Annotated in this window: 53 protein-coding genes; 33 read left to right on the top strand and 20 right to left on the bottom strand. The window is 44.4% G+C overall.

Annotation, left to right across the window (positions count from 1 at the left end; translation table 11 throughout):
• Positions 1-39: 39 nt before the first annotated feature.
• Both NI461_RS05335 and clpB read left to right on the top strand, forming a co-directional pair.
• Positions 40-1,089, top strand: a complete 1,050-nt coding sequence (locus NI461_RS05335; protein ID WP_174659953.1) for an NADP(H)-dependent aldo-keto reductase — start codon at positions 40-42, stop codon at positions 1,087-1,089.
• A 242-nt stretch (positions 1,090-1,331) separates the two neighbouring features.
• On the top strand, positions 1,332-3,911 hold the full coding sequence (clpB, locus tag NI461_RS05330; RefSeq protein ID WP_174659952.1) for an ATP-dependent chaperone ClpB: 2,580 nt from the start codon (positions 1,332-1,334) through the stop codon (positions 3,909-3,911).
• A gap of 237 nt (positions 3,912-4,148) precedes the next feature.
• On the opposite strand, the gene rlmKL is transcribed toward clpB, so the two are convergent.
• Entirely contained in the window at positions 4,149-6,353 is a 2,205-nt protein-coding gene (rlmKL, locus tag NI461_RS05325; protein WP_253150594.1) for a bifunctional 23S rRNA (guanine(2069)-N(7))-methyltransferase RlmK/23S rRNA (guanine(2445)-N(2))-methyltransferase RlmL, read from the bottom strand.
• 775 nt (positions 6,354-7,128) lie between these two features.
• Between rlmKL and NI461_RS05320 the strand changes: the two genes are divergently transcribed.
• From NI461_RS05320 to NI461_RS05310, 3 genes are all read left to right on the top strand, one after another.
• On the top strand, positions 7,129-8,145 hold the full coding sequence (locus NI461_RS05320) for an aspartate carbamoyltransferase catalytic subunit (protein WP_151204460.1): 1,017 nt from the start codon (positions 7,129-7,131) through the stop codon (positions 8,143-8,145).
• A 10-nt stretch (positions 8,146-8,155) separates the two neighbouring features.
• Positions 8,156-9,394 (top strand): dihydroorotase, encoded by a 1,239-nt coding sequence (locus NI461_RS05315; protein WP_174659950.1) that lies wholly within the window; start codon positions 8,156-8,158, stop codon positions 9,392-9,394.
• 218 nt (positions 9,395-9,612) lie between these two features.
• Positions 9,613-11,106: an OmpA family protein gene (locus tag NI461_RS05310; RefSeq protein ID WP_174659949.1), complete on the top strand. Its 1,494-nt coding sequence runs from the start codon at positions 9,613-9,615 to the stop codon at positions 11,104-11,106.
• A 789-nt stretch (positions 11,107-11,895) separates the two neighbouring features.
• On the opposite strand, the gene NI461_RS05305 is transcribed toward NI461_RS05310, so the two are convergent.
• The 8 genes from NI461_RS05305 to NI461_RS05270 form a co-directional block, all read right to left on the bottom strand.
• Positions 11,896-13,308, bottom strand: a complete 1,413-nt coding sequence (locus NI461_RS05305; protein WP_151206115.1) for a TIGR00366 family protein — start codon at positions 13,306-13,308, stop codon at positions 11,896-11,898.
• Between the two features lie 97 nt (positions 13,309-13,405).
• Positions 13,406-14,044: a CoA transferase subunit B gene (locus NI461_RS05300; protein ID WP_151206116.1), complete on the bottom strand. Its 639-nt coding sequence runs from the start codon at positions 14,042-14,044 to the stop codon at positions 13,406-13,408.
• 2 nt (positions 14,045-14,046) lie between these two features.
• Entirely contained in the window at positions 14,047-14,751 is a 705-nt protein-coding gene (locus tag NI461_RS05295) for a CoA transferase subunit A (protein ID WP_151205245.1), read from the bottom strand.
• Positions 14,752-14,844: 93 nt separating this feature from the next.
• Positions 14,845-15,747 carry a hydroxymethylglutaryl-CoA lyase gene (locus tag NI461_RS05290; protein ID WP_174659948.1) on the bottom strand — a complete coding sequence of 301 codons (903 nt, stop codon included), beginning with the start codon at positions 15,745-15,747 and terminating at the stop codon, positions 14,845-14,847.
• Positions 15,744-17,738, bottom strand: coding sequence for an acetyl/propionyl/methylcrotonyl-CoA carboxylase subunit alpha (locus NI461_RS05285; protein ID WP_174659947.1), 1,995 nt, complete (start codon positions 17,736-17,738; stop codon positions 15,744-15,746). The genes NI461_RS05290 and NI461_RS05285 overlap by 4 nt, the downstream gene beginning before the upstream one ends.
• Before the next feature lie 19 nt (positions 17,739-17,757).
• Entirely contained in the window at positions 17,758-18,552 is a 795-nt protein-coding gene (locus NI461_RS05280) for an enoyl-CoA hydratase/isomerase family protein (RefSeq protein ID WP_174659946.1), read from the bottom strand.
• Positions 18,553-18,564: 12 nt separating this feature from the next.
• Positions 18,565-20,166 (bottom strand): carboxyl transferase domain-containing protein, encoded by a 1,602-nt coding sequence (locus NI461_RS05275; RefSeq protein WP_253156731.1) that lies wholly within the window; start codon positions 20,164-20,166, stop codon positions 18,565-18,567.
• A 35-nt stretch (positions 20,167-20,201) separates the two neighbouring features.
• A complete protein-coding gene (locus NI461_RS05270; RefSeq protein WP_151205240.1) occupies positions 20,202-21,374 on the bottom strand; it encodes an isovaleryl-CoA dehydrogenase in 1,173 nt (390 codons plus the stop codon).
• A gap of 147 nt (positions 21,375-21,521) precedes the next feature.
• On the opposite strand from NI461_RS05270, the gene NI461_RS05265 reads away from it, so the two are divergent.
• From NI461_RS05265 to NI461_RS05245, 5 genes are all read left to right on the top strand, one after another.
• Positions 21,522-22,157: a TetR/AcrR family transcriptional regulator gene (locus tag NI461_RS05265; RefSeq protein ID WP_151205239.1), complete on the top strand. Its 636-nt coding sequence runs from the start codon at positions 21,522-21,524 to the stop codon at positions 22,155-22,157.
• 98 nt (positions 22,158-22,255) lie between these two features.
• Positions 22,256-23,944, top strand: a complete 1,689-nt coding sequence (locus tag NI461_RS05260; protein ID WP_151206121.1) for an AMP-binding protein — start codon at positions 22,256-22,258, stop codon at positions 23,942-23,944.
• Positions 23,945-24,227: 283 nt separating this feature from the next.
• A complete protein-coding gene (locus NI461_RS05255) occupies positions 24,228-24,896 on the top strand; it encodes a class I SAM-dependent methyltransferase (RefSeq protein WP_174659943.1) in 669 nt (222 codons plus the stop codon).
• A gap of 63 nt (positions 24,897-24,959) precedes the next feature.
• Positions 24,960-25,757, top strand: coding sequence for a thioesterase family protein (locus NI461_RS05250; RefSeq protein ID WP_253150608.1), 798 nt, complete (start codon positions 24,960-24,962; stop codon positions 25,755-25,757).
• A 75-nt stretch (positions 25,758-25,832) separates the two neighbouring features.
• Entirely contained in the window at positions 25,833-26,615 is a 783-nt protein-coding gene (locus NI461_RS05245) for a Rossmann-like and DUF2520 domain-containing protein (RefSeq protein ID WP_257234955.1), read from the top strand.
• Positions 26,616-26,844: 229 nt separating this feature from the next.
• Here the strand turns inward: NI461_RS05245 and trmB are convergent, their stop codons facing one another.
• The gene (trmB, locus tag NI461_RS05240; protein WP_174659941.1) at positions 26,845-27,561 is read right to left on the bottom strand and encodes a tRNA (guanosine(46)-N7)-methyltransferase TrmB; all 717 of its coding nucleotides are present in this window, start codon (positions 27,559-27,561) and stop codon (positions 26,845-26,847) included.
• A 566-nt stretch (positions 27,562-28,127) separates the two neighbouring features.
• Between trmB and NI461_RS05235 the strand changes: the two genes are divergently transcribed.
• The 3 genes from NI461_RS05235 (at position 28,128) to NI461_RS05225 (ending at position 29,827) form a co-directional block, all read left to right on the top strand.
• Positions 28,128-28,739 carry a glutathione binding-like protein gene (locus NI461_RS05235; RefSeq protein WP_151206124.1) on the top strand — a complete coding sequence of 204 codons (612 nt, stop codon included), beginning with the start codon at positions 28,128-28,130 and terminating at the stop codon, positions 28,737-28,739.
• A 73-nt stretch (positions 28,740-28,812) separates the two neighbouring features.
• Positions 28,813-29,223, top strand: a complete 411-nt coding sequence (locus NI461_RS05230) for a DUF4878 domain-containing protein (protein WP_151204180.1) — start codon at positions 28,813-28,815, stop codon at positions 29,221-29,223.
• Entirely contained in the window at positions 29,195-29,827 is a 633-nt protein-coding gene (locus NI461_RS05225; protein WP_174659940.1) for a hypothetical protein, read from the top strand. The genes NI461_RS05230 and NI461_RS05225 overlap by 29 nt, the downstream gene beginning before the upstream one ends.
• A gap of 64 nt (positions 29,828-29,891) precedes the next feature.
• On the opposite strand, the gene NI461_RS05220 is transcribed toward NI461_RS05225, so the two are convergent.
• The 5 genes from NI461_RS05220 to NI461_RS05200 form a co-directional block, all read right to left on the bottom strand.
• A complete protein-coding gene (locus NI461_RS05220) occupies positions 29,892-30,674 on the bottom strand; it encodes a thiazole synthase (protein WP_151204182.1) in 783 nt (260 codons plus the stop codon).
• A gap of 14 nt (positions 30,675-30,688) precedes the next feature.
• Complete coding sequence (gene thiS / locus NI461_RS05215; protein ID WP_174659939.1) at positions 30,689-30,886, bottom strand: sulfur carrier protein ThiS; 198 nt, start codon at positions 30,884-30,886, stop codon at positions 30,689-30,691.
• Between the two features lie 34 nt (positions 30,887-30,920).
• Positions 30,921-31,286, bottom strand: a complete 366-nt coding sequence (locus NI461_RS05210) for a DUF423 domain-containing protein (protein ID WP_151206128.1) — start codon at positions 31,284-31,286, stop codon at positions 30,921-30,923.
• 124 nt (positions 31,287-31,410) lie between these two features.
• Positions 31,411-32,280: an RNA polymerase sigma factor RpoH gene (gene rpoH, locus NI461_RS05205; protein ID WP_151204185.1), complete on the bottom strand. Its 870-nt coding sequence runs from the start codon at positions 32,278-32,280 to the stop codon at positions 31,411-31,413.
• A 140-nt stretch (positions 32,281-32,420) separates the two neighbouring features.
• Entirely contained in the window at positions 32,421-32,654 is a 234-nt protein-coding gene (locus NI461_RS05200) for a sulfurtransferase TusA family protein (protein WP_174660585.1), read from the bottom strand.
• A 384-nt stretch (positions 32,655-33,038) separates the two neighbouring features.
• Here NI461_RS05200 and NI461_RS05195 point away from each other — a divergent pair, with 384 nt between their 5' ends.
• Both NI461_RS05195 and rhlB read left to right on the top strand, forming a co-directional pair.
• Positions 33,039-33,254, top strand: a complete 216-nt coding sequence (locus NI461_RS05195) for a cold-shock protein (RefSeq protein WP_004280099.1) — start codon at positions 33,039-33,041, stop codon at positions 33,252-33,254.
• Positions 33,255-33,351: 97 nt separating this feature from the next.
• The gene (gene rhlB, locus NI461_RS05190) at positions 33,352-34,503 is read left to right on the top strand and encodes an ATP-dependent RNA helicase RhlB (RefSeq protein ID WP_151204186.1); all 1,152 of its coding nucleotides are present in this window, start codon (positions 33,352-33,354) and stop codon (positions 34,501-34,503) included.
• A 72-nt stretch (positions 34,504-34,575) separates the two neighbouring features.
• Here the strand turns inward: rhlB and NI461_RS05185 are convergent, their stop codons facing one another.
• A complete protein-coding gene (locus tag NI461_RS05185; RefSeq protein WP_151206130.1) occupies positions 34,576-34,956 on the bottom strand; it encodes a hypothetical protein in 381 nt (126 codons plus the stop codon).
• 435 nt (positions 34,957-35,391) lie between these two features.
• On the opposite strand from NI461_RS05185, the gene NI461_RS05180 reads away from it, so the two are divergent.
• The 13 genes from NI461_RS05180 (at position 35,392) to NI461_RS05120 (ending at position 48,359) form a co-directional block, all read left to right on the top strand.
• Positions 35,392-35,973, top strand: coding sequence for a nitroreductase family protein (locus NI461_RS05180; RefSeq protein ID WP_151204188.1), 582 nt, complete (start codon positions 35,392-35,394; stop codon positions 35,971-35,973).
• A gap of 32 nt (positions 35,974-36,005) precedes the next feature.
• On the top strand, positions 36,006-37,079 hold the full coding sequence (locus NI461_RS05175) for an NAD(P)H-dependent glycerol-3-phosphate dehydrogenase (protein ID WP_151204189.1): 1,074 nt from the start codon (positions 36,006-36,008) through the stop codon (positions 37,077-37,079).
• A gap of 75 nt (positions 37,080-37,154) precedes the next feature.
• A complete protein-coding gene (gene sixA / locus NI461_RS05170; protein ID WP_174659937.1) occupies positions 37,155-37,610 on the top strand; it encodes a phosphohistidine phosphatase SixA in 456 nt (151 codons plus the stop codon).
• 31 nt (positions 37,611-37,641) lie between these two features.
• Entirely contained in the window at positions 37,642-38,784 is a 1,143-nt protein-coding gene (gspL, locus tag NI461_RS05165; RefSeq protein WP_174659936.1) for a type II secretion system protein GspL, read from the top strand.
• Positions 38,784-39,263: a type II secretion system protein GspM gene (gspM, locus tag NI461_RS05160; protein ID WP_253156729.1), complete on the top strand. Its 480-nt coding sequence runs from the start codon at positions 38,784-38,786 to the stop codon at positions 39,261-39,263. The genes gspL and gspM overlap by 1 nt, the downstream gene beginning before the upstream one ends.
• A 90-nt stretch (positions 39,264-39,353) precedes the next feature.
• Positions 39,354-40,355, top strand: coding sequence for a quinone-dependent dihydroorotate dehydrogenase (locus tag NI461_RS05155; protein WP_151204193.1), 1,002 nt, complete (start codon positions 39,354-39,356; stop codon positions 40,353-40,355).
• A 5-nt stretch (positions 40,356-40,360) separates the two neighbouring features.
• Positions 40,361-40,945, top strand: coding sequence for a CvpA family protein (locus NI461_RS05150; protein ID WP_151204194.1), 585 nt, complete (start codon positions 40,361-40,363; stop codon positions 40,943-40,945).
• Between the two features lie 18 nt (positions 40,946-40,963).
• Positions 40,964-42,499 carry an amidophosphoribosyltransferase gene (gene purF / locus NI461_RS05145; RefSeq protein ID WP_151204195.1) on the top strand — a complete coding sequence of 512 codons (1,536 nt, stop codon included), beginning with the start codon at positions 40,964-40,966 and terminating at the stop codon, positions 42,497-42,499.
• A gap of 99 nt (positions 42,500-42,598) precedes the next feature.
• Positions 42,599-44,488: a M48 family metalloprotease gene (locus tag NI461_RS05140; RefSeq protein WP_253156728.1), complete on the top strand. Its 1,890-nt coding sequence runs from the start codon at positions 42,599-42,601 to the stop codon at positions 44,486-44,488.
• Positions 44,489-44,705: 217 nt separating this feature from the next.
• Positions 44,706-45,353, top strand: coding sequence for a hypothetical protein (locus NI461_RS05135; RefSeq protein ID WP_174659933.1), 648 nt, complete (start codon positions 44,706-44,708; stop codon positions 45,351-45,353).
• A gap of 36 nt (positions 45,354-45,389) precedes the next feature.
• The gene (locus NI461_RS05130) at positions 45,390-46,355 is read left to right on the top strand and encodes a D-glycerate dehydrogenase (RefSeq protein ID WP_174659932.1); all 966 of its coding nucleotides are present in this window, start codon (positions 45,390-45,392) and stop codon (positions 46,353-46,355) included.
• Between the two features lie 102 nt (positions 46,356-46,457).
• The gene (locus tag NI461_RS05125) at positions 46,458-47,900 is read left to right on the top strand and encodes a M48 family metalloprotease (RefSeq protein WP_217485899.1); all 1,443 of its coding nucleotides are present in this window, start codon (positions 46,458-46,460) and stop codon (positions 47,898-47,900) included.
• Between the two features lie 99 nt (positions 47,901-47,999).
• Complete coding sequence (locus NI461_RS05120; protein ID WP_151204200.1) at positions 48,000-48,359, top strand: hypothetical protein; 360 nt, start codon at positions 48,000-48,002, stop codon at positions 48,357-48,359.
• Between the two features lie 77 nt (positions 48,360-48,436).
• Here NI461_RS05120 and NI461_RS05115 read toward each other — a convergent pair whose 3' ends face one another.
• Both NI461_RS05115 and rpsU read right to left on the bottom strand, forming a co-directional pair.
• Positions 48,437-48,883, bottom strand: a complete 447-nt coding sequence (locus tag NI461_RS05115) for a GatB/YqeY domain-containing protein (RefSeq protein WP_151204201.1) — start codon at positions 48,881-48,883, stop codon at positions 48,437-48,439.
• Between the two features lie 33 nt (positions 48,884-48,916).
• A complete protein-coding gene (gene rpsU, locus NI461_RS05110) occupies positions 48,917-49,132 on the bottom strand; it encodes a 30S ribosomal protein S21 (RefSeq protein ID WP_001136722.1) in 216 nt (71 codons plus the stop codon).
• 146 nt (positions 49,133-49,278) lie between these two features.
• On the opposite strand from rpsU, the gene tsaD reads away from it, so the two are divergent.
• Positions 49,279-50,295, top strand: a complete 1,017-nt coding sequence (gene tsaD / locus NI461_RS05105) for a tRNA (adenosine(37)-N6)-threonylcarbamoyltransferase complex transferase subunit TsaD (RefSeq protein ID WP_151204202.1) — start codon at positions 49,279-49,281, stop codon at positions 50,293-50,295.
• A 37-nt stretch (positions 50,296-50,332) separates the two neighbouring features.
• Here tsaD and NI461_RS05100 read toward each other — a convergent pair whose 3' ends face one another.
• On the bottom strand, positions 50,333-51,301 hold the full coding sequence (locus NI461_RS05100) for an Lrp/AsnC family transcriptional regulator (protein WP_174659930.1): 969 nt from the start codon (positions 51,299-51,301) through the stop codon (positions 50,333-50,335).
• Positions 51,302-51,398: 97 nt separating this feature from the next.
• On the opposite strand from NI461_RS05100, the gene NI461_RS05095 reads away from it, so the two are divergent.
• Positions 51,399-52,694 carry an MFS transporter gene (locus NI461_RS05095; protein WP_253156726.1) on the top strand — a complete coding sequence of 432 codons (1,296 nt, stop codon included), beginning with the start codon at positions 51,399-51,401 and terminating at the stop codon, positions 52,692-52,694.
• A complete protein-coding gene (locus NI461_RS05090; RefSeq protein ID WP_174659928.1) occupies positions 52,691-54,034 on the top strand; it encodes an amidase in 1,344 nt (447 codons plus the stop codon). The genes NI461_RS05095 and NI461_RS05090 overlap by 4 nt, the downstream gene beginning before the upstream one ends.
• Positions 54,035-54,128: 94 nt before the next feature.
• Here NI461_RS05090 and NI461_RS05085 read toward each other — a convergent pair whose 3' ends face one another.
• On the bottom strand, positions 54,129-55,001 hold the full coding sequence (locus NI461_RS05085; RefSeq protein WP_174660584.1) for an ATP-binding protein: 873 nt from the start codon (positions 54,999-55,001) through the stop codon (positions 54,129-54,131).
• Between the two features lie 188 nt (positions 55,002-55,189).
• Between NI461_RS05085 and NI461_RS05080 the strand changes: the two genes are divergently transcribed.
• The gene (locus NI461_RS05080) at positions 55,190-56,698 is read left to right on the top strand and encodes a DUF3336 domain-containing protein (RefSeq protein ID WP_151206143.1); all 1,509 of its coding nucleotides are present in this window, start codon (positions 55,190-55,192) and stop codon (positions 56,696-56,698) included.
• Positions 56,685-57,500 (top strand): protein kinase, encoded by an 816-nt coding sequence (locus NI461_RS05075; RefSeq protein ID WP_174660583.1) that lies wholly within the window; start codon positions 56,685-56,687, stop codon positions 57,498-57,500. The genes NI461_RS05080 and NI461_RS05075 overlap by 14 nt, the downstream gene beginning before the upstream one ends.
• Positions 57,501-57,671 lie beyond the last annotated feature (171 nt).

The raw sequence follows: 57,671 nt of genomic DNA, 5'->3' as shown, positions 1-57,671 counted from the left end.
TCATATTAATAAACATTTACTTATTCTTAGGATGCAACTATGCAATTTAGACCCTTGGCCGATACTGGAATTTTATTGCCTGAAATCTGTTTGGGTACTATGACCTTTGGTGAGCAAAATACTCAGGACGAGGCATTTCAACAATTAGACTATGCGCTGGATCAGGGATTGTATTTCTGGGATACCGCTGAAATGTACCCGGTGCCACCAAAGCCAGAAACTCAAGGGGCAACCGAGCAAATCATTGGCAACTGGATTGCCTCACGTGGTGGCCGCGACAAACTGTTTTTAGCCTCGAAAATTGCTGGGCCTTCACAAGGGGGTAGCCATATTCGTGATGGAAAAACCCGTTTTGTGGCGGATGAAATTGCATCAGCTATTGACCAGTCACTGGCTCGTTTGCAAACCAATTATATTGACCTGTACCAGCTGCACTGGCCGCAACGTCCAACCAATTTCTTTGGCAAGCTCGGCTATGGCAATGCAGAAGCAGTTGATGATCGTGCAATCACGGAGCTGGCAGAAACCCTGAGCGCTTTGCAAGCAGAGATTCAAAAAGGCCGGATCCGTTATATTGGCCTGTCTAATGAAACTCCTTGGGGAACGATGAAATTTTTACATCTGGCAGAAAAGCTCGGCTTAAGTAAATTTGTCAGCGTACAAAATCCTTATAACCTGCTGAACCGTACCTATGAAATTGGCATGTCAGAAATTGCCAAATACGAAGGTGTCGGTTTATTGGCATATTCTCCGCTTGCTTTTGGTTATTTGACCGGTAAATTCCGTAACGGTGCACGTCCAGCTCATGCACGTGTTACTTTATTCTCACGCTTTAGCCGTTATAGTAATCCACAGAGTGAGTGGGCGACCGAGCAATATGCGCAGCTGGCAGAACAGCATGGCCTGACTTTGACTCAGCTGGCACTTGCATTTATCAAGCAGCAGTTCTTTGTGACCAGTACCATTATTGGTGCGACCAATCTGGATCAGCTAAAAGAAAACATTCAGGCTTTTGAAATTGAACTGTCCGAAGAGGTGTTGCAAGGCATTGATGCCATTCATCGTCAGCAGCCAAACCCTGCACCTTAAAACTCCTATTTTTAAATACCCTCATCATGAGGGTATTTTTTATCTGCTTCTAACTGCCATTGCATAGAAATTATTTTAATTCATACTCTTGAAATCAAATGTTGCTATACCGATATTAATACTAAGATCTATCCACTTTAATATTTTAAGTTTTTGAAAAATATACGAAAAAATATTTGAAATTCTATGCTGAGCACCCATATACCAATCAAGTGAAAAAATTGTTGTGAGGAATAACAAGAATGCGTTTTGAGAAATTTACCAATCGCCTGCAGCAAACCCTCTCCGATGCACAGTCTCTGGCAATGAGCAAAGATCATGCTTCTATTGACGGGATTCATATCTTGGCCGCCTTGATGGAAGAAGCATCGAATGCCAGTCTGCTACAACAGGCGGGGGCGAACCTGCCTGAATTGAAAAGCAAAATACAGACAGCCTTGAATGATACAGCCAAGCTTGGCAACCCTTCTGCTGATATTAATATCAGTCAGGAAGCAGCCAGAATGCTGCATCTGGCCGACAGTTTTGCCCAAAAAGCCGGTGATGAGTTTCTCTCAACCGACTGGGTATTATTGGCACTGGCAGAAACAGGTACAACCAAAACTCTATTAAACAGTGCTGGGGTGAAGAAAGACACTTTACAGCAGCTTATTAATCAAATTCGAGGCGATGAAAAAGTCATGAGCAATAATCATGAAGATCAACGGGACTCATTAAATAAATATACGATTGATTTAACTGAACGTGCTTTGGCAGGCAAGCTGGATCCTGTCATTGGCCGTGATGATGAAATTCGTCGTACCATTCAGGTCTTGTCACGCCGTACCAAAAACAACCCGGTACTGATCGGTGAGCCGGGCGTGGGTAAGACTGCGATTGTTGAAGGTCTGGCGCAGCGTATTATTCACGGTGAAGTTCCAGAGGGTCTGAAAGGTAAGCGTGTATTATCTTTAGACTTGGGGTCTTTGCTGGCAGGTGCCAAATATCGAGGTGAATTTGAGGAGCGTCTAAAAGCGGTTCTGAAAGATCTTGCCAAACATGAAGGCGAAATCATCCTGTTTATTGATGAGCTGCACACCCTGGTAGGTGCCGGTAAGGGTGATGGTGCAATGGATGCGGGGAATATGCTGAAACCTGCGCTGGCACGTGGTGAGCTGCGCTGCGTGGGGGCAACCACTCTGGATGAGTACCGTCAGTATATTGAGAAAGACGCTGCCCTGGAGCGCCGTTTCCAGAAAGTGCTGGTCGATGAACCTAGTGTGGAAGATACCATTGCAATTCTGCGTGGTCTGAAAGACCGTTATGCCACACACCACGGGGTACAGATTTTAGACTCGGCGATTATTGCTGCAGCGAAAATGTCACATCGCTATATTACGGATCGTCAGTTACCGGATAAAGCCATTGACCTGATTGATGAAGCGGCATCACGGATTAAAATGGAGCTGGACTCTAAACCTGAAGCGCTGGATAAGCTTGAACGCCGTTTGATTCAGCTGAAAATGCAGCTTGAGGCTGTGAAAAAAGATGAGGATAGTGGCGCGAAAGCCGAGATCCAGCATCTGACCCAACAGATTGAAACGGTCGAGAAAGAATATAGCGAACTTGAAGAGGTCTGGCGTGCAGACAAGGCGCTGGTGGCCGGAAATAAAGACATTCAGGTCAAACTGGATCAGGCGCGTATTGCCCTTGATAAGGCTCAGCGTGAAGGTGATCTGGCAGAAGCAGCACGTTATCAATATGGTGTTATTCCAGAGTTGCAAAAACAGCTGGAGCGTATCGAAGCTGCTGAAGAGAGTGAAGCACCGAAACTGCTGCGTGACAAAGTGACTGATAATGAAATTGCCGAAGTGGTCAGTGCAGCGACCGGTATTCCGGTGGCAAAAATGCTGCAAGGTGAACGCGACAAGTTGCTGCATATGGAAGAATTCCTGCACAACCGTGTGGTCGGACAGGACGAAGCTGTGATTGCTGTGTCTAATGCAGTCCGCCGTTCACGTGCTGGTCTGTCTGATCCGAACCGTCCGAGTGGTTCATTCCTGTTCCTTGGACCAACGGGTGTCGGTAAAACTGAGCTGACCAAAGCGCTGGCCAACTTCCTGTTTGACAGTGACGATGCCATGATCCGGATTGATATGTCCGAATTTATGGAAAAACACTCGGTCAGCCGTTTGGTCGGTGCGCCTCCGGGCTATGTGGGTTATGAAGAAGGTGGAGTATTGACTGAAGCCGTACGCCGTAAACCATATAGCGTGGTGCTGTTCGATGAGGTCGAAAAAGCACATCCGGATGTATTTAACATTCTGCTACAGGTACTGGATGATGGCCGTTTGACTGACTCTCAAGGCCGTGTAGTAGATTTTAAAAATACCGTGATTGTGATGACTTCAAACCTGGGTTCACAGGATGTTCGTGAGCTGGGTGAAGGAGCAACCCGTGATGAAGTTCGTAACGTAGTCATGAATGCAGTATCGGAGCATTTCCGTCCGGAATTTATCAACCGTATTGATGAGTTGGTGGTCTTCCACTCGCTGGAAAAAGACCAGATTCGCGGTATTGCCGATATCCAGTTGAACCGCTTGCGTCAGCGTCTGGCAGAACGCGATATGCGTTTGTCGGTCGATGACAGTGCTTTCGATCAGCTGATCGAGGCTGGCTTCGATCCATTGTATGGTGCGCGTCCATTGAAACGTGCCATTCAGCAACGTATTGAAAATAGTCTGGCACAAAGTATTCTTGCGGGGGAATTTAACCCGGGTGATACCATTGTCGTTCGGGCTGAAGGCAATGAGTTGATCTTTGAGAAAATGAAATTGAGCTAAGTTCATTTCCCTTAACATAAAAAACCCCAGCCTAGGCTGGGGTTTTTTATGTTGTACGAAAATATCGAGTGCTTGATAAATTATACCGCAGGAAGTGCAAGAAGCTGATTTAGAACAATCAGTACAATATGCCTGTCATGATGTGAAACCGTAACATTCATACCCCGGCGGGCACACTAATGTCGTTTTTAACTTCAGCATGCCTCTTATGCAAAAAACAGTTCATTCACTCTGAAATTACATTTGTGGATGAGTAATTTTCCAGGCACGGTGAATTTTCTGGTTACGCTTGAAATCAGGACCAATAGTTTCATGGGTAATTTCTTCCACATCAAACAGACCTTCAATCATCTCATCCATTTCAAAGCCGCGATAGTTATTGGAGAAATACAGGGTTCCATCAGTGGTCAAACGGTTCATGGCACGCTTGATCAATGAAGTATGGTCACGCTGCACATCGAAAGTCCCGTAGAATTTCTTTGAGTTGGAGAAAGTTGGCGGATCGATAAAGATCAGTTCATATTGCTCATGACCTTCTTTTAACCATTCAAAACAGTCAGAAGCAAAGAACTGATGCTGCTGGTCAGCATGATCTACGGTGAGGCCATTCAGTACGAAATTTTCCTTTGACCAGTTCAGGTAAGTATTAGATAAATCCACACTGGTGGTACTGGCTGCACCGCCCAAAGCCGCATGTAAGCTCGCCGTAGAGGTATAGCTGTACAGGTTCAGGAAATGCTTGCCTTTGGCTTCTTTGGCAATACGTAAACGTATTTGGCGGTGATCCAGGAACAGGCCAGTATCCAGATAATCCGTCAGGTTAACCAGAATTTTGGCCTGACCTTCCTGTACGATAAAGCGTTTCGATGCCGTACTTTGCTTGGTGTACTGGTTTTTACCTTCCTGACGGGCACGGGTCTTGATAAAGATTGCATCACGGTTCAGACCGGTGACAGCACGAATCGCCTGTAAAGCCAGATTGAAACGTTTTTTCGCTTTTTCAGGATCAATTTTTTTCGGTGGTGCATATTCCTGAACGTGTAAGCGCTCGCCATACAGGTCTACCGCCACATTAAAATCTGGCAGGTCGGCATCGTATAGGCGCAAACAGTGGACATTTTCTTTAACCGCCCATTTTTTCAGGGTTTGCATGTTTTTGGTCAGACGGTTGGCAAACTCCATAGCACCTTCGATCGGCTCAAACTGTTGTGGCTGCCAGCCTTCTAAAAATGGACGCGCTACTGTGGCTGGTTTGACTGTACCGAAACGGATATAAATGGGTAATTTACCATTCATCAAACGCAGGATTTGCGGCTCATTAAAGGCCAGTACGTCGGCCTGTTCGACTTGTGCTGCAATGACTGCGGCTTTCTGATTCGGGAAGTTTTTCTGTAACAGGTTGGATAAACCCAGATACAAGGCACGGTTCGAGGCCTTATCACCCAGACGCTCACCATAAGGAGGGTTGGTTACGAAGAAAACTTTCTTGCCTTCTGCCTGGAAATCTGGCCAGTCTGACAGGGTGCGCTCTTCAATGAGAATCCGATCCAGTAAGCCTTCAAAGCCCGCAGCAATAATATTCTGGCGAGTGGCTTTAATGGCTTCCCAGTCTGCATCAAAGGCATAAAATTTTGGTAGCGGATTTTCGAGTGCAGTTTGATGGCGCTCGGCAGCTTCGGCCTTAATGGCCATCCACAGCTCATGGTCATGACCACTCCAGCCATTGAAGCCGAAACGGCGGACCAGACCAGGCGCACGGTCGGTGAGGATCATCAAGGATTCAATAATAAAAGTACCTGAACCACACATCGGATCGACGATAAGGTCTGGATTGAGCGCTTTTAAGCCGCCTTTTTGCAGAATCGCAGCCGCCAGGTTTTCCTTGATCGGGGCATCCGTCATGAAACGGCGGTAACCGCGTTTATGTAAAGAGTCGCCAGACAGATCCAGGCAATAAGTATGTTCTTTTTTGCCCGCCAGAATATACATGGTGATTTCTGGGGCTTTGGTATCAATACTTGGGCGCTTGCCGACCGCTTCCATAAAGGAATCAACCACACCATCTTTGGCGCGCAAAGTGGCGAACTGGGTATTGACCTTGATGTCACGCTCTACATGCAGACGGATAGCAAAGGTACTTTGTGGGGCAAAAATCAGTGACCAGTCAAAACTGATGGCGCCCTCATACAGCTCTTCAGCAACATCACGAGCATCATGTGAAAATTCAATTTCATGGGTGTGAATTGGCATCAGGACACGTGAAGCCAGACGTGACCACATGCAAATACGATACGCATTTTCCAGATTGCCTTTAAAAGTAAGACGTCCTGGAAAACGTTCAATATTCTGAACACCTAAGCCTTGTAATTCTTCTTCTAAGAGGGTTTCGAGTCCATCGGCACAGGTAACCCAATAGGTGCTTAAACGTGAAGAGGTATTCATAAAATAGAGAGACCAAAATAAACAATAAAAAACTCTAGCAAGTTTAACGTATTTTCTGTCTTAAAGCTTTTTAAATTCTGAAAAAGCCGGGTGACTGTTGTTAGAAAAAAGCCGCTCTTCACGGCTTAACTGATGCATGGCTATACATGTTGTCCTGCTTTAACCTGATCAAGCGGTCAAGTAAAGCAGGTGCGGGCAGTTGTTATTGTGCTTGTTTCAATCAATCAGGAGAAGAGATAACTTGAATAATGTAAAAATAAAATCTTTTCAATTTCTGGTTTATAGCTGTTTAAGATGGGTGTCGGGTGAGGGGAATCATGGAGCTGGCCTGAAATCGCCGCTAGGTACAGGATTAATCGGCTTGCACAGCATAGACAGCAGAGCCGGAATGACCGCATCTGCTTGAGTGGTTACAAGCTATTCAGGATGGATCGCCAGTATCGAGTTAACAATTGAAACAATCGGCCCAGAAGAACTGAAAACTGAAAAATCAAATCAGGATAATATCTCTCGTGTTCAGCTTTTTTCTCATGATATGAGGGCATGGTACTGAAAAGAAATGAGGGCGGATGCCCGAGGCTAAAATATTTATTTTTTGTATACAAAGACATTCATATAAAAAGCTGATTGAGATGAGCTTATTGAAAAAATATAGAGGAATTTCAATTTCTATTCTTATTATCAAGATGGTTTTTGTACAACTAAACCGGCATCTAACTATAAAGATTCGCCAGTTTCTGTATAATACGTTGACTTAACGTATAAGGAATCTCTCATGCACTTGGCGGCATTGCATACACCGAGCCAGATTCAACTCAATAAAGCAGGAAATCTCAAACATTTCCTGACCATCGAAGGTCTTTCCAAAGAAACTCTTACAAAAATATTGGACACTGCGTTGTCCTTTTTTAATGACCAAAATCAGCTAATCACCAACAATTTGCTTGAAGGCAAGACGGTGATGAACCTTTTCTTTGAGAATTCTACGCGTACGCGTACGACCTTTGAGGCGGCAGCCAAGCGTCTGTCGGCTAACGTGCTCAATATCGACATTGCGCGTTCCAGTACATCTAAGGGTGAAACCTTGCGTGATACTTTGTGGAACCTTGAAGCGATGGCAACGGATATTTTCGTGGTGCGTCATTCTTCTTCAGGTGCAGCACATTTTATTGCCAAAGATGTGTGTCCAAATGTCGCGATTATCAATGCCGGAGATGGTCGTCATGCCCATCCGACGCAGGCCATGCTGGATATGCTGACTATTCGCCGCGAGACCAACAAAAAATTTGAAGATATGTCGATTGCGATTATTGGCGATATTAAACACTCACGGGTAGCCCGTTCAGATGTGGCTGCATTACAAACGCTGGGTTGTAAAGATATTCGCGTAATTGCACCGAATACCTTGCTGCCTTATGGTTTCGAAGATTATGGTGAAGGTGTTTGCCTGTTCAATAAGATGGAAGCCGGCATCAAAGACTGTGACGTGATTATTACCTTGCGCATTCAGAATGAGCGGATTGATTCACCGGCTCTGTCTTCTCAGGCTGAATTCTACAAAATGTACGGTCTGAACAAAGAGCGTTTAGCCCTGGCCAAGCCGGACTGTATCGTCATGCATCCAGGGCCGATGAACCGTGGTGTGGAAATTGACTCCAGTATTGCAGACGGTCCGCAATCCGTGATTTTAAATCAGGTCACCAACGGGATTGCCGTGCGTATGGCGGTATTAGCGCTGGCGATGCAAGGCCAGTTGCAGGAGCAGGGTTTGATTGAAGCGCTTGCGGTATAAGGAATAAGTCATGACTATAGTAAAAATTGAAAATGTCCGTGTTCTTGATCCGATTCAAAACACTGATACCGTAGAAACCGTCTATCTGCAAAATGGCAAGCGCATTGCAGCAAGCGAAAATGTTTCAGAGACCCTGAATGGACAAGGCAAATGGCTGATGCCAACCATGGTGGACTTGTGTGCACGTTTACGTGAGCCAGGCCAGCAGCAACATGGAACGCTGAAATCTGAAGGCAAGGCCGCTCGTGCAAACGGGATTTTACACGTATTCACCCCACCAGATTCAAAACCCATCGTACAAGACAATGGCGCACTGATTCATGGTCTGGTTGAAAAGGCCATGCTGGATGGCGGCATCTATCTGCAAGTGATTGGGGCACAAACCCAAGGACTGCAAGGTAATCAGCCAGCCAATATGGCAGGTTTGAAAAAGGGTGGCTGTACAGCCGTTTCCAATGCAAATGCAGCCTTTGCCAATGATGATGTTGTTCTGCGCACTCTGGAATATGCCGCAGGTTTAGACCTGACAGTGGTGTTCTATGCAGAAGAGCCGCAAATTGCCAAAGATGGCTGTGTGCATGAAGGCTTTATTGCTTCACGCCAGGGCTTGCCTATGATTCCGGTGCTGGCAGAAACAGTCGCCATTGCCAAGTATCTGCTGATGATTGAAGCTACAAAGGTACATGCTCACTTTGGTTTACTGTCTTGCGGTGCATCGGTAGAATTGATTCGTGCTGCCAAAGAAAAAGGCTTGCCGGTGACCTGTGATGTGGCGATGCATCAGTTACATCTGACAGATCAGCTGATTGATGGCTTTAACTCGATTGCTCATGTGCGTCCACCGCTTCGTTCTGAGCAGGATAAGGAACTATTGCGTCAGGGCGTAAAATCAGGAGTGATTGATGCGATTTGTACCCATCATGAACCGCTGAGCAGCTCTGCAAAGATGGCGCCATTTGCAGAAACACAGCCAGGTTTTACTGCCTTTGATACCTATATTCCGTTTGGGATTCAATTGGTGAATGAAGGCCTGTTTACACCGCTAGAATGGGTTGAAAAAGTCACTATTGCACCCGCCAAAGTTGCCCATATGCTTGAGCGCTGGAAAAAGGAAGCCGGCTGGGTGCTGGTAGATCCTGAACATGAATGGACGCTCAGCAAAGACACCATCGTATCTCAAGGTAAAAATACGCCCCTGATCCAGCAACAGGTAAAAGGAAAAGTGGTGCAGAGTTTTATTGCTGTATAAATATTGCCGAGTTAGAGCTTGGATGGAGATTTAAAAAGTCAGCTTCGGCTGGCTTTTTAAATGACTGGATAAAAATTACTGATAAAAATAGCTCACGATAAATCGTGAAGCTTTATGATATTAATACAATTATTTACATTTATAAGGGGATCGCTGGATACACTGGTTGAGAATATTACACATTAAAAAAGACATAAAAATATAAAAGGATCGACAGGATGAATATAGATCTCATTGAAAAGCTCAAAAGTGAAGTCAGTGCGATTATTTTGCAGGGTGAAATCGAACATTTATATGCAAAAGATCAGGCATTGGTTCAGTTCTATCCGATACTTTTAAGTATTTTACGGGCCCGCCCCGCCTGGATTGATAGTTTAAGCCAGCAGTTAAATCCAAAAGTTGATGAATTATTCAATACCAACCCGGCCCTAAAACAACAGTTTTTTGACCAGCTGGCTGTGGATGCTCCGCAAGCTGAAATAGAAAAAACCTTGAATAAATCAATTGTTCCGACCATTAGCTTTTTACAGACTGAAGCCGGAGCACCCAGAGCTGAAGCGGTCAGTTATTTACTGGAAATGTATGCAGATTCAATTGAAAGGGCTTTACCGGCATGGGCCAAACCATTTCTGGCTTCCTTAGGGGTTTCTACGCTAGCAACACAGAGCCTGAATCAGGCACCTATACTGGAAGCGGAACAAGTGGCAGAGGTTCGAGAGGAAAAGAAAAAAGCCGCCTTGCTATGGCCTTTTATTATTTTCGTGATTATTGCCGCTATTATTTTATTTTTCTTTCGCGGCTGCATGCGTGAAGATGATCCTGAAGTAGGTCTGGATGGCCAGATTCCTGCCAGTGAGACTGCTGTTGCCCAGCCTGCGGCATTACAGCTGAGTACAGGCAGCAATGGTGAGCTGGTTAGCTGTCAGTTGCAACTCAACAATCCGCAATATATGCAAATTCTGCAAGACGAGATCAAGCAGATCTTTAATTATAATATTGGCTGTGGTGCACTTAGCAGTGACGTCTATCATTCGGAATTTATTGATCAGGATACCATTCCGACTGTGTTGAGAACAATCCAGGGAATGCCAAATGTGTCACTCGACTGGATTGGCAAGCAGGTTTCGGTTCGTGCAGCAACTAATGCAGAAGCCGAGCGTCTGGCAGCACAAATCCGTAGTTTGGCCAAAAATGTCACTGTGGTTACCCAACAGCCACTCAATAGAAGCGATGTGATTAATACTGCTAACAATGAAGCAGAACAAGCCTTAGCCAGTATCAAGACCGATAATGTTAAAGCACTGGATGTGGCGACTGCACTGAATTTACAGATCATCAATTTTGATACCGCATCGACTGAAGTTCCAGAGGTCAATAAACTGGTGCTGGATCAAGCTGCTGCATTATTACAACGAGCGCCTCATGTGCAGCTGATCGTGAAGGGCCATACCGATGCTGGAGGAAATACCGCAGCAAATGAAACGCTTTCTTTACGACGCGCTCAAGCGATTGTGACTTATCTGGTTCAGAAGGGAGTAGATCCTGCTCAACTGCGCGCAATGGGGATGGGGCAGGCACAACCTGTTGAAACGAATGCAACGCGTGCCGGGCAATTTCAGAACCGTCGCGTGGCTTTTGAGGTTGTGAATACCGAAACGGGAGTTGTACGTGGAGTAGATGCTGAAGGCGTGGTTGAGAAGACAGCCAATTAAGAGCGCGGCCTAAACGAAAAAGGACGAATTTTCGTCCTTTTTTAGCCCTTAGAGTTGCATTTGAAATGCCATCCTATGTTGTTGCCATACTACCTGACTCGGACTTTTAAAGCCGAGTCTTTTTCTTGGGTGATGATTCAAACCTTGAGTGATTTCTGAGAGATATTCATCTATCTAGGTATTTAATCACTGTCTTTTTAATTTATTGCCTGATTAAGATTGGCTTAAGCAGACTGATGCTGGTCTGGCAGATGTCCTCTGTCTTAGGTGAGCTACATTTTTAGCCATACATAACCGGTCTTGCGATCAACACTCGAGATCAATAATGGTTGATGGTCCTTACCAAGCACTGTATCTATTTTTAGATCATCAAAGCGACTTCGCTGTTTAATTTCAATACGTCTGTTATGCAGGCTTTACCCTTATTTTCATCTTGTTGGACGAAGCTCAAGACCAGAGATAATATATGCCCACATTTCAGCATGGATTTTTTAGGATTTGAAACATAACATCTTTGCGCTAATTTATGGGCCTGCTTGGCAGAACAATCATTTCTTGCTCGATTGCCTGTAATTTCCCTAGCAATCGTTGCAATCTTTAAGAGCGATATGCTGTTTAAAAAAACCTTCACCTAACACGGTATATATGTGGTGTCTTTCTTCTTGAGCAAGAGGAGTATAGGTCATGATGCAATTTTGACTTTGGTTGGTCGGAAGCAGAATGTTCGCTCATCTTACTTCCTTCCAACACTTGAATCTCTATTGCAGTTCTGAGAATCCAAGGTGTGAATTAAGAAAATACCGGCGGACTATAAGTTAAAGTTCGGCCCAAGAACCAGAGCAGGAACAGTACCAAAGGTAGGTGGAAAATTAGCTGGGTAACCGTAAATCCAATCACGTCTTTGGCTTTTAACTTTAAGATGCCCAGCATCGGCAGCATAAAGAAAGGGTTAATCAGATTGGGCAGGGCTTCTGCCGCATTATAAATCTGTACTGACCAGCCCAGATGCACTTTCAGGTCATGTGCGGCCTGCATCACATATGGTGCTTCAATAATCCATTTGCCGCCGCCAGATGGAATAAAGAAGCCCAGAATCGCTGAATAGAGTCCCATCACGATGGCAAAGGTTTCCTGCGAGGCAATTGAAACGAAAAATTCAGCAATATAATGTGACAGCGACAGATCGGCCGGGTTCAGCGCATTGGTCATCATAAAGGCAATACTGCCATACAGTGGAAACTGGATCAGTACCCCTGAAATAGCCGGAACAGCCTTGGAAACTGCATTTAAAAAATTTCGTGGCGTACCGTGCAAGGCCACGCCCAAAATCAGGAAAATAAAGTTATAGGTATTTAAGCTGGAAATGGCCAGAATCGGATTGCTTTTGGAAAATTCGTTAAACATCCAGACTGCACCCAGAATCACAATCAGAATACTCAAAATCGGTGAATTTTCCAGCCAGTCCCCCGGTCTTTTTTCAGCAGATACTTGCGGTTTTTCTTCTTCAATCTGAATCGGGAAGTGCTCTATAGTTTTAATGTCAGACCCTTTAGGTGCTGACCAGTAAGCAATCGCAATTGAAGCCACAATCAGTACCGCCGTCATGATCATGGATTGCGGCAAGAAAATAGTCTCGGTAAACGGAATGACCCCAGTCAGGTTATAAATTGGCTCAGGCAGACTGGATTTATTGGCCTGTAACTGGGCTGCTGAGGAACTGATGCCCAGTGCCCAGGTGGCTCCCATCCCGATAATCGCGGCTGCGGCTGCAGCGCGGTAATCCATATTAAGTTCTTTGCGCTGTGCCAGTGCAATGACAAGTAGTGCAGTCAGTACGGTGCTCATGGCCCAGTTAATCAGGGAGATGAGCAGGCTGACGGTGGCGACCAAGACAATCGCGCCACGTCCGGAATGCGGCAGGCGTGCCATTTTCTGAATTAGTATTTGTACCGGCTTGGACACTGAAACTACATAACCGACCACGATCAGCATGCACATTTGCAAGGTAAAGGGAATCAGGCTCCAGAAGCCGTCGCCAAAGGAAATCGCCACATCCTGTGCCGGTGCACCAATTCCGATTGCGGCAATCGCTACAATGATCACGCCAAGCAGGGCAAAAATATAAGAATCAGGAAACCATTTTTCTGACCAGTCGCTGACGCGCAAGGCGAAGCGCTGCAAGATATTTTGTTGTGTCGACATGATTAAAATCCATTTATTCTGCGATTATTATTTTGAAATGCAGCAGTTGAATATAAAAAAAGCCCTTAAGAAAATGTATTCTTAAGGGCTGGATAGATCAGGCAACGTTACGCAGTAGCGGTACGCCAGTAACTTGCTGGATTTCCTCAAAACTTACCTCCGGTGCCAGTTCAACCAGACGAATTCCATCAGGAGTAACATCCAGTACCCCCAGATCGGTAATGATCCTGTGGACGACTGCTTGGCCAGTCAGTGGCAGGCTGCATTCTGAGACGATCTTTGGTGTGCCATCTTTGGCACAGTGTTCCATCAGGACCACGACTTTTTGTACACCTGCGACCAGATCCATGGCGCCACCCATACCTTTCACTTTTTTACCGGGAATCATCCAGTTCGCTAGATCGCCTTGGGCTGAAACTTCCATGGCTCCCAGAATGGCGATATTGACATGACCGCCACGGATCATGGCAAAGGAGTCAGCGCTGGAGAAAAATGAAGCCCCTTTACGTGCAGTCACGGTTTGTTTACCGGCATTGATCAGGTCGGCATCGACAGTCTCTGCCGTTGGAAATTCACCAATCCCCAGCAGGCCATTTTCCGACTGCAGCCAGACATTGATATTTTCCGGAATATAGTTGGCAACTAACGTGGGCAGGCCAATCCCGAGATTGACATAGAAACCATCTTCAAGCTCTTGAGCGGCGCGCTGCGCCATTTGATTACGTGTCCAAGCCATGATCAAGCCTCCGCCTTTAAAGTCATCTGTTCAATACGTTTTTCCGGTTGAGCGTTCAGGACTATCCGGTTCACATAAATTCCCGGTAGATGAATTTCGTCCGGATCCAGTACGCCAATTTCGACAATTTCTTCCACTTCAGCAATAGTCACTTTGCCAGCCATGGCACAGACCGGATTAAAGTTCTGGGCGGTTTTACGGAAAATTAAATTACCCGCTTTATCGGCTTTATAGGCTTTGACGAGCGCAACATCGGCAGTTAGAGATTCTTCCAGAATATACGACTTGCCATGAAACTCACGGACATCCTTACCTTCAGCGATCACTGTGCCGACACCCGTCGCGGTATAAAAAGCCGGAATGCCTGCGCCACCTGCGCGTAATTTTTCGGCCAAGGTGCCTTGCGGAGTTAATTCCACTTCCAGTTCGCCGCTTAAGTATTGACGTTCAAATTCCTTATTTTCACCGACATAAGAGGAGATCATTTTTTTAATCTGTTTGGTTTCCAGCAGAAGTCCCAGACCAAAGCCATCCACGCCAGCATTATTGGAAATACAGGTCAGGTTTTTTGCCCCAGTTTCTTTTAAGGCTGCGATCAGTGCTTCCGGAATACCGCACAAACCAAAACCACCTACGGCCAGGGTCTGTCCATCCTGAACCACGCCGTCTAAAGCGGCTTCTGCACTGTCATATACTTTATTTGCCATTTGTTACCTCGATTTATTTTTTTCTTGCAGCTCGTTTGAGAAGATCTGCGGATTTATATCCTTGAGGACTTTTTAGGTCCAAATTAGGCTGCTTTAAGCACAGGTTGTTTGCCAATAGGCATTGGCATAATTGGAGGGATTGTTACGCTGCAAGACTGCACTGATATTGCGGCTGGCCTGCATCAGGGCATCCAGCTGAATACCGGTTTCAAAGCCCATTTTGGAGAGCAGATAGTACAGGTCTTCGGTCGAGACATTCCCTGAGGCCCCTTTGGCATACGGACATCCTCCGAGGCCAGCAATGGAGGAATCAAATACCCGAATACCTTGCAATAATGACTGGTAAATATTGGCAATCGCCATGCCATAAGTATTATGAAAATGTCCTGCCAAAACTTTAGCATCAAGTTCAGCCAGACAAGTCTCCCAGACTTTTTTCACCCGATCAGGCGTGGCCGTCCCAATGGTTTCACCCAAAGACACTTCATAGCAGCCCATATCGAGTAAGCGCTGAGTGACTTTGACCACCTGCTTCGGATCAATCGCACCTTCATAAGGGCAGTCCACCATGCAGGACACATAGCCACGTACCTTAATATCATTGGCTTTGGCAGCACTCATTACGTCGCTGAATTTTTCAAAGCTTTCATCAATCGAGCAGTTGATGTTCTTGCGGGTAAAGCTTTCAGAAGCTGCGGTAAATACCGCAACCTCTTTACAACCTACAGCCAATGCAGATTCAAAACCTTTCATGTTTGGGGTCAGCAGACTGAACTGAATATTCGGATCTTTAGGCAGGCTGGCAAACAGCACATCGCTGTCTGCCATTTGTGGTACCCATTTCGCTGAAACACAGGAACCCACTTCAATGGCCTGTAAACCGGTTTTCATCAGGTCCAGAATCAGGTTTTTCCGGTCATCTAATGTGAGCGGCGTTTTTTCATTTTGCAGGCCATCACGTGGCCCGACTTCGACAATCTTGACAAAATCTGTCATGCGACTTCCTCCGCCAGTGGCTGGAATTCCACCAGTTCATCACCCGCCTTGACCTGATCTCCTTTTTGGAAGTATGAACTTGCGACAATGCCATCATGGGGTGCACGAATCGAATATTCGATTTTCATGGCTTCCAGCGTCATCAGCACATCGTCTTTTTTTACCTTATCATTGGCAGAAACCAGAACTTGGGTAATGACGCCCGGCATTGGTGCAGTCAGGTTGTTTTCGGTGCCTTGCTCATCTTGACCATTAAAATCAGGGTTTAAATAACTGAATTTATGACTTTGCCAATTCTGGAACAGGGTAATGCCATGTTCAGTCCGGCTAAAAGCCAGTTTTTGCTGTCTCACACCAAGATTCAGCTGAAGTAAATGCCTATCCAGCAGTTTTCCTCTAAGCTCTACACATTGATCCGCATAAGTGGCCAAAAAGCCTTCATCCTGGGTAGTAAAGCGAACCTCGCACAATTGATCATTGCATTGTAATTTGATGCGATGAGTATTTTGCTGATTGAGGCGCCAGAATGAGCTGTGCTGCCAGACCGGATTGTTTGAAAGCGGATTTTGCGCCTGACGTGACAGGAGTTCAATCAGTGCAGCACTGATCACAAGCTCGGCATCAATCTCTGTAGAAGGTGGAAGCAGGAATGCTTCTTCACGCTGAATCAGACCAGTATCTAAATGTGCATTTTTGAATGAGTCGCACAGCACCAGACGATCTAAAAAGGCGATATTGTTACCCAGACCATCGACATGGAATTGGCCCAGTGCATGATGCATCTGGGTTAGGGCTGCTTCACGGTTTTTGCCCCAGACAATCAGTTTGGCAATCATCGGATCATAATAAGTGCTGATTTCATCGCCTTCGACAATACCGCTATCGACACGTACACAGTCACTTTGCTCCGGATAATGTAAATAGCTGATCTGGCCGATTGCCGGGATAAAGCCTTTTTCCGGTTCTTCAGCATAGACACGCGCTTCAAGCGCATGACCATGAATCTGCAATTCATCTTGCTGCTTTGGTAAAGTCTCACCGAAAGCCACACGTAATTGCCATTCCACCAGATCCTGACCAGTAATCATTTCTGTGACCGGATGCTCGACCTGTAGACGGGTATTCATTTCCATGAAGTAAGCTGTACCGTCTTGCTCCACAATAAACTCGACTGTACCGGCACCAACATAGTTGACTGCGCGCGCAGCGTCAATGGCAGCTTGACGCATCGCTTCAAGCTTATCTTCCGGCATTTTCGGTGCAGGCGCTTCTTCCAGCACTTTCTGGTGACGGCGTTGTACCGAGCAATCACGCTCAAACAGATGTACATAATTGCCGTGGGTATCACCAAATACCTGCACTTCAATATGACGTGGCTGTACCACATAACGCTCAATCAGCACATCGTCATTGCCAAAGCTGGAGCGTGCTTCACTTTTACAGGAAGCCAGCGAACTTAGAAAGTCTTCACTGCGCTCGACCAGACGCATGCCTTTACCGCCACCGCCGGCACTGGCTTTAATCAGCACCGGATAGCCAATACTGTCTGCCTGCTGCTTCAGAAAATCGGCATCTTGATTGGTACCATGATAACCGGGTGTCAAAGGCACACCGGCTTTTTCCATCAATGCTTTAGAGGTGGCTTTGAGGCCCATCGCCAAAATAGCCTCAACTGGCGGACCAATAAAAACAATATTGTTGTCCTGACAGGCCAGGGCAAACTGGTCATTTTCAGACAGGAAACCATAGCCCGGGTGAATGGCTTGGGCACCCGTGGTTTTTGCAGCCTCGATAATACGCTCAATCTGCAAATAACTTTGTGCTGCCGGTGATTCACCAATATGGATCGCTTCATCTGCCAGTTTCACATGCTGTGCCTGCGCATCGGCATCGGAGTAGACGGCAACGGTGGCAATCCCTAATTTTTTTGCTGTACGAATGATACGGCAGGCAATTTCGCCACGGTTGGCAATTAAAATCTTTTCAAACATTGTAGGATCCTTCTTGTTGTTATGCCGTGGTCTTGATCCAGGCCGGGCTTTGTTTGTTCAAAAATGCATTCAGGCCATTTTTCGCCTCATCTCCTTGGCGAACATGGGCAATATGCTGTGCTGTTTTCAGCAGTAAATCTTCACTCAAAACTTGCTGGTCAACCAGTTGGATCAGCTGTTTAGAGGCATGTTGTGCTGCTGGCCCACCGAGCAATAATGCTTCCGCAATTTCATCAATTTTGCTGTCGAGCTGCTCTGGGGTAGTCACTTCATGTGCCAGTCCAATATTTTTGGCCTGTTCCGCTGAAATACGCTCGGCAGTCAGGAAATAGCGTGACGCCTGACGGGCACCAATCGCCCGAATGACATAAGGACTAATGGTGGATGGGGCTAGACCTAAACGTACTTCTGAGGTGGCAAATTTGGCATCGGTGCTAGCCACACAAATATCACAGGCCGAGGCTAGACCCATACCGCCACCAAAGGCAATCCCATGTACCCGGGCAATGGTCGGCTGTTTTAAGGTCGCCAGACTTTGCAGCATTTTCGCCAGTTTTAAGGCATCGGCTTCATTGTCGGCTTGTGAGGCCTGACCGGCCTGTTTCATCCAGTTCAGATCAGCGCCAGCCGAGAAACTTTTGCCTCGTCCGGCCAGAATCACCACGCGCACATCATCACGTGCATTTAAAGACTGAAAGCAGGCATATAATTCTTCAATGACCTGAGTATTAAAGGCATTGTGCAGTTCAGCACGGTTGATCCAAACCGTTGCCACCTGATTCTGCTGTTCGAGCTGTAAAAACTGATAATCCATTGTCGTCACCTCTTACATACGGAACACGCCGAACTTGGTTGGCTGGATTGGCGCATTCATCGCTGCAGCCAGACTTAAGGCCAGCACCTCACGCGATTGTGCCGGATCAATCACACCGTCATCCCATAAACGGGCTGAAGCATAATAAGGATGACCCTGACGTTCGTATTGATCACGAATAGGCTGTTTAAACTGATCTTCTTCTTCAGCTGACCAGCTGCCGCCTTTTTGCTCAATCTGATCACGTTTGAGGGTCGAAAGTACACTTGAAGCCTGCTCACCGCCCATGACCGAGATTCGAGAATTAGGCCAGGTCCACATAAAGCGCGGCGAATAAGCACGGCCACACATGCCATAGTTGCCGGCACCAAAAGAACCGCCAATCACCAAGGTCAGTTTTGGCACATTGGCATTGGCCACCGCCATCACCAGTTTGGCACCGTTCTTGGCAATGCCTTCATTTTCATACTGGCGACCCACCATAAAACCGGTAATGTTCTGAATGAAAATCAGCGGAATATTGCGCTGGGTACACAGTTCAATAAAATGTGCGCCTTTTTGCGCAGACTCGGAAAACAGAATGCCGTTATTGGCAATAATCCCGACTGGCATCCCATAGAGCTTGGCAAAACCGGTCACCAGAGTCGTGCCGAAACGCGCCTTGAATTCGTCAAAGCGTGAGCCGTCAACAATACGTGCAATCACTTCACGCACATCAAAAGGCTTGCGGGCATCACAAGGGATAATGCCGTACAGTTCTGAACTGTCAAAGCGCGGCGCTTCAATTTCCTCTGCGGTCTTGTTGGGCTTTTTGTTCAGATTTGCCACAATGTTGCGGGCAATTGCAAGGGCATGCTCATCACTTTCTGCCAGATGATCGGCAACACCAGACAAACGGGTATGTACATCACCGCCACCGAGGTCTTCACTTGACACCACTTCACCGGTTGCAGCTTTGACCAGTGGCGGGCCACCCAGGAAAATGGTGCCCTGATTACGGACAATAATGGTTTCATCCGACATGGCAGGCACATAAGCACCACCGGCAGTACAGCTACCCATCACCACTGCAATCTGGGCAATTCCCTGACTGGACATACGCGCCTGATTGTAGAAAATACGGCCGAAGTGATCACGATCCGGAAAAACTTCATCCTGTAAAGGCAAGTACGCACCACCAGAATCGACCAGATAAATACATGGCAAATGGTTCTGTTCGGCAATTTCCTGTGCGCGTAAATGCTTTTTCACTGTCAGCGGATAATAAGTACCGCCTTTCACCGTAGCATCATTGGCCACGATCATGCAGGTCACACCATTGACCTGACCCACACCAGCGACCACACCTGCCGCAGGCACGTCATCCTGATAGACTTGATAGGCAGCCAGCTGACCGATTTCCAGAAAAGCGCTACCCGGGTCAATCAGCTGGTTAATCCGGTCACGTGGTAACAGTTTGCCACGGTCAAGGTGTTTCTGGCGGGCAGTTTCTCCACCACCCAAGGCAATTTTTTCAACTTTCTGCTTCAGGTCATCCACCAGTTGCAGCATGGCAGTCTGGTTGGCTTTAAACTCTTCACTACGAATATTGATTTTGCTCTGTAACTGATTCATGACGAACATCCTTGTTTTATTCTCAGTATTAAGGTTTAGGCTGTTTCGTTAAAAAGCTCACGGCCAATGAGCATGCGGCGGATTTCTGAAGTGCCGGCACCAATTTCATACAGTTTGGCATCGCGCCATAGACGGCCTGCTGCAAACTCGTTGATATAACCGTTTCCACCTAAAGTCTGAATGGTTTCACCGGCCATCCATGTGGCTTTTTCGGCCGCATATAAAATTGCGCTGGCAGCATCTTTACGCAGGCTGCGACTATGCTCGGCCTTGTCACATTCAGCGCCGACGGCATAAACCAGTGCCTTACATGCCAGCCAGGTCGAGTACATATCAGCCATTTTGCCTTGCATCAACTGGAATTCACCCAGCGCCTGACCAAACTGTTTACGGTCATGAATATATGGAATCACGGTATCCATGCAGGCATCCATAATGCCCAGCGGACCTGCACTGAGAACCGCACGTTCATAGTCCAGACCACTCATCAGCACTTTGGTGCCATTGCCGACACCACCGAGGACGTTTTCTTTAGGGACTTCGACATTGTCAAAGAACAGCGGGTAAGTGTTGGAACCGCGCATACCCAGTTTGTCCAAATGGCTGCCGTGGCTGAAACCTGGCATATTTTTTTCAACCAGAAAAGCAGTCATGCCTTTGGCGCCCGCCTGTAAATCGGTTTTGGCATACACCACTAATACATCAGCATCACCGCCATTGGTGATCCACATTTTGGAACCGTTCAACAGATAGTGATCGCCTTTGTCTTCGGCCTTGAGTTTCATACTGACCACATCCGAGCCGGCATTCGGTTCAGACATCGCCAAGGCACCGACATATTCGCCAGAAATCAGTTTCGGCAGATAACGCTGCTTTTGTTCTTCATTACCATTACGCTTAATTTGGTTCACACATAGGTTAGAATGTGCGCCATAGGACAAACCAATGGATGCTGAAGCCCGGGAAATTTCCTGCATGACAATAATATGTGCCAGATAACCTAAATTGGTGCCGCCATATTCTTCACCAACTGTCAGACCCAGCAGGCCCATATCACCAAATTTTTTCCAGAGCTGAGCCGGGAACTCGTTATCGCGGTCAACCTGTTGGGCAATAGGGGCAATTTCCTTGGCGCAAAAGGCAGCCACTGAATCACGAAGCGCTATCAGAGTTTCATCTAAACCGAAATCCAAGCTTTGTAAATTCATTCTTCATCCATCCTGAGGTTATATTTGTTGTGTCCAAAAAAGCATTTTTGTTGTGCTTGCTTTTTAACATACAACGAAAAAACAAAAAAGTGAACCTATATTCACAAAATGATTTACAATTCATTTTATCTTGTTGAGAATAATATTATGAGTTATAAAAGATCATCACTGATGCAGGAGCGAATGGAACAAAATCGCTTGTCGATTTTACAGTCTGCTCGTGAACTGATTGCTCAGGGGGGCTTTAAAGAGGCGTCGATTCAGGCCATTGCAGAGCGTGCAGGCGTTTCTACAGGGCTGGTATATCGGTACTTTGATAGCAAAAGCCAGATTTTGATTGAGGTTTTGTCGGCAGCGATTCAGCATGAGGTGGGAATTTTGAACCACATTGTTCGATCAGATTTATCGCCAGAACTGAAATTGCAAAAATCTGTTACAACTTTTGTGAAACGCGCCATGAATAGCCCTCAACTGGCGTATTCACTTATGTTCGAACCGGTCGATCCGGAGATGGAGCATGAGCGTTTTCGTAGTAAACAGTTGATCAAGCAGAGTATTAAGGAGATTCTGGCCGAAGGAAAGGTAAACGGAAAATTTGAGTTTGAAGACTTGAACACGGCGGCGCTAGGCGTGGTAGGTGCCATGACCTTTGTCGTAATCGAGCCTTTAAATCCATCTCGCAATATGATGTTTGATCAGAAGTATAAGGATCACTTTGTCAAACAGATTGCCGATTTTTGTGTAAACGCAGTACGTCGACAGGAGGGAAGTTCAGTAGCATAAATACACAAAAAAACAGGCACACAGACAAGGTCGTCGTGGTCATAAAACAATTAGTAAAGTTGAAATCAGAATTACAAAGAATCAAGGAGATCGATTCAATGACACAAGTACGGTTAAGCTATGCCTATGGAACCAGCAGCCAGCCCTTATTGGGGATGACAATTGGTGAAAAATTTGACCAGGCTTGCGAGCAGTATGCGGATCGGGATGCAGTGGTAAGTCTGCACCAGAATGTACGCCTGAGTTATCGGCAGCTACAGGAACAGGTCAATGCTTTTGCCTGTCAGTTGCTGAAACTGGGCCTGCAAAAAGGTGACCGTCTGGCGATCTGGTCGCCGAACTGTGTGGAATGGACCATTACCCAGTTTGCTGCTTTCAAGGCTGGCATTATTCTGGTCAACCTGAATCCGGCCTATAAAAGCAATGAACTGGAATATGTGCTTAATAAGGTGTCCTGTAAGGGCTTGGTCATTGCTTCACAGTTTAAAACTACGGACTACCAGGAAATTCTGACCAAAATTGCACCAGAGTTAAAAGAGACCGAAGACAAGTTGCTTAATGCAGAGCGCCTGCCGCATTTAAAGCATGTAATCAAAATTGATGACCAGCAGCATACAGGGATTCACCGTTTTCAGGATTTACTGCCTCCCCCGAGTGCCCAAGAACTGGAACAACTGCAACAGATCTCCAGTGAATTGCAGTTCGATGAAACCATTAATATCCAGTTTACCTCGGGCACGACTGGTAATCCGAAAGGCACCATGCTGACCCATAACAATATCCTGAATAATGGCTATTTTGTGGGTGAGGCAATTCACCTTGCACCGGAAGACCGGGTCTGTATTTCAGTGCCGCTATTCCACTGCTTTGGTATGGTGATGGGGAATCTGGCTTGTATTACTCACGGTTCAGCCATGATTTATCCGTCTGCAGTCTTTAATCCGCTGGAAACCTTAAAAGCCATCCAGCAAGAAAAATGTACGGCAGCTTATGGCGTCCCGACCATGTTTATTGCCATATTGGAACATGAACGTTTTGATGAGTTTGACCTGTCCAGCTTGCGTACCGGCATTATGGCAGGCAGTCCATGTCCACAGGAGATTATGCAGCGTGTGATTGAACGCATGCATATGTCTGAAATAACCATCTGTTATGGCATGACTGAAACTGCACCTGTAAGTGCACAAAGTTCAACTGAGGACAGTGTTGAGCAGCGAGTCAGTACTGTTGGTCGCGTCCATCCGCATCTGGAAGTTAAAATTGTAGATGAACAGGGCAAAGTGGTTCCGCGTGGTCAACTGGGCGAGCTTTGTGTGCGAGGTTATTCCGTGATGCTCGGCTATTGGGAAGATCAGGAAAAAACCCACGAAGTTATTGATGCTGCCCGCTGGATGCATACCGGTGATATTGCTGAAATGGATGATGCAGGCTTTATTAAAATCAAGGGGCGTATTAAGGATGTGGTGATTCGTGGTGGCGAGAACCTGTTCCCGAAAGAAATTGAGGATTTTCTCTATACCCATCCTGCGATCTCAGATGTACAGGTCATTGGTGTCCCAGACCATAAATATGGGGAAGAACTCTGTGCCTGTATCATTCTGCATGAAAATGATTCATGTACTGAAGAGGCGATTCGTCAGTATTGTATCGAGCATATTTCTCATAACAAAGTGCCACGTTATGTACGTTTCTTTCATGAATTCCCGATGACAGCTTCAGGTAAGGCGCAGAAATTTAAATTGCGTGAATTTATGCGTGAAGAACTAAATCTAAAAGAGATTGCTTAAATTAATTAAAGTTAAGTTTAAATAGTATTTGATCAGATGACCTGGCGGCAAGGATGCCGCCGTTTCATTGCATGGCAAGGATGCCATATCAATGAAACAGAGGGGTTTGGTTACGTTGCCCAGTCAAAGTAACGAAGCACCTGCAGAATGGAAGAAGAATCCATCGTGCAAATTGAGGTCATGCGTTTAGCAATTTCTTTAAATAGATAAAAATGCATTTCTATATAAAGTCTTATTTCAATATAAAACTTCATATATCGACTATCTAAATCAGAGTAAACAGATGGCAAAAAACTTTCACAGTGAAGTGGTGGTCGCCAGTTATGATGATCACATCCGTAAATTAATTCCTGCTTATGAACTGGTGCATCAGCAGATTGAGGCTATTCTCAGTACGGAATTACCAGAAAATGCACATATTCTGATTGCGGGCTGCGGAACAGGATATGAGTTGTCCTATCTGTTAGAGCAGCATCCACACTGGACTTTTACGGCGATTGATCCTTCAGTCACCATGCTGGAACAGGCAAGGAAAAATCTGGCTCCTTTTGCTGCCGAGCAGAGAGTCCGGTTTATACAGAGCACTACCCACGGACTGGAGCAGGATACTTTCGATGCAGCACTGGCGATTCTGGTCGCCCATTTTATTCCTGAGCCACAGAAAACCGAATTTTTTCAGCATATTTATGAAAGTCTTAAAACAGGCGGGATCGTGTTGACTTATGACCTGATGCAGCCAGAAAATGAAACTGCACTACAGATCATGCAAAAAATGGCGCAGCAGACGGGATTAAGTCTCCGGCAAAGTGAAAACATGCTGGCCAGATTACAGCAGGATTTTGCATTGATTTCGACTGAAGACTTCAAAGGCCTTTTGACAAAAGTCGGATTCAAGCACTGCAAAACTTATTGTCAAATTATGAATTATTATGGCTTTTTTCTGAAAAAATAAAGATCATAAAGCATTATATTTGCGATAAAGTTAAAGAGATTATTCAAGGAAGTAGAGAGAAGAATGTCGGCATATTACAGTTTAATTCAACGTGAGCAGCATGCAGATGGTAGTACTACAGCTTATTACCGTTCCAATATTCATGCCCAAGGCGCATGGAATCCTCATGAACAGCATATGGCTCCAGCAACAGGTATCCTCTGTGTAGAGCTGGAACAGTTTCAGCCACGAGAGGATATGCGAATTGGTCGGGTCGGACTGGATATCTTTGGATTGATTGCTTTTGGTGAGTTTTCAATTACCACCCGCATGCTTCGTCCGGGTAAAACCATTGAGCTGGTTGAAGCAGAAATGTGTGCGAATGGAAAAACCTGTATCGTTGCGCGTGCCTGGAAAATGCTGACTTCGGATACCCGCGCTATCGCCGGTCTAGAAGATTTTCCGATTGAAAGTCCGGAATTTTTACCCGTGTGGGAAGGCATGCGCTGCTGGCCAGGCGGTTATATCCAGAGTATTGAAACGCGTGCGCATGCCGATCATCGGGCAGGCAAAGGGATTGTCTGGCTCAAAAACTCTTTGGACATGGTAGAAGGACAGACAACGACCGCCTTTAGCCGTTTGCTCGGTATGGTCGACACGGCGAATGGTATCGTGCCACGTCAGGATCCGAGTGCGGGCTGGGGATTCCCGAATCTGGACTTGCAGATTCACATGCACCGTCTGCCACAAGGTGAATGGTTGGGGCTGGAAGTAGTGCAGCAATATGGCGAAGATGGTATCGGTTTGACCAGCGGCATTCTGCATGATATTCACGGGCCATTCGGACGCAGTGAGCAGATTCTGACCCTTCGGAAATTTTAACATCTCTTTAAAAATCAGGACGAATTGCTTCGTCCTTTTTTTATTGGCATGCTGTGTGCAATTTATCAGGAATATATGCAGATGCGGATAAGTATCATCGGGGCAGGGCGCGTGGCTTATCACTTCGCCCGTGTATTGTCAGGCCAGCATGAAATTGTACAGATCTATAGCCGGAGTGTTGAAAAAGCCCAGCAACTGGCTGATCTATGCACAGCTCAGGCCATCACCAGCCCTGAACAGCTAAATAGTCATGTAGATCTGGTTATTATTGCAGTCAGTGACCAATCGATCCGAACAGTCATCGAGCAGGTACATAACTATCTGCCAGACGTATTGATAGTACATACATCAGGCAGTACGCACTTAAATGTGCTGCGTGATGTACATCCAAAATCCGGAGTGTTTTATCCTCTTCAAACCTTCAGTCTGGAGCGTGAAATTGACTGGTTAAATACCCCTTTGTTTATTGAAGCACATCATGATGAAGACAAGGGGAAACTTCATACTCTGGCAAATAGCCTAAGCAAAAAGGTCTATCTATACAGCTCTGAGCAACGTTTAAGCCTGCATTTAGCTGCGGTATTTGCCTGTAATTTTAGCAATTACTGTTATGATATGGCCAAACAAGTGGTCGATGCGCAGCAGGTTGATTTTAGCCTGCTTTCTCCATTGATGCTGGAAACGGCCAAGAAAGCCACTCAGAATGATCCACGCCAAATGCAAACTGGACCTGCAATGCGAGGGGATGAAAATATCCTTAAAATGCATCAGCAGATGCTGGCGAAGATGCAACGAGACGATTTGCAAAAGGTTTATCAGCTGTTAAGCCAGCAGATTTTAGCGCGTCATCAAAAATGAAAGGATTGATCTTTAATTGAATAAGCTAATTTGGTTGCATTCACTCTTTAAATTTAAGTGAAAATGCGCAGAAAAAAATAATAAAATGGACATGCTATAGGGATGAAGCGTTGTTTGTCTTTTTAAGCCCGATGATAGGCACAGGACTTGCACTAATCTTCTGGCTGAAAGATAAGTTTTTCCAATAAAAAAGCGCTGATCAGGTCAGCGCTTTTTTAAAACTCTTTTCTTAAGAAATTTTCTTGAAGATAAAGTCATTAATCTTGTGGCCGGCTTCAATGCCGCGACGCTCAAATTTGGTTTGTGGACGCCAGTCCGGGCGTGGGTAGCTGTTGCCTTTGCCCGCCAGATTTTCCAGTCGTGGACGTTCTTCCAATACTTCAAGCATCCATTCCGCATACGGTTCCCAGTCCGTTGCGGCATGGAAAGTTCCACCAAGCTCCAGCTTTTGCTCTACCAGTGGCATACGGTCATGCGAAACAAAACGGCGTTTGAAGTGACGTTTCTTCTGCCATGGATCAGGGAAATATAACTGAACTGTATTAATGCTATTGTCCGGCATTTCACGCAATACCTGAATTGCATCGGCATCTAGCACACGCAGGTTAGTCAGGCCTTCAATTCCAGCCTCATAGACACATTGGGCAATTCCTGGAACATGTACTTCAATCCCGACAAAATTGCGCTCAGGATTGGCTTTGGCCATCAATACCAGTGAACGGCCCATACCAAAACCGATTTCTACCGTTAATGGGCGTTCAGGATGTTCAAAGTGCTGACGTAAATCACCTACCGGATATTCCAAAATTAAGTGACCATATTGTTCAAGCGCAGTACGTTGAGAGGTATTTAATGGCGCTGAACGGCGCATAAACGTCACAATTTCACGGTGTTCGCTTAAATTGTCCAGCTCTACGACGTGCTGGTCTAATTGATCGTTCGACATAATTTTGGCAAAACTAAAAATTCAGAATGCGGTATTTTAAGTCCTGAGCGGAGCAAGTCAAACTTTTCTCGGTATTTATCCATAAAAAGCCGGTTGGATTCCCAAAGTCAAATAAAAAGAACTCTTGGCTCTATTTGTCAATAAAACTAAATGAGATGTTCAAATATTTTTGACTTTAAATTTCTGAACCACGTGATCCAGTATATTCACCGAAGTTATCTCTTAAACCCATGCATGAGTCAGATCCAGTCCCGAATATTTAAACTTACTTGTAATTCAGGCTTCATCCTCTGCTCTGCCAATACTCTCTCCAGAGGCTAGAAAACTTTCCACTTTTAAGGCGTATCACAAAATCGCTTCTCAATAAGGAAAGCCCGTATCTCTTAAACAGATGCAGATAAAAATCTACACAAGATAGGCTTGCAAAAGCTTGTGATTTCCTCAATATTGAAGAAGTAAATGTCTTGGAATGACAGTTACGCTTTTTTGCAATTTACAGGTTTGATCGCTTGAAAGTTTGTCAGAAGCGTTTTAAAACATTGAGAAGTGTAGAACAAGGATCAGAAATGAAGCTTTACTATTCGCCGGGTGCCTGCTCATTGGCAGCACATATTATTTTAAATGAAATTAATGTCGACTTTGATTTAGAACGTGTTGATTTAAAAAGTCATACAACAGAAAAAGGTACGGATTATTACGAAATTAATCCCAAAGGCTATGTACCTGCACTCGAAATTAACCCGGGTTTAATTCTGACAGAGAATGTGGCAATTTTACCGTTTCTTGCACAACATGATCCCAAGCAGGATCTGATTCCACCCTCTGGCATGGGACGTGCCAAAGTGCTGGAATGGTTAGGTTATCTCAATTCAGAATTGCATGATGCTTATGCGGTGTTCTTTGGTGGCAAGTTATCCGATGATGAAAAGAAAAAAGCCTATGCAGAAGTTGATCGTCTATTAAGTTATATCGACAAAGCGATTGCTGAATCAGACAATGACTATCTGGTTGATGATAACTTTGGCCCAGCCGATGCTTATCTGTTTGTGTTGACCAATTGGTCGAATCATATTGAGCATGATTTAAGTCCGTATAAGAATATTATTCATCTTCGAAACAAAGTTGCGGCGCGGCAGTCTGTACAGATTGCAATGCGAGATGAAGGTCTAATTCCATAAAATTTTAAAAAAAGCATAATTATTATGCTTTTTTTTTGACTTTCATTTAATAATTGCTATTGGAATAAATAAGATGAAGAAAATACTGAATTTAGTATTAAGTTTTGGTTTAACGGGAATGTTGGTTGCATGTAGTAATGTTAAAAATCCAGAAAATGTAGCTCAAGAGTATGTTACAGCAGCCTATAAAGGCGATTCAGAAAAAATGCTTTCTTATATTTATATACCTGAAAATGTTAAAGCCCAAGCGGGTTCTGAAGAAATGATTCAAGGCAAAATAAAAGCTGGCGCGGCAAAGGCTAAAGAGCAAGCTGAACGTAAAGGCGGAGTCAAAGAAATTAGTGTGGTAGACAAAAATATCGATGAAGCAAATGGCAAAGGACGGGTGACTATCGGAGTCAGCTTTAAAAATGAAGGCTCTAATTCTGTAACAGATCGAGTAAAACTTATCAAAAATGAAGATAAATGGAAAGTTGATTTATAATCGGTTTATTTTGTTTTTGGGCGGATTAGTTATTCTAATCTGCCTTTTTATTGGGTTCTCCTCCAAAGATACTATAAAGCCAGATAAACAGATTTATATGCCCGAGCATGCATTTCAAGTGGGTGATTGGATTGTTCGGGAGGGGATGGGTTACGAAAGTTTTTTAATCAAAAAGCTGAGTGGGAGTGAATATTCACATATTGGCGTGATTGCAGCGATTCAACCGAATATTTTGGTGGTGCATGCGACCACAGATGACGATCCCTCATATTTAAATCAAGTGATTCAATCAGATATCAGGGATTTTGTTGACTCAAAACGAGCAAAAAAGTGGGCGGTTTATAGAGAAAGCAGTTTAGAGCCAGATAAAAGAAAAGATATTGCTAGGGCCGTGGCAAGGCAGGTAGGAGAGCAATTTATTTTAGGATCAAGAGGTGAGACGCATCGTTATTGCACTACGATTATTGCGGAGAAACTTCCATTATCTTTACGTAATAAACTGGTCTGGAGTAAGGTTGAATTGCCAGGCTTGCAGGGGGAGTTACTCTTTCCTGATGCTTTATTAAAGCTTGAATCCGTCGAACTGATTTATAAAAATAGATAATTTAGGATGAGTAAAAGCTAAATCATAGTCAAAGAATCATACAATTCTTTGACTATGATGAGATTTATTTAAAGAAATAACCAGTTTCCGGCGAACTGGCATTGGCCATACGCTTACGCGGCATGCGACCTGCCAGGAAGGCTTCACGGCCTGCTTCTACTGCTTTACGCATCGCAGAGGCCATCAGAATCGGGTTTTGTGCAGCTGCAATTGCAGTATTCATCAGTACGCCGTCACAGCCCAGTTCCATCGCAATGGCGGCATCACTGGCTGTACCGACACCTGCATCGACCAGTACCGGAACTTTGGCATTTTCCTTAATAATGGAAAGCGTATGCGGGTTGAGGATACCAAGGCCTGAGCCGATCAGACTGCCCAATGGCATGATCGCCACGCAGCCCATGCTTTCAAGCTCCTGAGCCACGATTGGATCATCTGAGGTATAAACCATGATTTCAAAACCATCATCAATCAGAGTGCGAGCTGCTTTTAAGGTCTCAGTCACATTCGGATAAAGTGTTTTTTCATCACCTAAGACTTCCAGTTTGACCAGATTATGTCCGTCGAGTAGTTCCCGTGCCAGCATGCAGGTCCGTACTGCACTATTGGCATCAAAACAACCCGCTGTATTGGGCAAGATCGTATATTTTTCAGGTGGAATCACTGAAAGTAAATTCGGTTGATCCGGATGCTGGCCAATATTTACACGGCGAATCGCAACGGTCACAATTTCTGCACCACTGGCCTGAATTGCCTGATCCGTTTCATTTAAATCTTTGTATTTGCCTGTACCTACTAAAAGGCGAGACTGGAATTGGCGTGAACCAATCTGTAATAAATCTTGCATAGTTGTCCCAAGTATTAGCCGCCACCGACTGCATGAATAATTTCTATCTGGTCTGCTTCGCAAATTAATGTTTCACCTAATCTGCTTTTAGAAATAATCATTTCATTGACCTCAACTGCAAAGCGCTTGCCTTCAAGTGCAAGACTTTGAACCAGTTCCAGCAGGTTTTTGCATTGAGTATCTTGTTGTTCGCCATTGATATAAACCAGCATTGGCAACCCTCCATGATTGATTAAAGCTTCAGACTTATTTGATATATTTTACGGCATTCCAGGCCAGAATTAACCAGCCGGCAATCATTAAAGCACCGCCAATGGGCGTAATAACAGCTAAACCACGTGGCAGGCCTAGTGCCATAATATAAAGAGAACCACAAAAGAAGAAAATTCCTGCCTGAATCAGGACAAAGCTCCACTTGATCGGCAACTCTGGAATGACTCGGCTCATGATGGCCAGAAGCAGTAAACCCAGCGCATGATAGAAAAAATAATCTGTCGCTGTCTGCCACCAGGCCAATTGCGCTTCAGTTGCCCGTGCCTTTAAACCATGTGCACCAAATGCACCGAGCAGGACTGCAAGTGCAAGATTGAGTGCTGAAATCGCAATCCACATTTGAATTGATCTTCCCCATAAAGTTTGCGCTTAACTTTAGCATAAAAGTCAAATTGCCGGCATAAAAAAGCCTTCTGGGAGGAAGGCTTTTTTTGAAAATACCAAATTATGCAAATTCAAAATATCAGTTAGATGACATTGCAACTTTAATTTTTTCCATGGCATTTTTTTCCAGCTGACGAATACGTTCGGCAGAAACATTATATTCGGCTGCCAGTTCATGCAGAGTCGATTTTTCATCATCGAGCCAGCGGCGCTGCAAGATATTACGTGAACGGTCATCCAGTTGCTCCATGGCGTCGTGCAGGGCAGAGGTACTTTGTTCCTCATAGTCCTCATTTTCAATCAGACGTGCCGGATCATAACGGTTATCTTCAAGATACAAAGCCGGTGCAACATGGGTTGAACCTTCGTCATCGTCATCGCCTGAAGCATCAAAAGCAGCATCATACGCCGTCAGACGGCCTTCCATTTCCAGTACTTGTTCTGGTGTGACATTCAAGTCATTCGCAATTGATTTTGCTTCTTCGAGCGTCAGCTTTTTTGATGATTTTTTCAGGCTGCGTAAATTAAAGAAGAGTTTACGTTGTGCCTTGGTGGTGGCAATTTTGACAATACGCCAGTTACGAATCACATATTCATGAATTTCAGCTTTAATCCAGTGCACTGCAAATGACACCAGACGTACACCCATGTTCGGGTCGAAGCGTTTTACTGCTTTCATCAGACCCAGGTTACCTTCCTGAATCAGGTCACCCTGAGGCAGGCCGTAGCCTGCATAACTACGTGCAATATGTACCACAAAACGCAAGTGTGACATGACCAGCATTTTTGCTGCATCGAGATCTTGGTCATAGTAATAGCGTTCAGCCAACTCTTTTTCTTGTTCGGCTGTTAAAATAGGAATTTGATTGACAGTACTAATATAAGCACCGAGATTGACACCTGGCGCCGATAATGACAGGGGCATCAATTGATTGCGGCTGTCACTCATGTGTTCTCCTTGAAGTGCGGGGGATTTAACCCTTAACTAGGTTTAATCTTAATCCAAACTCTCCGCAAATAATGGATATTTGGGTAGAGAAATGTAAAGTTTTATACGTTTGTGAAGCTATCCAGTCTAATTGAATTTTTTTAAGATTCAATCAGGTAGTGAAACTCTGTGGCCGAAATCTGTCTAAATTCATATGTTAAATGATGGATTTGACAATAGCGTGTCACATCAGTCTTGCTATGCGGATCAGAAGACTTTAGTAAAAATGTCAGACCAGGTTGGGCTTTTAATGCGCGCTTTAACATAAGTAGCGGCATTGGACAGGGTTTGCCCATCGCATCTATGATACTGATTTGGTCGCTATTTTGCCCCATGACTGCTTTATCCGTACCACCTTTAAAAAGACCATAAATAATAGCAAATAGGATGCCAAAACCCAAATTTTTGAGCAAAAAGATACATCAACTAACACTTATCTGCTATTTGACATATTTTGTGAAAAAATAACTAAATCAAAAAGAACAAAGCTAAAAAATATCTATTAATTGTCATAAACCCGTGCTAAGCTCGTTGGGTAATTAGGATTTCAGTTAAACAACTTAGTTGTTTTTCACCCTATAACACCATGGATGTAACCGGGATTTTGTTAATAGTTTTACAGAATGATTACAAGCTTAAAAATAATATTTTCAAACTTGTTTGCTCTGCTGTTTGCAACACCGGGTGGTCCTTTTTTTAGTATCAATGAGGATTAACTAATGACAGCTGCTCGTGAACAAGGCGTAGTAAAATGGTTCAACGACACTAAAGGCTTCGGCTTTATTCAACGCAATGGCGGTGATGACGTATTTGTTCATTTCCGTGCTATCCAAGGTGACGGTCATCGTTCACTTCGTGACGGCCAGCGTGTTGAATTCAGTGTTGTAAAAGGCCAAAAAGGCTTCCAAGCTGAAGAAGTTCAACCGTTAGACTAATCTTCGGATTAATCTGAAAAGCGCTCCAATATAAATTGGGGCGTTTTTTGTTTATACTATTCCCATCTTTGTGATCATTGAATTAGAGCAGCGCTTTATGTCATCTGGTTTTGAAACCTTAAATTTACATCCCCAACTGAAAAAAGCAATTGATGCCTTAGGCTTTAACTCCATGACGCCGATTCAGCAGAAGGTTTTAAAATTCACACTGGCGGGTCATGATGCGATTGGTCGTGCACAAACAGGTACCGGAAAAACAGCAGCCTTTTTAATTAGTGTGATCAACGACCTGCTGAATAATCCGATTAAGGAGCAGCGTTATCGTGGGGAACCGCGTGCCCTGATTTTGGCGCCTACCCGCGAGCTGGCTTTGCAGATTGAAAGTGATGCTCAGGATTTGACGAAGTTCAGTGGTTTGAGTGTCGTGACTTTGCTGGGTGGTGTTGATTTTGACAAGCAGAAGGCACAACTGGATAAAGCACCCGTGGATATTATGGTCGCGACCCCAGGTCGTCTGATCGACTTTGTCGACCAGAAAGAAGTCTGGTTGGATCAAATCGAGTTTCTGGTCATTGACGAAGCGGACCGTTTACTCGACATGGGCTTTATTCCATCAGTTAAGCGGATTGTGCGTTTCTCTCCGCGTAAAGAGCAGCGCCAAACTTTGATGTTCTCTGCAACCTTTAGTTATGATGTTCTAAATCTGGCACAGCAATGGCTCTTTGAACCTGTTACTGTAGAGATTGAACCGGAAAAGAAAACCAATGCTGATGTTGAGCAGCGTGTTTATATGGTCGCTAAAGCGGATAAATATAAATTGCTGCAAGAAGTGTTGCGGGATGAGCCGATCGAGAAGGTCATGATTTTCGCCAACCGTCGTGACCAGGTGCGTAGACTGTATGATCATTTAAAACGTGATGGTTATAAAGTGGTGATGCTCTCTGGTGAAATTGCACAGGACAGACGTCTGAAGATGTTGGATCAGTTTAAAAATGGCAACCATAACATCATGATTGCAACGGATGTCGCAGGACGTGGTATTCATGTTGATGGTGTATCGCATGTAGTGAATTTCACCTTACCTGAACAGTCAGATGATTATGTGCACCGTATTGGTCGTACTGGACGTGCAGGAAGTCGAGGTGTGAGTATCAGTTTTCTTTCTGAGGATGATGCGTTCTATCTGCCTGAAATTGAAAAAGCAATTGGGCAAAAGCTGCCATTAACCCGCCTGGAAGGTTACTGTTAATCAGATTAGCAGTGGATGAATATAAAAAACCGCTCTTTAAGAGCGGTTTTTTATGCTTATTTATTAAAAAAATTATTTAGCCTGACAGCGGAAAGTTAAGGTGGTTTGATAGTCATCCTTCTGGTTTAGCCCGGTATTGGTTCCGGCAATATTCCCTAAAACCGTTGCAGCGGCTTGAATAATTTGGCCTGTCTGCTCATCCACAACACCTTTTAATGCACCATTATAGGCAGTCTGCTCATCCACAACGATGGTGGTGCTACGCGACCCACAGGCTTTATTGGCTGCCGCAATTGCATTGTTTTTCGCAATTAACTGGGTTTTTCCTAAACCGGTTACCTCAAACAGATTATTTTCTTTTTGCACTGCTAGTGAGGAAGTTGGGTTGGAAGCACATGCTGTTAAAATGAGCGTAGAAAGAGCTAGCCCGCCGAATGCCATTGTTTTTTTCATGATGCTGTCCTGATAAATCCGCTAAATAGAAGTTATTTCACCACAGAAAGAACTACAAATTTTGTGGTTGATGTATAAGTTTAGCAATTTTTAGTATAGCCCTGTGCACTTAAGCGTGCTTATACTTTTGCTTTGTTAAACAAAACGATGCCTTGTTTCCGTTCATGTGGCTAAAACGATCTCAAATTTGGTTATGAAGCTTGCTATTAATAGTCCGGTCTTGCTATTCGCTTCGTTTTATACCTGATCTGCCCAGCTTTAGCTTATGGCGCAATCCATTTCTGAAATTTCAATAGTTGCCGATTCTCTTTAAAACAGGAAATAATGGCTGTCAGCATCTGGTGTATGCTAGCAATACTTGTGAAGTTTCTAGAGTATTCAGCTATGAATATGCTAACCTTAAAAGTAGTTTTTAAGTGACAGATTTAGAAAGCAATGACGGAATCAGTGGTCGACATCGTTCATCAAAATATTCACCAGCGACAGTCTATTGGAAGTCTAGTAGCGCCTGCACCCAATGCAGAACAGTTGGAGTATGCTTTTCAGGCTGCCTTAACTGCACCGGACCATCACCGGTTAAAGCCTACCAGCTTTGTGGTGGTGCCTGATGAGCAGCGTGAAGCTTTTGGGCTTTTATTGTCTCAGGCGTTGATTGATCTGGGTGAAACTGAAACGGCACAGATTGAGCGAGTTAAAAACCATCCTTTTCGTGCGCCATTGCTGGTGCTGGCATTGACACGTTTGCAAGATCATCCCAAAGTTCCGCATTTTGAACAAATCCTGAGCTCTGGGGCCGCGATTCAAAATTTCCTGTTGTCTTTGCAAGCACAGGGTTTTTCGACCATGTGGCGCAGTGGAGTAGTGGTGGAATCGACTTTGTTTAAGCAGGCTTTAGGAATCTCCAAAGATGACCTGATTTCTGGCATTATTTATATTGGTACGGCGGCCAAAACCATTGCATCACGCGCAGACATTCAGACCAGTAATTATGTCAGTTACTGGCATCCAAATAATTAAAATGTACTGCAAAACAGGATATTAAAAACAAGATGTCAGAGTTGAATTTTTCCGATTTGGTTGAACCGGTAGCAGTAAATCAGAATACTGCTTTAAGAGTTACGGTGCTGGGTGGTGGTAGTTTTGGAACTGCTATGGCCAATACCGCAGTGCGTAATGGTTGCAATACCATGATCTGGATTCGTGATCCGGAAGTCGCAGCTGATATTAATGCGACACATATTAATAAGCGCTATCTGGCGGATTTTCAGTTAGAGTCCAATTTGCATGCTGTATCTGACTTGGAGCTGGCTGTGCGTGATCGCGATATTATTCTGGTTGCGATTCCAAGTCATTCTTTCCGTGATGTCCTGCAGCAGATTAAGCCTTTTATTAGTTCTCAGGCGGTCATTTCCCTGACCAAAGGGATTGAGGCGAAAACATTTAGCTTTATGAGTGATATTATTCGTGAAGTTTTACCAGAAGTGCCTTGTGGTGTACTTTCCGGTCCTAATCTGGCCAAAGAGATTATGGCGGGGCAGCCGGCAGGTACAGTGATCGCCAGTGAATCTGAGCTGGTGCGTTATGCAGTGCAGCAGGCCTTGCATAGTGCCTTGTTCCGTGTTTTTGCCAGTGATGATGTGCATGGCGTGGAGCTGGGCGGAGCCTTGAAAAATATTTATGCGGTTGCCATGGGAATGGCCGCTGCCTATAACGTGGGTGAGAATACCAAAAGTATGATTCTGACCCGTGCATTGGCTGAAATGAGCCGCTTTGCCGTAAAGCTCGGTGCCAATCCGCTCACCTTTTTGGGGCTTTCTGGTGTGGGTGATTTGTTTGCGACTTGTAACAGCCCGCTGAGCCGTAACTATCAGGTGGGTTATGCCTTAGGTAAGGGTAAAACTCTGGAACAGGCCACCACCGAACTGGGCCAAACTGCAGAAGGGATTAATACCATTGTGCAGGTTAAGATGCGTTCTGAAGAGCTGGAAGTTTATATGCCGATTACCACTGCATTATATGAGGTGATTTTCCAGGGGGCGCCACCCTTGTCGATTGCGTTGTCGCTGATGAAAAATGGTCATCGCAGTGATGTTGAATTTGTTTTGCCCCATCATCAGGTCTAATTTATTACCCTAATTGTATAATGTCTGTCATATCTGATCGTTATCATACAAATACAAGAAATGAAGGAATGAAAGATGCAACTGACTTTAGTACGACATGGCGAGGCTGCTCCTCCGGTCAATGGTCATGACGGCAAACGTCCGTTAACGGAGCGTGGGCACCAGCAGGCAGAACAGACGGCGCAGTTTTTAAAAGATAGGATCAAGCCTGAAGTCTTTGTGGTCAGTCCTTTGGTGCGTGCACAGGAAACTTTGGCACATTTACAGCATTATTTTAAAGATGTGCCTGTGGTGATCTGTAATGCCATCAAGCCAGATGATGATGCAAAAGTAGCCGTGGAATGGTTATCGCAACTGCCTTATGAGTCGATTGCAGTGGTCTGTCATATGAATGTCGTGGCACATATTGCTTCAATTCTGGTGGGAGATTCTTTTCAGCCTTATGCGCTGGCTGAAGCGCGTATTTATGATCAGGCGGTGATTGCAGCGGGTTTATCAACCCAGATAAAAAGCTTTAGCCCAACAATATAAAACCAGTTAAAAAAACGGTAGAACACAATCGATGTTGTATTTATGGATGCCAGAAGCCAATGGAATTTGGCAATGGTCAGTGGGGGAGTTCTGGAACCAGGCAGCGACACTAGAGCAGCTGATTCAGGACATACAAGCTTATCAGGCCAAAGAGGCGGTGGTTTTTTTTCCAAGCCGTCATGTGCAAATCTTGCAGCAGACTTTGTCACGCAGCCAATATAAGAAAATGGGCAATGAAGGCATTAAATATTTGTTGGAAGAATATGTGGTGCTGCCGGTCGATGCCATGAAGGTTTTGCATCATTTTCAGCAGCCTGACCAGATCAGGCTTATGGGAATTGCAAACTCTACGGTAGAAACCTTGCAGCATGCCCTAAACTTGATTCCGGTAAAAGTTACCGCATTGTTGCCAGATTTTCTGATTGTGCCTGTGCCTGCGCATGCCAATCAGCGGGTGATTACACAAATTGGCGGACAATTGCTGGTTCGAGAAGATGAGTATATAGGCCAGTCACTGGATGACCTAAGCTTATATCTGGATTTTCAACCCAAAGATTTACAATACCAGGTCAGTGGTCTGGATGTTGAGCAGTTAAATAGCTTGGAAGCGGTGACGACGCGGGAGCAAATTGAATCTTTTCAGTACACCTTACCAGTCATTAAAAAACCCAAGCAGCACCCGTTTAATATTCTGCCTAAGGCAAAATCAGAGGGTGTAATTTCAGGCTACTGGAAGGCTTGTGCTGCGGTTTTCGTGGGGATTTTGCTGGTTCAGTTTAGTTATGATGCAGTGCGTTGGTATCAATATAAAAAAGTTGCCAATCAGACGGCCATGCAGGCCATAGACCAGTTTAAATACTGGTTTGGGCAGAATTATCCGGTGACCGAGCAAAATATTGAAAGCCAGTTTGAGGCGCAGTTGCGTCAGAGCCAGACTGCCAATATGCATGCTTTACAGTTAATGAGCCGCGTGGGGCCAGTGTTGATGCAGAATCAGATGGTGGCGCAGCGCGTTCATTATGATGCGTCGGGGCTGAGTCTGGAGTTACAAGCTGCAACCTCGGAGAGCTTGAATGGGCTTTCCCAGCAGTTGAATCAACAGGGATTCAAGGTGGAGTTAGGCAATATACAGGCAACAGCTACAGGTGCGGTAGGACTGGTGAAAATACAATAATGAAAACGATGCAACAATTACAAAACCGGCTTAACCAGCAGTTTGAACGATTCAGTGATTATTTGGACAGCTTGTCCGTGCGTGAGCGGGTACTGGTCATTTTCACCATTATATTTGTGCTGGTTGCAGCAATTGGCTCTGCACTCTGGTATATGCATCAAGCTGCGGATACCCAGCAAAAGCGTTTAAATCAGCTTAAAGATACAATTGTGTGGATGCAGAGTAATGCCGTGACCATGAAACCCGCTGGAGACTTACAGCTGGATGCTGCGGAGAAAGTCCAGCGTGTTGCTCAGCAGCAAGGTTTGTCTGTTGCTTCCCAGCACATAGATGGAAAAATTCAGCTGGTCGTTCTGCATGAAAATTATGCAGTGCTGGCAAACTTCCTGACCCAGTTGACCCAAATGGGGCTAAGTATCGAAAAAATGGAGCTAAATAAGGAAGCAGAGCAGATTAAATTAGCAGCGACTGTGCAATAGCAACTAAAAATAAAGATTTACAAAGCATGGTTTTTTGGGCTGCCTATGCCTATAATATGGCGACTTAAAAAGTAGCAGACTTTTCTAGATATGTTGTATTCTCTAGCCCGCCCTTTGTTGTTTTCTTTAGCACCAGAGCGTGCACATGAGCTAACACTATCATTATTACAATCAACCCATAAAATGGGCTTGGTGCATCAACGTGTAGCTGCAAAACCTGTCAGCTGTATGGGAATTGAATTTCCGAATCCGGTCGGTCTTGCTGCCGGTCTGGATAAAAATGGTGCCTATATTGATGCTCTGGCTAGCCAGGGTTTTGGTTTTATTGAAATTGGGACAATTACCCCACGACCGCAAGCCGGTAATCCACACCCGCGTTTATTCCGTCTGCCGCAAGCCAAGGCAATTATTAACCGGATGGGTTTTAATAACGATGGGGTAGACAAGTTAGTTGAAAATGTCAAAGCGGCAAAATTTAAAGGTGTTTTGGGCATTAATATCGGTAAAAATGCCGATACACCGGTAGAAAAAGCTGTAGATGACTATCTCATTTGTTTAGAAAAAGTCTATAATTATGCTTCCTACATTACTGTAAATATCTCTTCTCCAAATACCAAGAACCTGCGTAGCTTGCAAAGCGGCGATGCGCTGACTGAATTGTTAGAAACGCTGAAAAATCGTCAACTGGAATTGGCGCAGGAACATCAGCACTATGTGCCGTTAGTATTGAAAGTAGCTCCAGATCTGGAATCAGAAGATATTGCCTTTATTGCCAAGCAGTTATTGCAATATAAAATTGATGGTCTGATCGTGACCAATACCACATTGTCGCGTGAAGGCGTTGAAGGTCTGGCGTATGCGGAAGAAGCAGGTGGTTTATCGGGTGCACCGGTCTTTGAGAAAAGTACGGCATGCCTCGCTGCGTTTGCAGGGATTTTGAAAGGACAAATTCCATTAATTGGTGTGGGTGGTATTCTTTCAGGTGCAGATGCTGTTGCCAAAAAGCAGGCAGGAGCCAGCTTGGTACAGGTTTATAGTGGTCTTATCTATACTGGACCAAAACTTGTCAAAGACTGTGTAGACGCACTTTAAAACTTATGAATGCCATTGACATCTTTATACTGATTATCCTGCTTATTGGAGGGTTAAACGGTTTGCGTCAAGGATTTATCAAAGCCTTTGCGAACTTGGTGGGATGGATTTTCGCCTTAATTGTTGCGGCGAAATATTCAACACTACTTGCGCCTTCCATGGTGGCTCTCAGTACTGATCCAGTGGTACAGAAGATTGCGGCCTTTGCTTTTATTGTACTGATTATTGTTGTTTTGACCTGGATCGTCACCTTTCTTCTGAACCGTATTTTAAAAACACTTAAACTTGGCCCGCTCAATCGTCTTGCAGGCGGTGTTTTTGGAAGCCTGAAAGGGTTGCTGATTGTCCTGATCACACTTCAGGGAATTGGTCCATGGGTAGAAAGTTCCCCGCACTGGAAACAGTCCAAGCTCATTCAGGCTTTAATTCCGTATGCACCTTGGGCAACCGAGCTGTCGAAAGACGCTGCAAACGGTGCCTTAAAGCACATCAAATCTGAAGGTACACCGAGACTTTCAGATTCTTCATCTGAATCTTCTAAAGACGGAATTTCAGATGCATCTACGAATAATCCTTTTATTAATCCCTAGCTTGTCTGCGAGGTTGCTATGTGTGGAGTAGTTGGTATAGCTGGTAAAACGCCCGTTAACCAAATGTTGTTTGATGCATTAACGATGTTACAACATCGTGGACAAGATGCTGCTGGGATCGTGACATGCGATGAAGGACGCCTGTTCCTGCGCAAAGATAATGGTATGGTGCGTGACGTATTTCATACCCGTCATATGCGTGCCTTAAGAGGAAACTACGGCATTGGTCATGTGCGTTATCCCACTGCGGGTTCTTCAAGTAGTGCTGAAGCGCAGCCATTTTATGTGAACTCGCCATACGGGATTACCTTGGCACATAACGGTAACCTGACCAATTCGGCTGAAATTCATGAAGATCTGTTTAAAACAGATTTGCGTCATATGAATACCGATTCGGACTCGGAAGTTTTACTTAACGTTTTTGCACATGAACTGCAAAAACGCGGCAAACTGATGCCGACTTCAGAAGATGTATTTCATGCGGTAACGCGTGTTCATGAGCGTTGTAAAGGTGCTTATGGGGTAGTTGCCATGATTACTGGCCAAGGTCTGGTAGGGTTCCGTGATCCGAACGGTATCCGTCCATTGATCTATGGTTCACGTCAGACTGAAGAAGGCATGGAATATATCATTGCTTCTGAGTCGGTTGCGATTACAGCACTGGGCTTTAAGGTTGAACGTGATATTGAGCCGGGGGAAGCAATATTTATTGACCTCCAGGGTAATTTCTTTACCCAGCAATGTGCGAGCAAGCCGGCATATCGTCCATGTATTTTTGAATATGTGTACTTTGCCCGCCCGGATGCAATCATTGATGGTATTTCAGTGTATAAAGCCCGTCTGAAAATGGGTGAGAAACTGGCTCATAAAATCCTGCGTGAATGGAGTGAGGAGCATGATATTGATGTGGTCATCCCAATTCCGGATACATCACGGACTTCAGCGCTAGAGCTGGCGAATACGCTGGGCGTGAAATTCCGTGAAGGCTTTATGAAAAACCGCTATATCGGTCGTACTTTCATTATGCCAGGTCAGCAACAGCGTAAAAAATCGGTCCGCCAGAAACTTAACCCGGTTGAGCTGGAATTTCAGGGTAAAAATGTTTTATTGGTTGATGATTCGATTGTACGCGGTACCACCTGTAATGAAATTATCCAGATGGCGCGTGATGCAGGGGCAAAAAAAGTTTTCTTTGCTTCAGCTGCACCTATGGTGAAATATCCAAACGTCTATGGTATTGATATGCCGGCAAAATCAGAGCTGATTGCTTCTGAACGTAGTGTAGAAGAAATCCGTGAGATTATTGGTGCAGACCGTCTGGTGTTTCAGGATCTGGAAGACCTGAAAGAAGCAGTACGTACGACCAAGGTGCCGAAATTGCGTGAGTTTGATTGCTCGGTATTTGACGGTATCTATGTCACAGGCGGAATTGATAGAGAATATCTTGATAACTTACAGAAAAAACGTAAGGAAAGTGCCAAAAAAGGTGAGAACTATATCGATGTTAATATCGATGCCGCTTCAGTCGACCTGACGGGTGTACGTGAATCCTAAGCGATTAAAGCGATAAAAATCATAATGAAAAAGCGGGAACTTCCCGCTTTTTTGTTTTATGATGAGCGCATTGCAGATCATGTGACTTAGGGTGGTACATTGAGAAGCGTAAGCTATACGTTTATAAAGAATAAAAATATGTGGCTGCCAGCGAGCTTTTGCCTGATTGCAGTATTATTAACAATATTTATTATAAATATAATTGCCGGCTTATTTGCCTTCTATATTGATCCCACCCAGTCTTTAGTTTGGCATAGCTTCAGTCCTTATCTGATTGCGTTTGTCCTGTTTTTAATGGCAGTTTCTGTATCACATGAATTTTATGTACTCCGTGCCGGTGGCTATTCGCTTGCCAAGCAAATGGGCGCACGCCGGCTGAGCCAGATAGAAAGTATTCCTGAAGAAAGCGCGGCATTACGGATTACCGAACAGCTTGCGGAAACTTTTTTGATTGAGGCTCCAGCGGTTTATGTACTACCCGATGAAGTCGGAGTCAATGCCCTGACAGCAGGTTTCGGCCCGGCAGATACCGCAATTATTCTGACTTGGGGCGCTCTACAGACGCTAGATGAAATGGAATTGTATGGTCTGCTAAGCCATGAATTTAATAAAATTCTGTCTGGTGAGGCTGCTGAAAATACCCGGCTAAAAATCCTGTATAGCAGTCTGGTGACTTTTAGCCAGTGGGGCAGTAAGTTGGCCAAGTCCGGATTTTACCGTCATGGTATTCCGCGTGAAAACCGGTTTGAAACGCTATATGTGGCGCTGGGTGCAGTCATTTGGCTGGTTGGCAGTTTAGGGGTACTCATTTCTCGTTTTATCAAATATATATCGCTGAGCGGGCGAACTTTCAAGAATGACCAGAAAACCAGGCGCCTGATTCAAAATGATGCCAACATTCAGACCTTATTAAGGATTTATGTGCATCATTCCGGTTCGCAAATCTATAGTGAATATGCTGAATCAATTTCACATATGTGTTTTGCCAACTCCCTGAGCCAGCAGAACTGGTTGAATATTCATCCGGATATTAATCAGCGTATTTATGAGTTAAATCCTGGGCTGATTCAGGAACTGCAACTCGAAAATCTGAAAAAGTTGAAAAATCAGCCCTTATTTAGCCTGTTCCGCTCTTTAGAGGATGTGGTGCCTCAAAGCACAACCACTTGGAGCTCGCCACAGCCATTACCTTTGCTGCGCCTGTCACCCATTAGCTTTGCGATTAAAGATGCGATCAAGCCGCTGAATCCGGAATTTCGCACCAATATGCCACGTCCGGATCTGATTGAACGGGCTTTGCAGACTTCGACGGGTTCTCGTGAAGTCATGGTTGCTATTTTAATGATCCGGCAATATCGTGAATTTATACCGATTGAAGCAGAGGTCAGCCGTGCGATTGTGGACTCATTGTTGAATCTGGATGGTCGTGTTCATACTCCCATCTTTTTACAGGCTTGCAAAAATATTGGTGGCATGCCGATTACTGTTGCCCGGCAGTTTCTGATGAAGCTGGCACGGATTATTCAGGAAGATGGAGAAATTGGCTTGCTGGATGCTTTGCTGCTGGAGCGAGTCAAGCATGAATTGAATTTATTGCCTGTACATACGCCCACTTCACTGGAAGAGGTTAAGTCCCAGATTGTGCGTTTGATTGATGCTTTACTCCATGTCCAGCAGATTAACAGCGGGAACCAGCTCGAAGTTCGGGAGCGGATTTTAAACCGTATTTTGACCTTAAAAGAGCAGGAGATGTATGCTGAAATTTCTGATGAACCAATTGATCTGGCTGAAATTTTGAATGATATTGCCGGGTTATTGTTGCGTGACCGTTTAAGCATATTGGGGATTGCGGAAGCCTGTTTGTGGAGCGACCGGATTGTGACTCAGGATGAGCTGGATGTGATGGAATTGCTATACTGGCGTCTAGGGTTTGAAACGGATGAGATCATTGAGCAAATGCTGAAAAAAAATAGCCTGATGATTGTTTAGGTTTCTCTTTAGGTCGCTGAGACGAAGTGGACCCATCTTCATGCTAAGATAGGCATTCAAATTTCAGGTCTGATGTTATAGACATATTTCAGGTCTGATGTTATAGACATAACAGTGTGGAAAACAGGCAAGATAGAACCCTAAAACTGGAAAAAGTTCGGCAGAGTAAGGCGAATCCGGCTAAAATGTTTGGCCTGAAATGGGTGATGATGAAAAAATGATAGGGCATCAGCGTGGCATACTGGCAGCATTGGGAATTGATATATGGATTCCTAGGGATGAGGCATGCCAGCAGCATCAGGTTTCCATCTGGCGGGATCAGGCAACTCCTGAGCTTCGTAGCGAGATTACTTTACCGCAAACTGCGCGTCATGAGCCGCTGCCACAAGAAATTGTATCTGTACCAGTTAGCATCGTTGAGCTTGATGAAGTTAAGGAAGTTGTTGAAGCTTCAGTAACCGTCGTTCCAGTTCAGGAAGAGCGGCAAATACAACATATTCCGCCATTCAGTTTACAGGCCCTTAATTTGCCGCATTGTGTCATTGTGATGAATGCCACAGAGATGACAGAAGAGACCCAGCATTTGTGGAGTAACATCCAGCGCGCCCTGCAAGGTGAATTTTATGAGTTAAACTGGCCATTTCCATGGGCGAATATGCAGGACGGCCGTGGGGTAGAGTCTTATATTCAGGGCTTTCTGGATATGATGAGTATGGAGAAAAATATAATTTTTCTGGGCTCTGTTCCCTATGTCCATCCCGTAAAAATGATTCAGCTGGCTTCCTTGCAGGAGATGCTGGAACAGCCCACTCTGAAAAAACGTTTATGGCAATTTATGCAAAATAAACCGGATAGTGTGGATTAATATCCGTTAAGACCAAAAGGAGTTGGAATAAAAAGTATGAAACAGAAAGTTGTAGTATTCAGTCAGATTGATCCAGACATTCAGGAAAAACTCGAACAGCGTTATCAGGTGGTCTGTTTGCAGCCAAAGTTGGGTGATGTCAATGAACAGCTCTTGACGCATGTGCGGGATGCAGAGGGCATGCTCGGTGCAGGACGGTTGTTGAATCGTCATAATTTGGCCACTGCAAACCGATTAAAAATTATTTCCAGTGTCAGTGTGGGTTATGACAACTATGAGCTGAATTATTTAAATAAAAAGCAGATTTATCTTGCACATACGCCACATGTATTGACTGAAACTACGGCTGACCTGGCTTTTTGCTTATTGATGTCCGCTGCCCGAAAAGTTCCCTATCTGGATCAATGGACCAAACAGGGACAATGGCAGCGTACTGTAGGCGAAGCACAATTCGGTGTAGATGTTTTTGGAAAAACGCTTGGGATTATTGGCCTTGGTCATATTGGTGCTGCAATCGCACGCCGTGGTTTTTATGGTTTTAATATGAATATTCTTTACCATAACCGCCGCGAAAAACCGGAGTTGGCCCAAAGCCTTCGTGCAGAATATTGTACTTTAAGCCAGCTTTTACAGCGTTCGGATTTTGTGGTGATTGCGGTAGATTTAAATGCAGAATCAAAATCCCTAATAGCCGCAGCAGAACTGGCCCAAATGCAGCCTCATGCTGTGCTGGTAAATATTGCCCGTGGTTCAGTAATTGATGAGCAGGCCTTGATTGATGCCCTAAAAGCTAGGCAGATATTTGCAGCAGGGCTAGATGTTTATCAGAAAGAACCTTTAAAAGAGTCAGAGCTGTTTAAGCTGGAGAATGTAGTTACTTTGCCTCATGTGGGTTCGGCGACAGCAGCGACACGGAAGAAAATGGCAGAACTGGCCTATCAGAATCTGGTGGATGCACTGGAAGGGAAAGTGCCACGCTATGTGGTTAATCCACAGTTTTAGATTTATACGAAGTTAATATTAAATAACATTTTCTTGCATTTATGCTCAAGCTTCAATGCTATATTCGTGGAAGTTGGAAATATTAGGCTCAGAGAATTTTCATTGAAACGTTTGCTACTGGCTTGTAGTTTAAGTATATGTATGTCCGTAGGACATACCGACAGCACTTATTTTGATCGACCGACAGCACTATTTACTGTGCCCGATATTGGGGCTGGTATAGGCTTGCTCGATCAGCAAAAAGAAAAAATGATCGGTGAAAAAGTCTATCGCGAAGTACATAGGCAGATGCCAGTGATGCAGGATCCCTGGCTTGAAGATCAGCTCCTCTCAGTGTTTTCCCATATTCTCAGTCAAACCCAGTTATCCCAGCCGATTGGCCTGCTAGTTATTAATGATGCACAAATTAATGCCTTTGCCGTGCCCGGTGGCTTGTTTGCTTTAAATGCAGGTTTGATTAATTCTGCACGTAATATGGATGAAGTGGCTGGGGTGATGGCGCATGAAATTGCTCACGTTTCCCAGCGCCATTATAGCCGTTCCCAAGAGGCCTTTAAGGGGCAGGGCTTATTGGCTTTGGCAGGAATTCTGGTGGGAGCCTTGGTGGCCTCGCAGGCAGATGGTGATGCAGGTGCTGCGGTCATGATGGGCTCTCAGGCAGCTTTACTTGATCAGCAGCTCACTTATAGCCGTAATCAGGAACGTGAAGCGGATCGCATTGGTATGCAGTACATGTACGCATCGGGTTATAATCCGCATAGCATGGCAGATTTTTTCGAGGTTATGCATCGATCTACCAGCCGTTTAAGTTTTTTACCGGATTTCTGGCTTACTCACCCTTTGACGACCGAAAGGATGAGCGAAGCGCGACTGCGTGCTGGTCAGCTTCCGGCAGTCAAACCGAAGCTGAATGATCAGGATTTTGAAATTATCAAATGGTATAGCCGGGTAGTGTCCCGTCAGGCCAGTGAAAAGCAGTTAAGTTTGCTGGCAGGGCGCAATAGTTTTGCTGGTCAACTGGCCTTGGCGACGTATCATCTGCAACAGGGCGACTTTCAGGCTGCACAGGCTGTTCTTGATCAGGTGAGCCAGAAGCACCAGAAGCATCCTTTATGGATATTAAGTCAGACGGATGTTTATCTGGGCCAAAATCATGTTAATGAGGCTTTAAAAAGTGTGAGTTCAGCAGCACGCATTATGCCGGAAAACCGGGCATTGAATTATAAGCATGCTGAGGTGCTGATTCGTGCCAAACAGCCTGATCATGCTAGAACTATTGTACAGCGCTTTTTAAGTGCAAATCCGCGGGATGTCAGTGGTTGGCGTCTTATGCAAATGGCTGCAAATGCTCAGCCAGCCTCCGAGATTAAAGCCGCGACTGTTCTGCGCTATCGGGCTGAAGTGGAATACTGGTCAGGTCATGAGGAAACAGCGATTAAATCTTTATTACATGCACAGCGGGTCAGTAAAAGTAATCAGTCTTTATCGGCCACCATTAATCAGCGTTTAAAGCAGATGCAGCGGGAACGACAAGATAAAATCTGAAAATAGTTTTATGCGGATTTTGTGGGTAGAAGATGTATCCCAATCCGGGTAAATCACGCTACAATCGGGCCAAAGAGAATTGTTTATTTAAATCATTGTATGAAAAAAATATTATTAGCGGTATTGCTATTGGGGTGTGGTGTGAATGGTTTTGCTGCAAGTGCAGTCGAATATGTAGAAGCGGTTGAGCAGATTAATACTGATTATCAAAAAGAATCACGTCAGTTTTTAAAAGCGTTAAATCCACAGCAGCAGGGTTTTACGGCGTCGCAGCAGCAGCAGTTTTGCGCTATTGTGCAGCGTTATGTTGACCGTTTATATCAGGCAGCAGATCAGAACCGGGCCTATCTGGATCGTCAGTTTCAAAATGTAGGCAAACAGGAGGTGATATTGCAGGTCAAATCTTCTAAAGAGATGCAGTTGCTAAAACGTCATCATGTGAATTGTAATTTGCAATAAAAAAAATGAGAATATGGCGAGAACTGTCTAAAAGTGAGGCAGTTCAGCACGGATTTAGAGCTGAATTGAATAGGGGATTAAGCAAGCTTGGCTTTGATTTTGGCTGAAACCTGTGCAGGATCGGCGCGCCCGGCTATGAGCGGACGCAGAGAATTCATCACCTTACCCATATCTTTCATGCTAGTAGCTTGTTGCGCTGCAATCGTTTGCGCAATCACGGAATCAAGTTCTTCCTCAGTCATAGCTTCTGGTAGAAATTGAGAGAGAACCTCAACTTCGGCTTGTTCCTTACTAGCTAAATCTTCTCGACCAGCACCTGTAAAGGCTTTGATCGATTCTTTACGTTGTTTAATTTGTTTTTCAATGACCGCAAGAACTTGAGCGTCGTCAAGTTCTTTACGCTCATCGACTTCGATTTGCTTAATTGCGGCTTGGAGACTACGAATGACCGTTAACTTGTCCATTTCTTTAGCACGCATGGTGGCTTTCAAAATGTCAGTAATCTGGTTTTTTAAAATAGTCATTATTTATTCCAAGCGGTCAATCACAAATTAATCTTAGTAAAGGCGAGTTGTACGTACTGATTCACGCGCCAATTTCTTTTGGTAGCGTTTAACAGCAGCAGCTTTTTTGCGCTTACGTTCTTGAGTTGGTTTCTCGTAGAATTCGCGCTTACGTACGTCAGCTAAAACACCCGCTTTTTCACATGAACGTTTGAAACGACGGATAGCTACGTCTACTGGTTCGCCTTCTTTCAATTTAACTTGTGGCATGAAGAATCCTCATTAAGTTATGGATAAGATCAGGGCCGAATTGCCCTTGATCACAAGTGAAGGTCAGTATTTTACTCATTTACATCTCATACCACAAGTCTATAATAGTTGCTGCAATAGATTTGATACAGGTTATAGGCAGTTTAATGATCGTTTTGGGCTTGGAAACGTCGTGTGATGAAACAGGACTGGCACTGTATGATAGCGAGCTGGGGTTGCGCGGACAGGTGTTGTACAGTCAGATTAAACTGCATGCAGAGTATGGCGGGGTGGTGCCAGAACTGGCTTCACGTGACCATGTGCGCAAGCTCATTCCCTTAATGAATGAACTGCTCGAACAAAGCGGCGTGAAAAAATCTGAAATTGATGCAGTGGCTTATACTCGTGGTCCGGGTCTGATGGGCGCACTGATGACTGGTGCACTTTTTGGTCGTACCTTGGCATTTGCCCTCAACAAGCCGGCAATTGGTGTGCATCATATGGAAGGTCATATGCTGGCCCCTTTACTTTCAAAAACGCCGCCAGAATTTCCATTTGTTGCGCTGCTGGTTTCGGGTGGTCATTCACAGTTAATGGCTGCTTATGGTATTGGCCAGTATGAACTGCTGGGCGAGTCGATTGATGATGCGGCTGGTGAAGCTTTCGATAAAGTCGCCAAAATGATGGGCCTGCCATATCCGGGGGGGCCGAATATCTCAAAACTGGCCGAGCAGGGTGATCCAAACGCTTTTGCTTTCCCGCGTCCCATGCTGCATCAGGGGCTGGAGTTTTCATTTAGCGGTTTAAAAACTGCGGTGTCTGTACAAATGAAAAAGCTGGGGGATGAAAACCGGGATGCCGATATTGCTGCCAGCTTCCAGGAAGCCATTGTGGATACTTTAGTAAAAAAATCTGTCAAGGCATTGAAACAGACTGGCTTAAAACGTCTGGTGATTGCCGGTGGAGTAAGTGCCAACAAGCGTTTGCGTGAGCGATTGGAAGTGGATTTAACCAAGATCAGAGCCTCTGTATACTATGCTGAACCTGCACTGTGTACCGATAATGGTGCAATGATTGCTTTTGCAGGTTACCAGCGTTTAAAAGCCGGGCAGCAAGATGGTCTGGCGGTTACTACCACACCGCGTTGGCCGATGACGGAATTGAGTAATCCAAACGAAGCGTGACAATCGTTTAAAAAGAACCGCATTTGCGGTTCTTTTTTTATTCCAAACTTGAAAATAACTGTGCACTGCTGATTTTTCGCATAAATCCTGCACGCTTTAAAGCTAAAGTCACCATGTTGGTATTACAGGATTGAATACCTTCAAAATTACCAAGATCTTCAGTAATTAATTTCCATAAATCACTTAAATCATTACATAGTACATGCCAGAAAAATTGCGAATCACCACTAATTCCAAATAGACAACGTGTATATTTGAGTTCAGACAAGGTCTTGGCAATATGATTCGCTGAATCTGGACGAGCTTTAATCAAAATAATTGCTTCGGATTTATAGCCCATCAAACTAGGTTCTACATCGACACGAATGTTGAAAATACCTTCTTCCAATAAGTCACTCAATAATTTCTGAGTTTTATGTTCACTGAGCTCAATTTGTTCTGCCAAACTTTTAATAGATGAACGGCCATCAATAGATAGAGCATGAATTAACTTTAATTCAGTTTCAGTCAAGTTTCTAACATTAACATTTTTAACGCTGATGCCATCTAATGCTTTAGGTTTACTGGCCCATGTAAAGGGTTTTAAGACCGCTTGTGTTTCTACAGTTTTAATATCTGGAATTTGCGTAACAAAGTCATGCATCCAAATGGAGAGATCCGCTGCTTTTTCTAGTCCAATCTCTAAGAAAATATCTGCAAGTCCTGTAGTTAGAAAAACAATACGCACTTCTGGGCGGTTTGCAAAAAATTGTGCAATTTCTTTTTCCTTCCCAAATTTCACACTGATCCATACATGAACTGTGTAACCCTTATTGGTAACCAGTGGATTTAACTCAATCGCAGTACGTATAACTTGGTCATTTAGCAATTTAACCAGACGCCGAGACAGCTTTTTTTCCGGAACATCACTAATCTGACTCAGTTCTCTCCATGATCCTCTCGGATTAGAGATGAGAGCTTTGATGCATGCGGTATCGATTTCGTCGAAACTAAAAGATTCACTCATGATGATTGACTTGTCTAATAACTAATTATAGTCTTAATTAAAGTCTAGAAAATAAAATACAACCTGTATATATGTCTAAATATTAAATGAGACGCTTATGGATGAGTCAAAAATGCAAAACTCAATTTCCGCTCAAGGAAATGTATCACAAAAGAAAGTTATTCTTGCAGGAACTGTAGGAAATGCGATTGAATGGTTTGATTGGACGATTTATGCCACATTTGCGGTATTTTTCGCGAAACAGTTTTTCCCCTCAGATGATCCAACGGCATCGTTGCTGGCGACCTTCGCAATTTTTGCTGTTGGTTTCTTCATGCGCCCATTAGGTGGAATCGTATTGGGCATCTTTTCGGACCGCTATGGTCGAAAAGCCGCTTTGGCCGTCACCATCATTATGATGGCAGGTGGATCTTTGATGATTGGTCTTTCACCAACCTATGAATCAATTGGTATTTTTGCACCAATTATTTTGGTATTGGCACGATTACTTCAGGGTTTATCGTTAGGCGGCGAGTTCGCTTCAGCTGCAACCTATCTTTCAGAGATGGCACCAAAACATAAACGTGGATTCTATTCGAGCTTTATGTTTTTTAGTTCAGCAATTGGTATTTTGATGGCCTCAGGTCTTGCTTGGGCTTTAACAAGTGCTTTGACTGAAACGCAAATGAGTGAATACGGTTGGCGTATTCCGTTTATTTTGGGTGCGATTGGCGGCTTGGTGGGTATGTGGATTCGTAAATCCGTACCTGATAGTGAAATGACCCATAAAAAAGAATCCGTAAAAAATCCTTTGGCTGTATTGATTAAACGTCATCCGAAAGAAACGCTCCGTATTGTCGGTATTTCTATCTTAACGACATTTGCATTTTATATTTTTGTAGTTTATGTCCCAACTTACGCCATTAAAGTTTTAGGTGCAGAGCCACAAACAGCCTTTGCTGCGAATACTGTTGGCTTAATTATTTTCATACTGTGTCAGCCTGTATTTGGCTGGCTATCAGACAAAATTGGTCGCAAACCGCAGTTGATCGTATTTGCTGCGGGATATTTAGTTTTCTTTTATCCAATCATTAAGTGGATGGATGGGACTTTTGCATCGATTTTGTTGGTCGAGCTTTTTGGATTGGTTTTATATGCTTTATATACAGCCATTGGCCCCGCGGTCATGTCTGAGCAGTTTCCGACAGAAGTTAGAGCGGTCGGTATTGGTGCACCTTACAATTTGATGGTGGCTTTACTCGGCGGCACGACCCCATATGTACTGACTTGGTTACAAAGTATTGGTAAACAAGATTACTTCTACTTTATGGTACTGGTTGGCGCTTTATTAACATTAATCACATTTATTAAGATGCCTGAAACGGCAGGAAAAGGTTTGGAAGATATAAAATGAATATTGTGAATTTATCTGCACTTGAGTTAGGTCGACAGATTGCTTGCAAAAAGATAACTTCAGTAGAGACAGTTCAATTTTATATTGATCGAAACCAGACATTTAAACATCTAGATTGCATTTCGGAACTATTTGAAACCGAGGCTTTGCAACATGCTAAGTACTTAGATGAGTTGCTTCAGCAAGGAACACGTTTAAGTCCATTTCATGGTGTTCCAATTTTACTAAAAGATAATCTGGATGTAGCGGGTCATATAACGTATGCCGGTACAGTTTATCTAGATCAAAAAGCGTTAGCAAACTGCGAACTGGTTGATCAGTTACAAAATTTAGGTTTTGTAATCTTAGGTAAAACTAAAATGACCGAGTTGGCCTTTGGTTTGTCAGGGCAAAATCCAATGCAGGGTACACCTAAAAACCCTTGGGCAGAACAGCAATTCGCGCCAGGTGGATCTTCTTCAGGTTCAGCAGTCGCAGTTGCATGTAATCTAAGTCCTTTAGCATTTGGTGGTGATACTGGTGGTTCAATTCGTACACCAGCAGCATTGAATGGCATATTTGGATTTAAACCCACAGCTCATAAAATTGCTGACATGGGTGCAGTGCCATTATCTAAAACATTAGATACTTTAGGTCCGTTTGCGCGTTTTGCAGATGACATTAGTGCGTTAATTAATTTATTGATGGATACAAATGTTGAAGTGGCATCAAGTGAAAATGTAATTTATGCTTTAGATGAGTCTGCATTTCCATATCCGCTTGAGCATGAGGTATTAACGCTTTGGCGCGGAGTGCTAAAACGCATAGAGGCTTTAGGAATTGAAATTAAAAACTGGCAACCACCTGCACATTTTGATTTTCATGATCTATCAGATCGAACATCTGATATTATTGCCTATGAAAGCTATTTGTATCATGGTGATACAGCTGAAAATGCTGAAGTAAAAATGTGGGAATTGGTACGTCAGCGTGTGCTACGTGGTAAGACCATCTCACAGCAAAAATATGAGACATTGATTGCAGAGCGAACTGAGTTTCAGCAATCGTTTAAAGCCTCTTTAGATGGTCAATGTTTGTTGTTTCCAGTGAGCCCATTTCTTGGAGCTGTGTCAAGTTCAGAAGATGCCGAGTTTAGTCATGTGGGTGAATATACACGTCCATTTAACTATTTAGATGCACCAAGTTATGCTTTCCCCATAGCTCTGAGTGATAGCGGATTGCCGATGGGTATTCAGTTGGTTTCATATCAAGCGAATGATGTTAATGTGGTAAACATGGTGCAGAAAATTGCCAATGGTTTAGGTATTCGTTCTGTATTACCACCAATTTGTCAGGATTAAGAGTTAACGCCTCGTTTATTATATTCAAAAAAAGAACCGCACTTGCGGTTCTTTTTTTATCATGATGGTTCTACTTTATCATGATGGTTCTACTTTAAGCTTTTTTAAGTTGCTCTGACCCAATCCAATGCTTCGAAAACTGATAAGCAGCACGACCTGAACGTTGCCCACGTGCCTGGCACCAGCGTAATGCTTCGGCACGTGCCTCTGCAGTCAGTTCCATACTGGATTTTTTAAGATAATGTTCCACAATTTCCAGATAGAGGTTTTGATCCATCGGGTAAAAAGACAGCCATAATCCGAAACGATCAGATAAGGAAATTTTTTCTTCGATCGCTTCCTGAGGATGTAACTCTGTATATTGCGGTACATCGACTTTGGTGACCGGCGTATTTTCATGCATAAATTCTGGCAATAAATGGCGACGGTTACTCGTCGCATAAATCACAAAATTGTTGGAACCAGATTGCAATGAGCCATCCAGAACACTTTTTAAACTGCGATAATTTTCATCTTCTGCATTAAAGGCCAGATCATCACAATAGACTATAAATTTTTCTGGACGGCCAGCGATCAGTTGCTGAATTTGAGGCAGATCTGACAGGTCATCACGTTCAATTTCAATCAGGCGTAAACCCTGATCTGCGTATTCAGTCAACAAGGCGCGGACAATTGACGACTTGCCTGTGCCACGCGAGCCGGTCAGCAGCACATCATTGGCAGGCAGGTCTTTTAAAAACTGTAAAGTGTTCTGAATCACTTTTTCTTTTTGTTTCTCGATTCCTTTTAAATCTTCCAGCGCAATCTGTTTAAGTTGATGAATCGGCTTTAGTTCCCCGTTTTGCCATTTATAAGCATACGCAGAAAAATCCGGTGTCTGCTTCAGCTCAGGCAAGCTATGTTGAAGCTGCAAAAGTACAGTAGAAAGCGCATTTAAAATATTGTCAGGTAAGTCGATTTTCGCCATGATGAAATAATGCAGATTTAAAATTATGTCTAGCATACTATCACTGTAAAATTCACAGTCAAAGTCTGAAAAGTGTGATAATTTACTTAAAGCAGAGAGTTTTGCTCCTTTAGTCTAGAAGGAGGAAAAGGGCATTTTCCATATTTAAGACTACGGGCTGAATGAGAAATATATAGGGAAAATGACAGATGCTATTCAAAGATTTTACCCAGGATATTAATCCACATCAGGCCTATCGGATCAAAAAGCTGAAACAGCAGTTACAGCTTGCTGAGACTTATGAGGAGTGGAAACATATTGCGCTAAAGATTGATGAGGAATCAGGTGCACAAGAGTGGAAGTTTGATAATAGCTCGCCGTATTTTGATGCTGAAGTGATTGCGCATCGCTTAGGGAAATTAAGACGTTACCGCCAGCAAAAGCGTACCCGAGATCTGATGCATATCCTGTGTGAAGGGCTGAGCTATGATGTTGCCAATATTGCACATCCTTTGCTTTTTACCGAGACTTATGTCGGCACCAAAAGAATTATTGAAGAATATGTAGAAGAAGTCAGTCTGGGTCTGGCCTATATCGCCTCAGATGAATGTCAGTGCTTGAAATTTGAAGAAAAGATCGAATACTTTGAACATTGTCAGCGTGCTTATGGCCAGCCAGCTTTGATGTTTTCCGGCGGTTCCACTTTGGGGTTATTTCATACTGGTGTATGTAAGGCTTTAATGGAGCAAGACTTGCTGCCCAAAGTCATGTCCGGCTCCAGTGCCGGCGCTATTATGACTGCCATGCTGGGCGTGTCCAAGCCTTCCACTTATGTAGAACTGTTGAAGGGACATAACTTTTTTCATGAAGCTTTTCACTTTCGTAAGCTGAATGAACTGCTCAAAGGTAATGGTGGACTGGCCGATGTCAAATACCTGAAAAAGTTTCTGATTGAGAATCTGGGAGATGTCACTTTTGCAGAAGCCTTAAAAATTTCCGGTCTACATATTAATATCGCGGTTGCTCCTTATGATGCTGCGCAGGAGGCACGGATTATGAATGCCTATACCTCACCAGATGTGCTGGTCTGGAGTGCAGTGCTGGCCTCTTGTGCAGTGCCAATTCTATTTCCACCCGTACGTCTGACCAGTAAACGCTATGATGGTCAATATACCCCGTATATGGGAGCCACGCGCTGGGTCGATGGCAGTGTGCGCAGTGATTTTCCGCAAGAGAAAATGGCGCGGCTTTATAATATCAATTACACCATCGCCAGTCAGGTGAACCCGCATATCGTGCCATTTATGCAGGATGATGTAGCACGTTTCCGCAAAGGGACCTTAAGTTGGCCACAACGTATTGTACGCCGTCAAGGTGCGGTCATTACCAAAGGCATGATGGACTTTGCCCGTGAGCATGCCGGTCGGGTGCCACCAGTCCGCCGTCTGCTGGACCATGGGCATGGGGTGGTCAATCAGCGTTATTATGGCGATGTAAACATCGTCGGAAAATATGGCTTACGTCACTATACTTATATGCTCCAGAATCCGCGGCCGCATCTGTTTAAAGTCTTACAGCGCGAGGGCGAACGGGCGACCTGGCCTAAAATTTCCCTGATCGAAATGCAGGAGCGGGTAGGTAAAACTATTCAGCATTGTCTGGAACTGTTAAATTATCAGAAGACACCAGATCTACAGCACGAATATATTGCAACTTAATCCAGACACGCTCTCTTCTTTAAACTGGCAGCTAAAAACCAAAGCCCGTAGCCTGGGCTTTGGTCGCCGTCTCTATTATTTAAATGAACCAGGGCCTTACTGGCTGAAGACACAGCTTGCTGATTCTTCCAGTTCTGTATGGCAACAGGTTCAACAGGGTTTTCAGCATGAGCTGGAATTTTACCGTGCTTATCAGCATGCAGGTTTGCAATGCCTATTGCCCGCTTGGATCATTCAGCAACCTGTTAAAATTGCTTATGACACTTTTCAGCAGGCTTTGATTCTGCCAGATTTTCCTGCTTATTTTGACGGTACACCAGAAACGCTATCTATTCTGGAAATTCAGCAATATTTGCTGCGCGTCTTAGAACCCTTAATTGAATTACAGGAATTGGGCTATTTTCATGCCGATTTAAAGCGTGAACATTTTGTGCATGATCAGGGCAGGGTCTATCTAATCGATTTTGAGCAGGTACATTCCCTGTCTGAATCAGTAATAAAAGAAATGAATGCAACACCGCGTTATATGGCACCTGAGTTATTTCACGGCAAGCCTAAGTCTTTGCAAAGTGAGGTCTATGCTTTGGGAATCATTTTTTATGAATGGCTGTCTGGGCAACGTCTACAAGCGGCCAGTTATGAAGATTGGGCATATATACATTGCCAGCGTTTCAAACTTGAGCTTCCGACAGGTTTAAAAGCCTTTCAAAAACTGTTGGAGGGAATGCTATGCAGGCAGCAGCAAAACAGATTGGCTGATTTCAAAGTGGTCAAATACTGCTTGATGACTGAAATTGAATGAGAAAAATACAATAAATTGCAGATTGTTTTTTATTTAATCAAATGGGTGGGTTTTTCTTAAAAAGCTCTTGTCAGGGCAAAGTGATCCCTATAGTATACACAGCCATTGGGGACGTGGCGAAATTGGTAGACGCACTGGATTTAGGTTCCAGCGCCGCGAGGTGTGAGAGTT

It is taken from the genome of Acinetobacter sp. S4400-12, assembly GCF_024129495.1.
Taxonomy (GTDB): Bacteria; Pseudomonadota; Gammaproteobacteria; order Pseudomonadales; family Moraxellaceae; genus Acinetobacter; species Acinetobacter lwoffii_C.
Note: the sequence above shows the minus strand (reverse complement) of the source record. Positions and strands in the feature narration are given on the sequence as shown.

Excerpts from the sequence above, each read along its gene's own strand:
- NI461_RS05335 (WP_174659953.1), top strand. The coding sequence starts at position 40 with ATGCAATTTAGACCCTTGGCCGATACTGGAATTTTATTGCCTGAAATC.
- clpB (WP_174659952.1), top strand. The coding sequence starts at position 1,332 with ATGCGTTTTGAGAAATTTACCAATCGCCTGCAGCAAACCCTCTCCGAT.
- rlmKL (WP_253150594.1), bottom strand. The coding sequence starts at position 6,353 with ATGAATACCTCTTCACGTTTAAGCACCTATTGGGTTACCTGTGCCGAT.
- NI461_RS05320 (WP_151204460.1), top strand. The coding sequence starts at position 7,129 with ATGCACTTGGCGGCATTGCATACACCGAGCCAGATTCAACTCAATAAA.
- NI461_RS05315 (WP_174659950.1), top strand. The coding sequence starts at position 8,156 with ATGACTATAGTAAAAATTGAAAATGTCCGTGTTCTTGATCCGATTCAA.
- NI461_RS05310 (WP_174659949.1), top strand. The coding sequence starts at position 9,613 with ATGAATATAGATCTCATTGAAAAGCTCAAAAGTGAAGTCAGTGCGATT.
- NI461_RS05305 (WP_151206115.1), bottom strand. The coding sequence starts at position 13,308 with ATGTCGACACAACAAAATATCTTGCAGCGCTTCGCCTTGCGCGTCAGC.
- NI461_RS05300 (WP_151206116.1), bottom strand. The coding sequence starts at position 14,044 with ATGGCTTGGACACGTAATCAAATGGCGCAGCGCGCCGCTCAAGAGCTT.
- NI461_RS05295 (WP_151205245.1), bottom strand. The coding sequence starts at position 14,751 with ATGGCAAATAAAGTATATGACAGTGCAGAAGCCGCTTTAGACGGCGTG.
- NI461_RS05290 (WP_174659948.1), bottom strand. The coding sequence starts at position 15,747 with ATGACAGATTTTGTCAAGATTGTCGAAGTCGGGCCACGTGATGGCCTG.
- NI461_RS05285 (WP_174659947.1), bottom strand. The coding sequence starts at position 17,738 with ATGTTTGAAAAGATTTTAATTGCCAACCGTGGCGAAATTGCCTGCCGT.
- NI461_RS05280 (WP_174659946.1), bottom strand. The coding sequence starts at position 18,552 with ATGGATTATCAGTTTTTACAGCTCGAACAGCAGAATCAGGTGGCAACG.
- NI461_RS05275 (WP_253156731.1), bottom strand. The coding sequence starts at position 20,166 with ATGAATCAGTTACAGAGCAAAATCAATATTCGTAGTGAAGAGTTTAAA.
- NI461_RS05270 (WP_151205240.1), bottom strand. The coding sequence starts at position 21,374 with ATGAATTTACAAAGCTTGGATTTCGGTTTAGATGAAACTCTGATAGCG.
- NI461_RS05265 (WP_151205239.1), top strand. The coding sequence starts at position 21,522 with ATGAGTTATAAAAGATCATCACTGATGCAGGAGCGAATGGAACAAAAT.
- NI461_RS05260 (WP_151206121.1), top strand. The coding sequence starts at position 22,256 with ATGACACAAGTACGGTTAAGCTATGCCTATGGAACCAGCAGCCAGCCC.
- NI461_RS05255 (WP_174659943.1), top strand. The coding sequence starts at position 24,228 with ATGGCAAAAAACTTTCACAGTGAAGTGGTGGTCGCCAGTTATGATGAT.
- NI461_RS05250 (WP_253150608.1), top strand. The coding sequence starts at position 24,960 with ATGTCGGCATATTACAGTTTAATTCAACGTGAGCAGCATGCAGATGGT.
- NI461_RS05245 (WP_257234955.1), top strand. The coding sequence starts at position 25,833 with ATGCAGATGCGGATAAGTATCATCGGGGCAGGGCGCGTGGCTTATCAC.
- trmB (WP_174659941.1), bottom strand. The coding sequence starts at position 27,561 with ATGTCGAACGATCAATTAGACCAGCACGTCGTAGAGCTGGACAATTTA.
- NI461_RS05235 (WP_151206124.1), top strand. The coding sequence starts at position 28,128 with ATGAAGCTTTACTATTCGCCGGGTGCCTGCTCATTGGCAGCACATATT.
- NI461_RS05230 (WP_151204180.1), top strand. The coding sequence starts at position 28,813 with ATGAAGAAAATACTGAATTTAGTATTAAGTTTTGGTTTAACGGGAATG.
- NI461_RS05225 (WP_174659940.1), top strand. The coding sequence starts at position 29,195 with ATGAAGATAAATGGAAAGTTGATTTATAATCGGTTTATTTTGTTTTTG.
- NI461_RS05220 (WP_151204182.1), bottom strand. The coding sequence starts at position 30,674 with ATGCAAGATTTATTACAGATTGGTTCACGCCAATTCCAGTCTCGCCTT.
- thiS (WP_174659939.1), bottom strand. The coding sequence starts at position 30,886 with ATGCTGGTTTATATCAATGGCGAACAACAAGATACTCAATGCAAAAAC.
- NI461_RS05210 (WP_151206128.1), bottom strand. The coding sequence starts at position 31,286 with ATGTGGATTGCGATTTCAGCACTCAATCTTGCACTTGCAGTCCTGCTC.
- rpoH (WP_151204185.1), bottom strand. The coding sequence starts at position 32,280 with ATGAGTGACAGCCGCAATCAATTGATGCCCCTGTCATTATCGGCGCCA.
- NI461_RS05200 (WP_174660585.1), bottom strand. The coding sequence starts at position 32,654 with ATGGGGCAAAATAGCGACCAAATCAGTATCATAGATGCGATGGGCAAA.
- NI461_RS05195 (WP_004280099.1), top strand. The coding sequence starts at position 33,039 with ATGACAGCTGCTCGTGAACAAGGCGTAGTAAAATGGTTCAACGACACT.
- rhlB (WP_151204186.1), top strand. The coding sequence starts at position 33,352 with ATGTCATCTGGTTTTGAAACCTTAAATTTACATCCCCAACTGAAAAAA.
- NI461_RS05185 (WP_151206130.1), bottom strand. The coding sequence starts at position 34,956 with ATGAAAAAAACAATGGCATTCGGCGGGCTAGCTCTTTCTACGCTCATT.
- NI461_RS05180 (WP_151204188.1), top strand. The coding sequence starts at position 35,392 with ATGACGGAATCAGTGGTCGACATCGTTCATCAAAATATTCACCAGCGA.
- NI461_RS05175 (WP_151204189.1), top strand. The coding sequence starts at position 36,006 with ATGTCAGAGTTGAATTTTTCCGATTTGGTTGAACCGGTAGCAGTAAAT.
- sixA (WP_174659937.1), top strand. The coding sequence starts at position 37,155 with ATGCAACTGACTTTAGTACGACATGGCGAGGCTGCTCCTCCGGTCAAT.
- gspL (WP_174659936.1), top strand. The coding sequence starts at position 37,642 with ATGTTGTATTTATGGATGCCAGAAGCCAATGGAATTTGGCAATGGTCA.
- gspM (WP_253156729.1), top strand. The coding sequence starts at position 38,784 with ATGAAAACGATGCAACAATTACAAAACCGGCTTAACCAGCAGTTTGAA.
- NI461_RS05155 (WP_151204193.1), top strand. The coding sequence starts at position 39,354 with ATGTTGTATTCTCTAGCCCGCCCTTTGTTGTTTTCTTTAGCACCAGAG.
- NI461_RS05150 (WP_151204194.1), top strand. The coding sequence starts at position 40,361 with ATGAATGCCATTGACATCTTTATACTGATTATCCTGCTTATTGGAGGG.
- purF (WP_151204195.1), top strand. The coding sequence starts at position 40,964 with ATGTGTGGAGTAGTTGGTATAGCTGGTAAAACGCCCGTTAACCAAATG.
- NI461_RS05135 (WP_174659933.1), top strand. The coding sequence starts at position 44,706 with ATGATAGGGCATCAGCGTGGCATACTGGCAGCATTGGGAATTGATATA.
- NI461_RS05130 (WP_174659932.1), top strand. The coding sequence starts at position 45,390 with ATGAAACAGAAAGTTGTAGTATTCAGTCAGATTGATCCAGACATTCAG.
- NI461_RS05120 (WP_151204200.1), top strand. The coding sequence starts at position 48,000 with ATGAAAAAAATATTATTAGCGGTATTGCTATTGGGGTGTGGTGTGAAT.
- NI461_RS05115 (WP_151204201.1), bottom strand. The coding sequence starts at position 48,883 with ATGACTATTTTAAAAAACCAGATTACTGACATTTTGAAAGCCACCATG.
- rpsU (WP_001136722.1), bottom strand. The coding sequence starts at position 49,132 with ATGCCACAAGTTAAATTGAAAGAAGGCGAACCAGTAGACGTAGCTATC.
- tsaD (WP_151204202.1), top strand. The coding sequence starts at position 49,279 with ATGATCGTTTTGGGCTTGGAAACGTCGTGTGATGAAACAGGACTGGCA.
- NI461_RS05100 (WP_174659930.1), bottom strand. The coding sequence starts at position 51,301 with ATGAGTGAATCTTTTAGTTTCGACGAAATCGATACCGCATGCATCAAA.
- NI461_RS05095 (WP_253156726.1), top strand. The coding sequence starts at position 51,399 with ATGGATGAGTCAAAAATGCAAAACTCAATTTCCGCTCAAGGAAATGTA.
- NI461_RS05090 (WP_174659928.1), top strand. The coding sequence starts at position 52,691 with ATGAATATTGTGAATTTATCTGCACTTGAGTTAGGTCGACAGATTGCT.
- NI461_RS05085 (WP_174660584.1), bottom strand. The coding sequence starts at position 55,001 with ATGGCGAAAATCGACTTACCTGACAATATTTTAAATGCGCTTTCTACT.
- NI461_RS05080 (WP_151206143.1), top strand. The coding sequence starts at position 55,190 with ATGCTATTCAAAGATTTTACCCAGGATATTAATCCACATCAGGCCTAT.